Annotated in this window: 53 protein-coding genes and 11 tRNA genes (1 of these 64 running past the window's edge); 34 read left to right on the forward strand and 30 right to left on the reverse strand. The window is 43.3% G+C overall.

Annotation, left to right across the window (positions count from 1 at the left end; translation table 11 throughout):
• Positions 1-142: 142 nt before the first annotated feature.
• Positions 143-1,771 carry a response regulator gene (locus L1077_RS05370; RefSeq protein WP_237135922.1) on the forward strand — a complete coding sequence of 543 codons (1,629 nt, stop codon included), beginning with the start codon at positions 143-145 and terminating at the stop codon, positions 1,769-1,771.
• 41 nt (positions 1,772-1,812) lie between these two features.
• Here L1077_RS05370 and msrB read toward each other — a convergent pair whose 3' ends face one another.
• The 6 genes from msrB to L1077_RS05400 form a co-directional block, all read right to left on the reverse strand.
• Positions 1,813-2,265, reverse strand: coding sequence for a peptide-methionine (R)-S-oxide reductase MsrB (gene msrB / locus L1077_RS05375; RefSeq protein ID WP_237135923.1), 453 nt, complete (start codon positions 2,263-2,265; stop codon positions 1,813-1,815).
• 263 nt (positions 2,266-2,528) lie between these two features.
• Positions 2,529-3,002 (reverse strand): DUF2919 domain-containing protein, encoded by a 474-nt coding sequence (locus tag L1077_RS05380; protein ID WP_237136116.1) that lies wholly within the window; start codon positions 3,000-3,002, stop codon positions 2,529-2,531.
• Positions 3,003-3,075: 73 nt separating this feature from the next.
• Positions 3,076-5,097, reverse strand: coding sequence for an NAD-dependent DNA ligase LigA (gene ligA, locus L1077_RS05385; protein ID WP_237135924.1), 2,022 nt, complete (start codon positions 5,095-5,097; stop codon positions 3,076-3,078).
• Positions 5,098-5,192: 95 nt separating this feature from the next.
• On the reverse strand, positions 5,193-5,900 hold the full coding sequence (zipA, locus tag L1077_RS05390) for a cell division protein ZipA (protein ID WP_237135925.1): 708 nt from the start codon (positions 5,898-5,900) through the stop codon (positions 5,193-5,195).
• An 18-nt stretch (positions 5,901-5,918) separates the two neighbouring features.
• Positions 5,919-9,308 carry a chromosome segregation SMC family protein gene (locus L1077_RS05395; protein ID WP_237135926.1) on the reverse strand — a complete coding sequence of 1,130 codons (3,390 nt, stop codon included), beginning with the start codon at positions 9,306-9,308 and terminating at the stop codon, positions 5,919-5,921.
• 43 nt (positions 9,309-9,351) lie between these two features.
• Complete coding sequence (locus L1077_RS05400; RefSeq protein WP_237135927.1) at positions 9,352-10,083, reverse strand: TrmH family RNA methyltransferase; 732 nt, start codon at positions 10,081-10,083, stop codon at positions 9,352-9,354.
• A gap of 214 nt (positions 10,084-10,297) precedes the next feature.
• On the opposite strand from L1077_RS05400, the gene L1077_RS05405 reads away from it, so the two are divergent.
• Positions 10,298-10,591 (forward strand): hypothetical protein, encoded by a 294-nt coding sequence (locus L1077_RS05405; protein WP_237135928.1) that lies wholly within the window; start codon positions 10,298-10,300, stop codon positions 10,589-10,591.
• A gap of 74 nt (positions 10,592-10,665) precedes the next feature.
• Here L1077_RS05405 and L1077_RS05410 read toward each other — a convergent pair whose 3' ends face one another.
• Together L1077_RS05410 and L1077_RS05415 are read right to left on the reverse strand one after the other, a co-directional pair.
• Entirely contained in the window at positions 10,666-11,253 is a 588-nt protein-coding gene (locus tag L1077_RS05410; protein WP_237135929.1) for a hypothetical protein, read from the reverse strand.
• Between the two features lie 52 nt (positions 11,254-11,305).
• Entirely contained in the window at positions 11,306-11,578 is a 273-nt protein-coding gene (locus L1077_RS05415; protein ID WP_237135930.1) for a hypothetical protein, read from the reverse strand.
• 231 nt (positions 11,579-11,809) lie between these two features.
• On the opposite strand from L1077_RS05415, the gene cysZ reads away from it, so the two are divergent.
• Together cysZ and L1077_RS05425 are read left to right on the forward strand one after the other, a co-directional pair.
• Positions 11,810-12,535 carry a sulfate transporter CysZ gene (gene cysZ, locus L1077_RS05420; RefSeq protein WP_237135931.1) on the forward strand — a complete coding sequence of 242 codons (726 nt, stop codon included), beginning with the start codon at positions 11,810-11,812 and terminating at the stop codon, positions 12,533-12,535.
• Positions 12,536-12,599: 64 nt separating this feature from the next.
• A complete protein-coding gene (locus L1077_RS05425; RefSeq protein WP_237135932.1) occupies positions 12,600-13,814 on the forward strand; it encodes a glycerophosphodiester phosphodiesterase family protein in 1,215 nt (404 codons plus the stop codon).
• Between the two features lie 52 nt (positions 13,815-13,866).
• Here the strand turns inward: L1077_RS05425 and L1077_RS05430 are convergent, their stop codons facing one another.
• The 13 genes from L1077_RS05430 to hemA all read right to left on the reverse strand — a co-directional run bounded on the left by L1077_RS05430 (position 13,867) and on the right by hemA (position 26,688).
• Positions 13,867-14,124 carry a hypothetical protein gene (locus L1077_RS05430; protein WP_237135933.1) on the reverse strand — a complete coding sequence of 86 codons (258 nt, stop codon included), beginning with the start codon at positions 14,122-14,124 and terminating at the stop codon, positions 13,867-13,869.
• Positions 14,125-14,339: 215 nt separating this feature from the next.
• Positions 14,340-15,968 carry an FAD-binding protein gene (locus tag L1077_RS05435; RefSeq protein ID WP_237135934.1) on the reverse strand — a complete coding sequence of 543 codons (1,629 nt, stop codon included), beginning with the start codon at positions 15,966-15,968 and terminating at the stop codon, positions 14,340-14,342.
• Between the two features lie 293 nt (positions 15,969-16,261).
• Positions 16,262-17,347: a 23S rRNA (cytidine(2498)-2'-O)-methyltransferase RlmM gene (gene rlmM / locus L1077_RS05440; protein WP_063360583.1), complete on the reverse strand. Its 1,086-nt coding sequence runs from the start codon at positions 17,345-17,347 to the stop codon at positions 16,262-16,264.
• An 18-nt stretch (positions 17,348-17,365) separates the two neighbouring features.
• Positions 17,366-17,734 carry a DUF423 domain-containing protein gene (locus L1077_RS05445; protein WP_237135935.1) on the reverse strand — a complete coding sequence of 123 codons (369 nt, stop codon included), beginning with the start codon at positions 17,732-17,734 and terminating at the stop codon, positions 17,366-17,368.
• Positions 17,727-18,368, reverse strand: a complete 642-nt coding sequence (locus L1077_RS05450; RefSeq protein WP_237135936.1) for an alpha/beta fold hydrolase — start codon at positions 18,366-18,368, stop codon at positions 17,727-17,729. Before L1077_RS05450 ends, L1077_RS05445 begins: the two co-directional genes overlap by 8 nt.
• 15 nt (positions 18,369-18,383) lie before the next feature.
• Positions 18,384-19,277: a transcriptional regulator GcvA gene (locus L1077_RS05455; RefSeq protein WP_063360586.1), complete on the reverse strand. Its 894-nt coding sequence runs from the start codon at positions 19,275-19,277 to the stop codon at positions 18,384-18,386.
• A 96-nt stretch (positions 19,278-19,373) separates the two neighbouring features.
• Positions 19,374-20,225, reverse strand: a complete 852-nt coding sequence (gene kdsA, locus L1077_RS05460) for a 3-deoxy-8-phosphooctulonate synthase (protein WP_237135937.1) — start codon at positions 20,223-20,225, stop codon at positions 19,374-19,376.
• A gap of 330 nt (positions 20,226-20,555) precedes the next feature.
• On the reverse strand, positions 20,556-21,359 hold the full coding sequence (locus L1077_RS05465) for a tetratricopeptide repeat protein (protein ID WP_063360596.1): 804 nt from the start codon (positions 21,357-21,359) through the stop codon (positions 20,556-20,558).
• A gap of 139 nt (positions 21,360-21,498) precedes the next feature.
• Positions 21,499-21,873 carry a SirB2 family protein gene (locus tag L1077_RS05470; RefSeq protein WP_237135938.1) on the reverse strand — a complete coding sequence of 125 codons (375 nt, stop codon included), beginning with the start codon at positions 21,871-21,873 and terminating at the stop codon, positions 21,499-21,501.
• A gap of 7 nt (positions 21,874-21,880) precedes the next feature.
• A complete protein-coding gene (locus tag L1077_RS05475) occupies positions 21,881-23,428 on the reverse strand; it encodes a DUF3369 domain-containing protein (protein WP_237135939.1) in 1,548 nt (515 codons plus the stop codon).
• A gap of 63 nt (positions 23,429-23,491) precedes the next feature.
• Positions 23,492-24,346, reverse strand: coding sequence for a peptide chain release factor N(5)-glutamine methyltransferase (gene prmC, locus L1077_RS05480; RefSeq protein ID WP_239032899.1), 855 nt, complete (start codon positions 24,344-24,346; stop codon positions 23,492-23,494).
• Complete coding sequence (gene prfA, locus L1077_RS05485) at positions 24,339-25,424, reverse strand: peptide chain release factor 1 (protein WP_063360590.1); 1,086 nt, start codon at positions 25,422-25,424, stop codon at positions 24,339-24,341. The genes prmC and prfA overlap by 8 nt, the downstream gene beginning before the upstream one ends.
• Before the next feature lie 7 nt (positions 25,425-25,431).
• Entirely contained in the window at positions 25,432-26,688 is a 1,257-nt protein-coding gene (hemA, locus tag L1077_RS05490; protein WP_237135940.1) for a glutamyl-tRNA reductase, read from the reverse strand.
• A gap of 83 nt (positions 26,689-26,771) precedes the next feature.
• Between hemA and lolB the strand changes: the two genes are divergently transcribed.
• The 19 genes from lolB (at position 26,772) to L1077_RS05585 (ending at position 34,278) form a co-directional block, all read left to right on the forward strand.
• On the forward strand, positions 26,772-27,359 hold the full coding sequence (gene lolB / locus L1077_RS05495) for a lipoprotein insertase outer membrane protein LolB (RefSeq protein ID WP_237135941.1): 588 nt from the start codon (positions 26,772-26,774) through the stop codon (positions 27,357-27,359).
• Positions 27,359-28,213, forward strand: coding sequence for a 4-(cytidine 5'-diphospho)-2-C-methyl-D-erythritol kinase (gene ispE / locus L1077_RS05500; RefSeq protein ID WP_237135942.1), 855 nt, complete (start codon positions 27,359-27,361; stop codon positions 28,211-28,213). The genes lolB and ispE overlap by 1 nt, the downstream gene beginning before the upstream one ends.
• Before the next feature lie 84 nt (positions 28,214-28,297).
• Positions 28,298-29,245 carry a ribose-phosphate pyrophosphokinase gene (locus L1077_RS05505; protein ID WP_023397324.1) on the forward strand — a complete coding sequence of 316 codons (948 nt, stop codon included), beginning with the start codon at positions 28,298-28,300 and terminating at the stop codon, positions 29,243-29,245.
• 202 nt (positions 29,246-29,447) lie between these two features.
• Complete coding sequence (locus L1077_RS05510; protein ID WP_237135943.1) at positions 29,448-30,053, forward strand: 50S ribosomal protein L25/general stress protein Ctc; 606 nt, start codon at positions 29,448-29,450, stop codon at positions 30,051-30,053.
• Between the two features lie 19 nt (positions 30,054-30,072).
• Positions 30,073-30,657, forward strand: coding sequence for an aminoacyl-tRNA hydrolase (pth, locus tag L1077_RS05515; RefSeq protein WP_039608387.1), 585 nt, complete (start codon positions 30,073-30,075; stop codon positions 30,655-30,657).
• A 46-nt stretch (positions 30,658-30,703) separates the two neighbouring features.
• Positions 30,704-31,795 carry a redox-regulated ATPase YchF gene (ychF, locus tag L1077_RS05520; RefSeq protein ID WP_039608386.1) on the forward strand — a complete coding sequence of 364 codons (1,092 nt, stop codon included), beginning with the start codon at positions 30,704-30,706 and terminating at the stop codon, positions 31,793-31,795.
• 320 nt (positions 31,796-32,115) lie between these two features.
• Positions 32,116-32,192: transfer RNA gene (locus L1077_RS05525), tRNA-Met, on the forward strand.
• Between the two features lie 47 nt (positions 32,193-32,239).
• Positions 32,240-32,324, forward strand: a tRNA-Leu gene (locus tag L1077_RS05530).
• 42 nt (positions 32,325-32,366) lie between these two features.
• Positions 32,367-32,441, forward strand: a tRNA-Gln gene (locus L1077_RS05535).
• A 2-nt stretch (positions 32,442-32,443) separates the two neighbouring features.
• Positions 32,444-32,520: transfer RNA gene (locus tag L1077_RS05540), tRNA-Met, on the forward strand.
• Positions 32,521-32,542: 22 nt separating this feature from the next.
• Positions 32,543-32,627: transfer RNA gene (locus L1077_RS05545), tRNA-Leu, on the forward strand.
• Between the two features lie 42 nt (positions 32,628-32,669).
• Positions 32,670-32,744 (forward strand) — tRNA-Gln (locus L1077_RS05550).
• Between the two features lie 22 nt (positions 32,745-32,766).
• Positions 32,767-32,851: transfer RNA gene (locus L1077_RS05555), tRNA-Leu, on the forward strand.
• Positions 32,852-32,889: 38 nt separating this feature from the next.
• Positions 32,890-32,964 (forward strand) — tRNA-Gln (locus tag L1077_RS05560).
• A 22-nt stretch (positions 32,965-32,986) separates the two neighbouring features.
• Positions 32,987-33,071: transfer RNA gene (locus tag L1077_RS05565), tRNA-Leu, on the forward strand.
• A gap of 38 nt (positions 33,072-33,109) precedes the next feature.
• A tRNA-Gln gene (locus tag L1077_RS05570) sits at positions 33,110-33,184 on the forward strand.
• 29 nt (positions 33,185-33,213) lie between these two features.
• A tRNA-Leu gene (locus L1077_RS05575) sits at positions 33,214-33,298 on the forward strand.
• Between the two features lie 105 nt (positions 33,299-33,403).
• Positions 33,404-33,685: a hypothetical protein gene (locus L1077_RS05580; protein WP_237135944.1), complete on the forward strand. Its 282-nt coding sequence runs from the start codon at positions 33,404-33,406 to the stop codon at positions 33,683-33,685.
• Between the two features lie 38 nt (positions 33,686-33,723).
• The gene (locus tag L1077_RS05585; RefSeq protein ID WP_237135945.1) at positions 33,724-34,278 is read left to right on the forward strand and encodes a hypothetical protein; all 555 of its coding nucleotides are present in this window, start codon (positions 33,724-33,726) and stop codon (positions 34,276-34,278) included.
• 69 nt (positions 34,279-34,347) lie between these two features.
• Here the strand turns inward: L1077_RS05585 and L1077_RS05590 are convergent, their stop codons facing one another.
• On the reverse strand, positions 34,348-35,511 hold the full coding sequence (locus tag L1077_RS05590) for an FAD-dependent oxidoreductase (protein ID WP_237135946.1): 1,164 nt from the start codon (positions 35,509-35,511) through the stop codon (positions 34,348-34,350).
• 266 nt (positions 35,512-35,777) lie between these two features.
• Between L1077_RS05590 and miaB the strand changes: the two genes are divergently transcribed.
• The 7 genes from miaB to L1077_RS05625 all read left to right on the forward strand — a co-directional run bounded on the left by miaB (position 35,778) and on the right by L1077_RS05625 (position 42,715).
• On the forward strand, positions 35,778-37,211 hold the full coding sequence (miaB, locus tag L1077_RS05595; protein ID WP_039608384.1) for a tRNA (N6-isopentenyl adenosine(37)-C2)-methylthiotransferase MiaB: 1,434 nt from the start codon (positions 35,778-35,780) through the stop codon (positions 37,209-37,211).
• A gap of 54 nt (positions 37,212-37,265) precedes the next feature.
• Entirely contained in the window at positions 37,266-38,315 is a 1,050-nt protein-coding gene (locus L1077_RS05600) for a PhoH family protein (protein WP_039608383.1), read from the forward strand.
• The gene (gene ybeY, locus L1077_RS05605; RefSeq protein WP_237135947.1) at positions 38,312-38,773 is read left to right on the forward strand and encodes an rRNA maturation RNase YbeY; all 462 of its coding nucleotides are present in this window, start codon (positions 38,312-38,314) and stop codon (positions 38,771-38,773) included. Before L1077_RS05600 ends, ybeY begins: the two co-directional genes overlap by 4 nt.
• An 18-nt stretch (positions 38,774-38,791) precedes the next feature.
• Positions 38,792-39,670 carry a CNNM family magnesium/cobalt transport protein CorC gene (gene corC, locus L1077_RS05610; protein ID WP_063363196.1) on the forward strand — a complete coding sequence of 293 codons (879 nt, stop codon included), beginning with the start codon at positions 38,792-38,794 and terminating at the stop codon, positions 39,668-39,670.
• Positions 39,648-41,225 (forward strand): apolipoprotein N-acyltransferase, encoded by a 1,578-nt coding sequence (gene lnt, locus L1077_RS05615; RefSeq protein ID WP_237135948.1) that lies wholly within the window; start codon positions 39,648-39,650, stop codon positions 41,223-41,225. The genes corC and lnt overlap by 23 nt, the downstream gene beginning before the upstream one ends.
• A gap of 423 nt (positions 41,226-41,648) precedes the next feature.
• Positions 41,649-42,248 (forward strand): GNAT family N-acetyltransferase, encoded by a 600-nt coding sequence (locus tag L1077_RS05620; protein ID WP_237135949.1) that lies wholly within the window; start codon positions 41,649-41,651, stop codon positions 42,246-42,248.
• Positions 42,249-42,370: 122 nt separating this feature from the next.
• Positions 42,371-42,715 (forward strand): hypothetical protein, encoded by a 345-nt coding sequence (locus L1077_RS05625; protein ID WP_237135950.1) that lies wholly within the window; start codon positions 42,371-42,373, stop codon positions 42,713-42,715.
• A gap of 43 nt (positions 42,716-42,758) precedes the next feature.
• On the opposite strand, the gene L1077_RS05630 is transcribed toward L1077_RS05625, so the two are convergent.
• Together L1077_RS05630 and L1077_RS05635 are read right to left on the reverse strand one after the other, a co-directional pair.
• Positions 42,759-43,157 carry a hypothetical protein gene (locus L1077_RS05630; RefSeq protein WP_063363192.1) on the reverse strand — a complete coding sequence of 133 codons (399 nt, stop codon included), beginning with the start codon at positions 43,155-43,157 and terminating at the stop codon, positions 42,759-42,761.
• A gap of 72 nt (positions 43,158-43,229) precedes the next feature.
• Positions 43,230-43,628, reverse strand: coding sequence for a hypothetical protein (locus tag L1077_RS05635; protein ID WP_063363191.1), 399 nt, complete (start codon positions 43,626-43,628; stop codon positions 43,230-43,232).
• Positions 43,629-44,031: 403 nt separating this feature from the next.
• On the opposite strand from L1077_RS05635, the gene L1077_RS05640 reads away from it, so the two are divergent.
• Positions 44,032-44,397: a hypothetical protein gene (locus L1077_RS05640; RefSeq protein ID WP_237135951.1), complete on the forward strand. Its 366-nt coding sequence runs from the start codon at positions 44,032-44,034 to the stop codon at positions 44,395-44,397.
• A gap of 71 nt (positions 44,398-44,468) precedes the next feature.
• On the forward strand, positions 44,469-44,834 hold the full coding sequence (locus L1077_RS05645; RefSeq protein ID WP_063363189.1) for a hypothetical protein: 366 nt from the start codon (positions 44,469-44,471) through the stop codon (positions 44,832-44,834).
• Positions 44,835-44,856: 22 nt separating this feature from the next.
• On the opposite strand, the gene L1077_RS05650 is transcribed toward L1077_RS05645, so the two are convergent.
• From L1077_RS05650 to L1077_RS05675, 6 genes are all read right to left on the reverse strand, one after another.
• Complete coding sequence (locus L1077_RS05650; RefSeq protein WP_237135952.1) at positions 44,857-45,600, reverse strand: SDR family oxidoreductase; 744 nt, start codon at positions 45,598-45,600, stop codon at positions 44,857-44,859.
• A gap of 152 nt (positions 45,601-45,752) precedes the next feature.
• On the reverse strand, positions 45,753-48,986 hold the full coding sequence (locus L1077_RS05655) for a S41 family peptidase (RefSeq protein WP_237135953.1): 3,234 nt from the start codon (positions 48,984-48,986) through the stop codon (positions 45,753-45,755).
• A 178-nt stretch (positions 48,987-49,164) separates the two neighbouring features.
• Entirely contained in the window at positions 49,165-50,382 is a 1,218-nt protein-coding gene (locus L1077_RS05660) for an NAD(P)/FAD-dependent oxidoreductase (protein ID WP_237135954.1), read from the reverse strand.
• Positions 50,369-51,772, reverse strand: coding sequence for an FAD-dependent oxidoreductase (locus L1077_RS05665; RefSeq protein WP_237135955.1), 1,404 nt, complete (start codon positions 51,770-51,772; stop codon positions 50,369-50,371). The genes L1077_RS05660 and L1077_RS05665 overlap by 14 nt, the downstream gene beginning before the upstream one ends.
• The gene (locus L1077_RS05670; protein WP_046356148.1) at positions 51,759-52,085 is read right to left on the reverse strand and encodes a (2Fe-2S)-binding protein; all 327 of its coding nucleotides are present in this window, start codon (positions 52,083-52,085) and stop codon (positions 51,759-51,761) included. The genes L1077_RS05665 and L1077_RS05670 overlap by 14 nt, the downstream gene beginning before the upstream one ends.
• 261 nt (positions 52,086-52,346) lie before the next feature.
• Entirely contained in the window at positions 52,347-52,835 is a 489-nt protein-coding gene (locus tag L1077_RS05675; RefSeq protein WP_237135956.1) for a winged helix-turn-helix transcriptional regulator, read from the reverse strand.
• 273 nt (positions 52,836-53,108) lie between these two features.
• Here L1077_RS05675 and putA point away from each other — a divergent pair, with 273 nt between their 5' ends.
• A complete protein-coding gene (gene putA / locus L1077_RS05680) occupies positions 53,109-56,912 on the forward strand; it encodes a bifunctional proline dehydrogenase/L-glutamate gamma-semialdehyde dehydrogenase PutA (protein WP_237135957.1) in 3,804 nt (1,267 codons plus the stop codon).
• Between the two features lie 248 nt (positions 56,913-57,160).
• Positions 57,161-57,671, forward strand: partial view of an aromatic amino acid transport family protein gene (locus L1077_RS05685; protein ID WP_237135958.1) — the 5' portion only. Its footprint extends 689 nt past the window's final position; 511 of the gene's 1,200 nt are visible here — the first part of the coding sequence; its start codon is at positions 57,161-57,163; its stop codon lies beyond the right edge, outside the window.

The raw sequence follows: 57,671 nt of genomic DNA on the forward strand, positions 1-57,671 counted from the left end.
CAGTACAACCCACCATTCTTTTATCTTTCATTGAACCACAGTTATCTTCTTATATTGCATTTTAAGTTCTATCTCATACTATTTTAAAAGTTTGAAGAAACGACTAGACTAAACTTATTGCTGGTAACATCCTTATACTGATATGGCCGTTCAACCATTTGTTAATTCGAAAATTTTAATTGTGGAAGAACAACCGCTCGCGCTCAGCTATTTGAAACAATCGCTAGAACGTTTAGCCTATCGCAACATCTTTGTCGCAGAATCAGCAATAGTCGCAAAAGAAACCTGCGAAACCAACAAGTTTGATCTAATCATCTGCTCTTTTGATTTAAGCAAGCGACAAAATGGCTATCAACTTTACGAAGAACTTCTCAAAAAGCGTTTAATTAAACGCAGTACTAGCTTTGTCTTTACCTCAGCCGAGACCAGCCCTGAACTAGTGCATAGTGTTGTTGAGCTACAGCCTGATGACTTTTTAGTGAAACCATTTACCATTAAAGATCTGCAATCTAGAATTGAACGCGTCCTAAAAAGAAAGCAAAGCCTTAAAAAGCTGTACACACTCATTGATGATGAAAATTACTCTAAAGCATTGAAATTTATCAATACAGAGTTAGATAGCAAGCAAACGAGTTACTCGGTTATGCTACTCAAATTAAAAGGCGAAATGCTCCTAAAACTTAAACGCTTTGATGAAGCAAAACAGTTTTATAAGTCAGCACTGGAACTACAAAAATTTACATGGGCCAAACTCGGTTTAGTCGAGGCACTCATTGCCAACAATGAGGATCTCACTGCGCAAAAACTGCTAAAAAGTTTAATAGAAAAAAGCGAAACACGCCTCGCAGCACTCGATCTACTCGGGCGTTTGGAAATCAAATTAAACCAATTTGAGCATGCACAAAAAGCATTGCACGAAGCGTCGCAAATGGCCCCTCGCAATCTTTCTAGGCAAAAATCATTGAGCACAGTTGCTATGATCAACCATGATTATGAATGCAGCTACAATGCGCAAAAAGAAATAGCAAGCTTTGCTCGATACTCGATTCACGACAGCCCTGAAGTCTACTTAAATGCAGCCAGAGCAGGCATAGATTTCGCTTTGGCCACTGATCAGCACGAGCAAATCAACAAAATTACTCGACAAACACAGCAATATTTAAATGATTTGAAAAAGCAGTTTCCTCATGCGATCAACCAAACTCAAATGGATGTGCTTCATGCTCGGCTACACTACCTAAAAGATGAACATAAAAAAGCACGCCAATTAATGGAGCAACTGGATGATGAGCCTCAGATACGCTCAGTAGACGCTGCATTGGATAAAGCAAAAGCATTTCATGAATTAGGGTTTCAACACAAAGCTCAGGCGCTATTTGGTCAGATAATTGATCACTGTGAACGACACAGAAGCAATGAAGACCCCGTCATGATGCATTATTTACAACAGCAACATGATGAACGCAAAGATATTACGATGGGCCCCAAAGAGCTCAACAACCACGCAGTCAAACAATTCAATAAAGGCCAACTAGATGTTGCTCTGGAAGCATTTTCTCAAGCCTTTAGAGTGATGCCAAAAAACGCCAGTATCGCGCTTAACTTATTACAATGCTTGGCAGATGCAACCGGTAAAAAAGGGATCACTTTCAATACAAACCTTGCTAAAAAATGCCTGAAAGTATTAAAAGACGCAGAGCTCGACCCGGATCAAGAATCCCGCTTTGATAAGCTTATGGCGCAAATGAGGGAAATGGGACTAGCGCAATGATAACTGTTAAGCACGAAATCACACTGCGCTAAAAACACTTATTACGTCACAGTTTCTTGTTTCACCATTGCCAGTGCATTTACACAATACCTTAACCCACTTGGTTTTGGTCCATCTGGAAAAACATGACCTAAGTGCGCATCGCAGACATTACACACAATCTCTACCCTGGTCATGCCATGTGTTGTATCCCCATGATACGCAATCGCATTATTGCTTGCAGGTTGAGTAAACGATGGCCAACCAGAACCGCTTTCAAACTTCTCTTGTGCGTCAAATAACAATTCGCCACAACACGCGCACTCGTATTGACCTGGTTCAAACAGGCTACAAGATTCCGAGCTAAATGGACGTTCAGTTCCTTTGTTGCGCGTAATATGAAAGACAGATGGCTCAAGCAAAGCCTGCCATTGCATTAAGCTTTTTTCAACCTTTTTGGGTGGCGCTGGGTTACCTTCGCTAGCCCTCGTGAGTATATCTTTCCAAAGTAACATGTTGATATTCCTAAAATCATTTAATTTTTATTATTAGAAGGTAATAATAATCATCTCATCTACCACAGCGTAATACAGTCAAAATTTATACCTTGTTCATGACACAACTAGGTCAACTGATGCTTTAACGCTAATAAATTAAATTCGTAAAAACCTGAAAGTATAGACTTATTGCCTTCTACGAATTAATCGTTTGATTAGGTCACAACAGATAGATAAAACGCCCCAATATCATTTAGGCGTCTACGTGCTTTTTCGTCAAGCTATTTTGCATCTGGTTCCGGCCAGTCACCAAAAAAACACGTTAAATAACGGCTGTTAATTAGGTATAAAATTACCCAAGAAACCAGGACGATTTGACCTGCTAGGTAGAATGAAAACTGATAGTGATTTGTCGCGGCCTGCATCAATAACCAGCCAAGATCTAACACAGCGGCTAATAGCATAGGCCAGCGCATATGGCGCCATATGCGTCCCCAACGTTGTGAACTACTGGGCCTACGCATGGAATAAACAACAGCAGGTAATAAAGCGATTGCAGCAATCGCAATAGCAACTAAAAAATTGCCTTTTGAAGGAAAGAACAAGCTCATAATATCTAAGTCTGGCCGCCAAGTTAGCGCTGACATCAACCAGACTAAAAAGGGTCGCAATAAGACAAGCAAAGTTAAATTAAAACCTAGGGGTGTGCGATATACACCGTATTTATCCCAATATTCTGGTCCAAATCGCCCAATCAACTTACTCACTTCACCACCTCTGCGTACAGCTTATTTGGCTACCCTAGGTGGGTAGCCTTATTATTATCAATTACCCCTGATGCTGTTCAAGTAAAGTGATGAGTGCCGCCTCATCCATTACATCTACACCAAGGTCTTGCGCTTTTGTTAGCTTAGAACCTGCTTTTTCACCTGCAACCAATGCATGCGTGTTTTTTGACACACTGCCCGCCACTTTTGCTCCTAAAGCTTGAAGCCTTGCTTTAGCGTCATTACGGTTAAGTTGGCTTAAAGTCCCTGTTAAAACATACGTGAGGCCTTCTAACGGCTGTGCTTGCTCTGAAGGTGCCTCAATATCAGACCAGTGCACGCCCACTTCTTGCAACTCAGCCACCACTTGTTGATTGTGCTGCTCACCAAAAAATGCGTGAATATTATGCGCGACGATCACACCTACATCACTCACTTCCTGTAGACTTTCAATGGAGGCATTCATGACATTTTCAAGCGTTAAATAGTGATTCGCTAAATTTTGAGCCGTTGCTTCTCCGACTTCTCTAATGCCCAGCGCATATAAAAACTTCGCCAAGGTGGTTTGTTTGCCAGCCTCTAATGCATTAACCAAATTTTTAGCCGACTTAGGTCCCATACGCTCAAGTGACTCAAAGTGACCTTGGCGCAGCTTAAACAGCTCAGCAGGGGTTTTTATTAGCTCTCGGTCCACCAGCTGTTCAACAATTTTATCGCCTAAGCCATCTATATCTAGTGCCTTTCGTGAGGAGAAATGCTTGATGGCTTCTTTTCGCTGTGCCTGACATACCAAGCCACCAGTACAGCGTGCCACAGCCTCCCCTTCAACGCGCTCAACATGCGAGTCACAGACTGGACACGTGTTTGGAAACTCTATATCAAAAGCATCATCAGGGCGTTTATCTAACACAACTTGTGTGATCTGCGGGATCACATCCCCTGCACGGCGAATGATCACATGATCTTTTACTTTTATCCCCAAGCGATCAATTTCATCTTGGTTATGTAACGTTGCATTTGATACCGTCACTCCCCCCACGAAAATTGGCTCTAGTCGCGCCACAGGCGTGATAGCGCCGGTGCGACCTACTTGGAATTCAACATCCAATAACTGGGTGATTTCTTCTTGTGCAGGGAATTTAAATGCAATCGCCCAACGCGGCGCACGCGCAACAAAGCCTAACTGAGTTTGTTGCTGCTTATCATCCACTTTGATAACCGCACCATCAATTTCATAACTCAACGCATCACGACGCGTTAAGATATCTTGATAATATGCCAGTGCCTGAGATACACCTTCTACGCGCTTTGTTTCAGGGCACATAGGTAGTCCCCACAACTTCAATTGCTCTAGCTGCCCGTAGTGTGTCTCGGCTAACTCAGCTCCTTCCACTGTCCCCATTGAGTAAGCATAAAACATCAGAGGTCGCTTTGCCGTGATCTTAGAATCTAACTGACGTAAGCTGCCCGCGGCTGCGTTTCTTGGGTTCGCGAAGGTTTTTTCATCTTTTGCTAATGCCGTTTCGTTAAGCCTTTCAAAGCCAGCCTTATCCATAAACACTTCACCGCGTACTTCAACCTCAGCAGGTATATTGTCACCTCTTAAGCGCAGCGGTATATTTCGAATCGTTTTTACGTTTTCAGTGATGTTTTCGCCTACTTGGCCATCGCCACGGGTCGCAGCCTGAACCAACACACCATCGCGATATAAAATTGATACAGCCAAGCCATCCAACTTGGGTTCACAGCAAAATGCCAGTTCTCGAGACTCGAGTAAACGTTCTTTAATACGACGATTAAAGGCGTTGAACTCATCTTCATCAAACGCATTATCGAGAGATAACATAGGCACTTTATGCGTTACTTGATCAAATTTACTTAATGCAACACCACCCACTTTCTGTGATGGTGAGTCGGCTGTTAGCAGCTCTGGATGCGCCGTTTCTAACTCGGTGAGTTCACGCATTAACCTATCATATTCGGCATCTGGCACAGTGGGCATATCCAGGACATAATATTTGTAATTATGTTCTTCCAACTGCGCTCTTAATTCATTGATTCTATTACTGATAGATTCCGACATTTCAACCTCTTAATAAAACAAAAGCCACCGGTTTGTGCCAGTGGCTTACTCTATCTTTTTCCGCCCAACTACTTGGGCAATGGTACACCTAAAATTTAGGCTGCAAATTCACGTACTTTTTCTACATACGTTCTGATCGTATCCACCGTTAGTGGCTCACGATTGCTATCTAATACTTGTGCACCAAATTCATCTGAAAGTTTCTTAGCCGCACCGTGTAACATATTAAATGCCGCCATACTGTCACCTTCACAGGGAAGCGTCATAAACAAGCTCACACCGGCTGTACTAAACTGCTCCATATTATCAATATCGAACGTCCCCGGGTTATACATATTAACCAGTCTAAAAAGAACAGGTCCGTTGCCCGATGACTCCAAGTGGCGATTAAAAAAGCCTTCTTCTGAGTATTTAAATCCAAGGCTTAACACGCTTGGTAAGAGCTTAGAGCCTGCCATTGTTAAACCTTCAGGCATTTGAATATGGAGAATGATGAAGTCTTGTGGCTCTGGCGCTGACTGTTCACTGTGCGCATTATCCTGCTGTTCAGCTGGCTGCGCATCGTCATGTGCAGACTGCACGTGTGCAGTATTAGTCTGCTGCGGCTCTTCATCAACAGCAGCAAAGCTCATATCACTTAGTTCAGGCTCTTTTGGCTTTGCGTCCTCTTTCGCAGCTGGCAAATCTTGAGTGCGATCGTTTTTGTCTTCTTTTTTTCTAACAGACCAAAGCCCATGTATCAGTAGTCCACCTATGATCAACGCACTGATCACAATTAATGCCCATCTCAATTCTGTGGCCATTGTTCACCTTTACTTTTTTTATGTATGTGCCATCTGCACTGCTTGTTCTATGTCTACAGCAACTACGCGAGAAACACCTGGTTCTGACATAGTTACCCCCGTCAGCCTTGCGGCCATTTCCATCGCCACTTTATTGTGACTTATATAAATAAACTGTACCGCTTGAGACATCTCTTCCACGAGGCGACAAAAACGCCCAACATTGGCATCGTCCAGCGGCGCATCTACTTCATCCAACATACAAAATGGCGCTGGATTTAATCTGAAGATAGAAAATACCAATGATAATGCGGTCAACGCTTTTTCTCCACCACTTAACAGATGAATTGTCGAGTTTTTCTTTCCTGGTGGCCTTGCCATAATAGTAACACCACTTTCTAACAAATCATCACTGGTAAGCTCTAAGTATGCATTTCCGCCGCCAAACACTTTAGGAAACAGCTCTCCTAAGTCCCTATTGACCTGATCAAAGGTGGCACGAAATCGTGTTTTAGTTTCCCTATCTATCTTTCTAATTGCATTTTCAAGGGTTTCAAGTGCCGCTGTTAAATCATTTAACTGTTCATCTAAATACGTTTTTCTTGCCAGAGCTTCATCAAACTCTTCTATGGCGGCTAAATTGACCGCACCTAATATCGATATTTTTTGTGCGGTCGCACTTAACTGACTTTGGTACACCCCTGCACTTAACTTGTCATCTAATGTCGCTAACACACCTTTTAACGTTTGTTTGAGCTCTAATAACGGTTCAAGCGCCGCTTGGGCTTTAACAACTAAACTTTGTTCTTGTAATTGTAGCTGCTGTTTTTGCTCTTTGAGCTTCAAACTATTTGCTTGGGCATCCTGAACACTACTTTGTTTTTCAGATAGCTGTGTTTTTGCCTTTGCAACCTCCTGCTCCATATCCGTCAGCTTTTGTTGCTGTATCTGATGCGAGGTCAATAATGTCGTTATCTGTGTTTGCGTTTCTAATAACGGTGCCTCAAGTTGCACCAACTGCTCAGAATTGGCTTCTAACGCAGCCACACACTGCTGCATACTCTCTTTCAAATGCTGAGTCTTTGTCGCACTTATCTGTTGATCACTTTGCGCTTGCTGTAACGCTAACTTTGCCAAATGCACTTGCTCTTGTGCTTGGGTTTTACCGATAAGTGTCGCTTGGATTTTCTGTTTATTCGCCTCAGCGAGCAGTTTTTTTTCAGCTAATTCTTTTTGTAACCCTTCTAGCTGTTCAGTCACTTGTTGGTGACTTGTCGCACACTGCTGGGCAAGCGTTTGCGCTGATGTCATTTCTTGTCGGATGTTAGTCAACGCTTCAGTGAGCTTATTCGATTGCGTTTGCCAGCCTTGCTGCTGTAGTTCTAAAACCTCTAAACGGCTTTTATTAGCTGCCACTTGCTGAGCCACACTGTGCACGGCTTGCTTATTGTGTTCAATCGCCGCTTCAAGTTCAGTGTGCTTGGCAAGACAAAATACTTTGTCTTTTTCTGCGTTATCAAAAGCCGCTTGCAGGTTAGGTAAGTCAGCATTTAAGTTATCCAGCTTTTGATAATTTGCCAGCTGGCTCGCGCTTCCCTCAGCGCGCGGCATTTTAAAATTATCGCCATACACGCATCCCATATCATCAATGGCTAAGATAAAGTGAGCCTCTGAAGTAAACGCTCTAGATGAAGCCAACCATTTGATATGATTTAAAACACTTGGGTAAATACCTGACTCTATGAATTGAGCAACACTATGAGGTTCAGGCGCCTGTGTATGCGCCCAAATTCCAGCACTATTGGGAGCCTCACTCAAAGGCAGCCCATTTAGACCCAGTAGCGCGCCTTCAACGATGTCAGCAAACCCTGCTTTCACTTTTAATTGAGCCAAAAAAGAAGGCTGTTGAGCGGCCTCAACTTCACCTAACAATGAAATCAATGTGTCGCGCTCTGCGGTACTTTGCAGTAACTGCTGCTGCGCAGATTGGACGATATTTTGACTTTGGCGCACTTGCTTATCGCTATTTTGGCGTTGTTCAGTCAGTTTTTGTGCTTGGCTTTGCAAACTCGCCATCTCTTTAAGCAATGACTGTTGCTTCGCACTTTCTTGCGATAATAACTCGCTACTATTCTGCGCTGATAGTGTCTTACTATCGATTACCAAATTAGCATGGCGCTCTTCAACATGACGTTGCTTTTGCTGTGCCTGTTGCAAAGCGACGTTACTGTCCGCATGTTGCTCTTTTACCTTTGTCTCTTGCTCGATGAGTACTTTGAGCGTATCTTCAACGTCATTATTCAACTGCTGATTTTGCTCATACAACGCCATTCGCTCTTCAAGCTCAGCCTCTGCAAGTGCTAAGCGCTCGGCTGCATCTTCGCACTTTTGCTGCTGCGCTGTACAGCTGGTTTGTTGCTCACTCAACAGAGCCTGTGCCTTTGCCTGCTCCGATTGTAGCTTTACTTTTGCCTCGCCCAATTCAACCCGTTTTTCTGCCAGATGAATTTTTTGCTGTTCAGCTCGGGTCAGCTCAGTGTGGGTTTTATGCAGCTCTTGCTGTAATACATTGTAGGCATCACTAAGATGAGTCACTTGCTGCTCAAAGCTGGCAACAACATCATTTTGTCCGCCATGGGCTTGTTCTAAAAATTGCAGTTTTTCATCTAGTTTTGCGATCTGCTGCACTTTTTGCTGCAACTTATCATTGAAATCCTGCCATTTTAAAACCGCTAGCTGGCCTTTTAAGGTCCGCTCTTTGGCCTTTAGCTCTTTGTACTTTCTGGCGGCTTCCGCTTGCTGAGCTAATCTGTCAAGCTGTGATTGCAGCTCTTTGCGCATATCCAGCAAACGCTCTAGGTTTTCTCGGGTACTCTTAATACGCGTTTGTGTTTCTCGTCTGCGCTCTTTATATTTAGAAACCCCTGCGGCCTCTTCCAAAAAGACTCTGAGTTCATGCGGTTTACTCTCAATTAAACGAGAGATCATGCCCTGCTCAATGATAGAATAACTGCGTGGGCCGAGGCCTGTACCGAGGAAGATATCTGTAATATCACGACGACGACATTTGCTGCCATTTAAAAAATACAGTGATTGACCATCTCGGGTTACTAATCGCTTTATCGATATTTGGTTTCTATCTGCCAGCGACCCTGGTAATGTGCCGCGCGTGTTGTCAAACATCAACTCAACAGACGCCTGTGAAATCGCTTTACGATTTGTCGAGCCATTAAAAATAACGTCTGTCATCGCATCACCACGTAAGTTCTTGGCAGAACTTTCACCCAAAACCCAGCGCACTGCATCGATAACATTTGATTTGCCACACCCATTGGGGCCAACCACACAGGTCATCTGATCAGAAAATGGAATTTTAGTAGGCTCGACGAAGGACTTAAAGCCTGCGAGCTTAATGTGACTTAAGCGCATAGATAAAATGATGTATTTTTAGGATTTGAACAACACGTGTACATTAAATTGCACGGCGGAAGTTATCAAGTATGATACCCGTCGCCATGGCAACATTGAGCGATTCAGCTTGGCCATAGGCTGGAATGGTAATCGGCTGATTAATGTACTGCCCAGCTTGCTCACGGATCCCATGGGATTCACTGCCCATCACCAAAACACCTTGTGGCGCAAATGCCGTTTGATGCACGCTCTGTCCATCTAAATACGCCCCGTATATTGGTCCGTTATACGCATTTAAAAACTGTGCAAGATCTGTCCTAATCACATTCACACGGACAAACGACCCCATGGTTGCGCTGATCACTTTTGGATTTAGATGATCTGCACAGTCTTCGCTAACCACAACTTGCTTAAGCCCATACCAATCTGCTAAACGAATAATTGTGCCCAAATTGCCTGGATCGGATACCCCATCCAGTGCCAACACCAAGCCACTTTTGTCGATTTGTTTTTCTTCAGGCACAGGCACGATGGCAATCGCTGCATTATTGCTGACTAAGGTGCTCACTTTGCTCAGCGCCTGCTCATCACACTCTGTGACTGGACACTGCTTTAAGTCAGTTTGATGTGCACTGATAAATTGAGGTGTCGCAAAAATTTGCTGTACTTCAACATTGGCTTGTAGCAATTCCAAGACATTTTTTTCACCTTGAACAAGGTACAGACCATGTTGTTTACGGTATTTTTTTTGTGCCAGAGCGCGAACAAGTTTTTGTTGATTTTTAGACAGCATACACACCTCATTTGGTTAAGAAGCGAAGTATATACACAATATAGAATAAAAGGCAGTGGAATTGCCTAAGACGCAGTGGGATGCGCTACAAATAAACAAAATTCTTCTCTTTGAGCTTATTTTGCACTCACATAAAAGTATGATTACAATAATGCCACATTATAAAGTGATACTTTTGATATCACATGCCCAAAACTTGAGTTGAGACGTAGTTATGTCTGCAGAGCTTCATATTATCCTGTTGAATATTGCCATTCTATTTATCGCGTATTTTGCGATATACCCCAGATATGCAGGTAACGACTTTAAAAAGATTTCAGCGCAAGACTTTATTGCATCCATTATCTCTTTGGGCATTGCAGGTTCCGTTTATTTTGCTTCGGGCGTTGAATTTACCTTATTCTTTTTTGAGGTAAGCTGGGCATGGTTTACTTTAGTAAGCTTTACCATTATCGAGCTGCCGCTATTTTATTGGTATGCCAAACGTCACAATGTCAAACTCCCTTGAGTCATCAAATAGGCATTAAAAAAGGCATCATATAGATGCCTTGGCTTTAATTTACATTAACTTTGGGGGAACTGTTACATTTCTTTGTTGTGCAGTAGCTGCGCCACCACATCTTTAAAATCATGGCATGGTTTGAGTGTTGTGATCATGCCATTACTATTTTTAACTAGGTCAATGATGTCAAAATAACCCACTGCTTTTTTCTGGCTATTTTGCACAAATAAATAGGCTATCCCATCGGCTTCAATCGTTTCTTTGATATCGCCAACTTGTGCATTCACCACTTGTGCAGTAGAGATCTGACGCAGTGAATTGATTGACACCATCATGTCAGATACCGTCAGTTCGCTGCGACTGAGGCCCATCTTTTGCGCCATTTCAAGCACGTTACGACTGCCAAGTTGCGCCAATGAGATAAGCCCCACAGGCTCAGAATCAGCATTAACAACAAGGGCTGCGGCTTGATGTGTTTTATTAAGTACCAGCGTGGCATCGTCCAAACTGGCGTTAATATCGATATGTATCGCTGGCAAAGGACGAAGAAATTGCTCAGCAGGTAATTGTGCAAACGTTTTAGTATGGGCTGTTGCCACATTGAACGCGTTATTCGTTACAGCGCCACTATCTATAGCAGCAGTTTTTAGTGCATGATAAAAACTCATGATCCACCTCACGACGATTAATAGAAACTAATAATGTTGTTTTAAAAGGGGATTAAAAAGCCGGTGGTGCTCGAATGCGGGTACTATGAGGTTGCGAATTAAACTCTGAAGAGAAAGCAGACGTCGCTTTGTCGGCGTCAAACTGTGTACTCTTTGACACACTAAACGGCAATGCTGCATCAATATCAACGTCTAAATACTGGACGTCAAAGTCAGCGATTAGCTCGATGATTTGCTGCCTTTCTTCTGCTGCATGCGTGCCTGTCGCCGTTACACAAAGTAACGTCGCTAAGCTGACTGCAAACAATAAGTGAAAGACGCGCATGCTGTTTTCTTCTCCACAATAATCTACTAATTAGTGTATGGACTCATCTATGGGTTTACAAGGGGTAAACTACGAAATTGTACCTAAGATAATTGTAAGAGAGTGTGACATAAGTACGCGACTCGTTGAATTTCAAGCCTTTCACCGGTTCAGTCAGTAAGAAAAATCACGCACTAAAATGATAATAACGATTATAATAGATTCTAACTGTTCCCAATTTAGAGTTTACCTATGCAAATTACCAAAGGGATGGAATACTTTATCGCTGGCTTTTCAATGCTGGGGCAAAAAGGGTTAAAGCGATTCGTCTTTATTCCGCTATTGATCAACATTGTGTTATTCGGCGGCTCGTTGTTTTTCTTATTTGATTGGCTAACACAAGGTTTTGAATATTTAAGTGGCGCCCTGCCAAGCTGGCTTAGTTGGCTCGAATGGTTGCTTTGGCCCTTAGCGATTTTGATTATACTGTTCAGCTACAGCATGGTGTTTACAGTTATCACCAACTTTATCGCGGCGCCATTCAATGGCTTATTGTCTGAAAAAGTAGAACTACACCTAACAGGACAACCGATCAATGATGAGGGTTTTGCGGATATCGTAAAAGATGTGCCTCGTATGATTGGCCGAGAGTGGACCAAGCTTTGTTACTACCTTCCTCGTGCGATTATTTTCTTTTTAATGCTGTGGATGTTACCCGTGATAGGGCAAATTTTATGGATCCTCTTTACCTGCTGGATGTATAACGTGCAATATAATGACTATCCGTTTGATAACCACAAAATCAGCTTTAAACAAATGAAACAAGATCTTAAGGGCCAACAGGGGCTCTCTTATGGCTTTGGCTTTGCGGTGTTTGTGCTCACGGCTATCCCGTTTGTTAATCTGATTGTGATGCCTGCGGCAGTCTGTGGTGCAACCAAGCTTTGGGTAGAAAATTATCGCGGTAACTACCGCTGACAGCTCATACAATCGTCATAATTCATCCCGATAATAGTTAAAAAAACAACCTTACTGGGACGTTATGCAATTTTTAACTAATATCGTACTTACTACGGCACTGCTTAGCAGTGCCTATTCATATGCCAGTGCACAACTTGGCCCCCGCCCGTTTTATTTAGTCGACCAAATGGCACCGAGTGCTTTAAAAACCAAGCTGTCTCGATGTGCCAACAGGCCAGCCTTTAAAAGTAACTTTTCGATTGGCCACCGTGGCGCACCAACACAATTTCCTGAGCACACCAAAGAGTCTTATCTCGCGGCCGCGCGTATGGGCGCTGGTGTATTGGAATGCGATGTCACCTTTACCAAGGATAAAGAGCTGGTTTGTCGCCATGCACAGTGTGACTTACATACCAGTACTGATATTTTGCTGCGCCCGGAGCTAGCCGCGAAATGCAGTCAGCCTTTCACTCCTGCGAACCCAGAGACTGGCGCATCTGCTAGTGCAAAATGCTGTACATCTGATTTAACACTCGACGAGTTTATGCAGCTCAAAGGCAAAATGGATGGCGCCAACCCACAAGCGCAATCTCCAGAGCAATACGTCAAAGGCACAGCAGGCTGGCGTACAGATTTATATTCAGCTACCGGTACGCTAATGACTCATGCACAGAGTATTGAGCTGTTTAAATCGTTGCGCGTAAAGATGACACCCGAGCTCAAGGCACCAGCGGTAGATATGCCATTTGAGGGCATGACTCAACAAGATTATGCGCAAAAGATGATTGATGAATATCGCGCGGCGGGTGTGTCGTCGCGCAAGGTGCTGCCGCAATCATTCAATATTGAGGATGTGCAATATTGGCGTCACAACACCCGCTTTGGTAAGCAAGGCATCTACTTAGATGGTCGATATAGTGATGCGCGTTTTGACCCAAATAACTCAAGCACATGGTTACCAAGTATGAGTGACATTAAAGCCAGTGGGATCAACATTATTGCCCCGCCACTTTGGGTGCTATTAACTTTAGATGCACAAGGCAACATTGTGCCTTCTCAATATGCAAAAGCGGCTAAGGCGGCAAATTTAGAAATCATCACTTGGACACTTGAGCGTTCAGGCTTAATTTCTCAAGATGGCGGTTGGTATTACCAAGGACTTAAGGATGCCATTAGCAATGAAGGCGATGTCTATAGAGTACTGGATGTGTTAGCTAAGCAAGTTGGCGTTAAAGGTGTGTTTAGCGACTGGCCTGCAACCACCACATTTTATGCAAACTGCATGAACATCTATTAATCTCAGATAAGCGATGTGCATCAGTGCCAGCACATCGCGTTTTTAAGCAAGTTTAGAAGTATTTGCTTGTACCAATCGTGCCAGGGCCCGTGATAGTACTCGGGTTCGTAATGGTGCCAGTGTAAGGACCATCCGGATCCGTTGGCCCCGTTTGAATAATTGTTCCATGTGGCGTGACAGTAGCGAATTGATCACTACCCACATTCACATACGCGCCATCAGCACCGCCAACGTGCTTTGTCATTTTTGATGGGATCACAGCAGCATCTTGTGAAAGGGCTTTTAGTTTACGCTTTTTAAGATTTAACATTTTTTACTCCTAATTAAAGTCGCCACAAATAGTACAAATCAGCAAAACACGGGCAACTTAAAATAGTCTGTCAAAATAAAAAATCACAAGCGATAAGATAATTGCGCAATTATTAACTGACAAATATCCTATTAAAAACCAATCGATTAGAATTCAATAATAAAAAATAAGGCAAATAATCAGCTATTTGCCTTACAGGTACGTTAGCCGTTAACTTACACTTCTATCGATTGGCCATGATTCAAGCGGTTAGTCGGATCGAGTAAACGTTTGACTTGCTGTAGCCTGGGATAGTTGTCCTTGTAATATAGGTATTGCCAATTCACAATATCCATATCTGCATAGTTGACATAACAGCCATCCATCACACCATCAGGCACCGGACCTTTTTCACCATACATCTTATGATAAAAGCTGCTCATCCATCCTAAGTGATACGGATCTTGGCTTGGGTCAAACCAATAAGTTTGATATTGCAGCTTCATCACTGAGCGACGATGTGACACCGCTGTATCGTCGGATGATAGTGCATTAATTTGTCCGCCATACGATGATAACTGCAACGTACCGCTTGGATTTAAATAGTCACCATGTCTGAGCTCATCCCACAACGTACGAATTTGCGTTTCGGGAAAGGGCTTATTCATATACGCAGACTTGTTTTTACCTCGCGCGCCTATTAGTGGCCCCGCCGCATACTGTGTGCCATACCACCAAGGCAAACTGAAGTAACTGCCAGGTGGCGTTGGCCTTGGTGGCGCATCCTCTTGGCTCTGGATCCCCATGTGATCGGATGTACGCAAACCGACTTTGGCTTGTGCCAGTTGCGCCGCAGAGAAAATAGCATCTAAAAACTCATCAATTAAGCCGGGGTTTCCTGCGCAGAATAACTGCAAGCGAATACTGCCCCCACCACCAATCGATTTTGGCATAGACATGGATGTATGCAGTGCATTAAAACGACTTTCTGGACCATTATTTTTGGTCCAAAACTCGCCGTAATTTTTAATCAAGGCTGCAAATTGCGGATAGTCTAAACTTGCCCACGGCAGTGACACCTCTTGTGTATGAATAAAGGCAGGTACGTCTGGTAAGTCTTTGAAAAAGTATTTGGTTACGATGCCAAAGTTACCGCCGCCACCGCCTTGATGTGCCCAGACAATTTCATCTGCCTGAGCAGATTGACCTTTAAAGTATTTACGCGGATACGTTGCCTGCCCGCCCCATTCATTAAATGCCACCAGCTCGACGCCTGCCAAATAATCACTCGACAAACCGTATTGACGAGAGTGTACACCAAACCCACCGCCACAGACATGGCCACCAATCCCGACACCAAAACAAGAGCCCGCAGGTATTATTTTGCCAAACTCTTTGAATAAGGTTTTATAGGTATGACCTAAATTTGCCCCCGCTTCCACCACATAATAATCACCGTCTTTATAAATGCGGTCCATATTACTGATATCGATAACCACCCCATTATCATTATCAACAAACCCTTCATAGCAATGCCCGCCTGCGCGCACAGTGATGCGTTTGCCCTGTGTGATCGCATCACGGGCAGCCATATACACTTCATGGGCAGAGCTACAAGCCCCTATGTAAGTTGGCTGACTTAAAAAGCGCATATTAGAGCCCAGCAACATTGAGATATAACGTGGATCATTACCAAACACCTTATGATATTGACCATATTCCCCACGGGCTTCCGCTGAGGTTGATTGCATCGCCAAAGGCGCAGCGCCAACCACACCTCCTACTGCCAATGACTTTTTCAAAAAGCTACGGCGAGATGTTTGCTCTGTTGTCTGTAACACTAACTCTTGTTCTTTATTATCCATCGTACTGTCCTTACATGTTATTGTTATTGGTCACACAGCGTCCTGCCACTATCCAAACCCGACACGCTCCAGCATGCGACATGTCCAATGTAGCAATAAACAAAACAAAAGTTGTATATAAATTAGACTAAAGACGTAGGATGAAAAGACACTAAGGGAAAGAGAAAAACAGTATTAAAAGACAATATATTGATAGTAAGCAGTTACACTCACAATGTATCAAAATATTTCTTCTGCGTATGTGGCGTTTGGGAGGTGGTTTAAGCCACATCCTTGTGGCTAGAAAATAACGATTAGCTATACAAATTTTGCGGGACTTTTAAGACCTGAATATGCACGGTGACTTCTTCGCGGTCATGATATAAGTGTTTGGCTTGGAGCTTATAACCGACGTTGTAATGCGCCAGCTCATCATCAATCAGCTGCAAACATTCGTAGACACTATCAAAGCGCTTTTTCATTGGTAGTTTGAGGTTAAAGATTAACTCTTTAACAAAGCCATTCACTATCCAATCGATCATCAATTGCGTTACTTTGCTTGGCTTTTCAACCATGTCACACACTAACCAATCGATGTTGCGTTTTTCTGGGCGATATTTAAAGCCATCTTCTCGAAAGTGCTTAACTTGACCACTTTCCATTAACTTGTCATTCATTGGGCCGTTATCGATAGCCGCGACAAACATACCGCGTCTCACTAGTTGATAGGTCCACCCTCCTGGACAAGCGCCTAAATCAACTCCACGCATGCCTGGGCGTACACGGTCTTCAGCTTGCTCTTTGGTTAAAAAAACATTGAATGCTTCATCTAATTTTAACGTTGAGCGGCTTGGACCATCTGCCGGCATTTTAAGCCTCGGGATCCCCATAAAAAATGGCGAGTTATTGTCGCTAAAGGAGTAACCCACATAAGCTGTATCATTTGCTAAAAACAAAATATGCAGAACAGGCTTTTGCGGCTTCACGTTGCGCGTTAGCTTATTTTGCTTCTCAAGGGATTTGGCCAATGGCGTCGAGATCTTCTTACAAAACTTCGACAACTCTTTGCCTTCGTTTGTATCAGGTGTTTCTACACGTAAATCCCCACACAACGGGAAATCCGCGACACACTGCTTTATTTCTCCAACACGATCTTCAAGTGGCATGTTTGTCAGCAAAGTGCCGGCAAACCACTGTCTTGCAAATACCAAGCTTTTAAAATCAATTTGCTTAACCAGCCGCTCTGCCTCTTCTTTGGCATAACACTCAAAGGTCACAAACCCAGTATTTGGTTTGGCTTTGACATACCCAGCAACGCCTTGTTGCATTGCATGATGATTAATTTCAGCAGCCGCATCACTTTCAAAACCGCTACGACAGTAAATAACTACACTCGACATTGTTTCAATATTTCCAAATTAAAGAGGTTGCTTAGCGGCTTTAACAATCAGTATGAGCCAACCAATAATAAAACACACTCCACCGATAGGAGTGATAGGCCCTAGCCACTTTGCACCAGTCAGGGCCAATAGATATAAACTGCCACTAAATAGCAAAATACCCACTATAAAAGCAAAGCCTGCCCATTTAAGCTGCATGCCCCATTTTATCAACAGCGCCACAGCAATAAGGGCTAAACCATGTGTCATTTGATATTGTGCCGCCGTCTTAAAGATCCCCACAGCATAGTCACTCACATGGTGCTTCAGACCATGGGCAGCAAACGCCCCTAATGCCACTGACAACATGCAAAAGACACTGCCTGCTAATAAAAATAGTTTAGACATGGCAAATATCTCGAATAAATTGCACAGTTTTTTGTGCCGCTGCGTCGCGATTTTGCGCCTCAGTTAAGCCACTCGCTTTACGTGGCTTCAATGAATGATCGCCATCAGGCAGCCAAAAATACTCAGGTGTTGCTTCTAGTTGCAGTGCGCTCACTTCGGTTTTATTCCCAAATGTGTCTCGCTCGCCCTGCAGCACTAAAAACGGGCATGGAATATCACCAAAGTGTTCAACTCTTAACTTTTCAGGTTTGCCCGGTGGGTGAAATGGATAACCAAAAGCAATCACGCCTTTGACCTTAGCGGCTGTCTCACATGCCAGCATAGACGCCATGCGCCCACCCATTGATTTACCGCCGATAAATATCGGTAACGCATCATCAAGCTGTGATAAGACCTGTTCGTAGCACGCTAATAATTTAGGCGCTCTGTCCGGCGGGCGCTTTTTGTTTTGTGCTTTAGCCGTAGCCATGTATTCAAAGTCAAATAGCGCAACATCAATGCCTTGCTCAACGAGCTTAGCCGCCATATCTTGCATAAAGTCTGAATCACACCCAGCGCCTGCGCCATGGGCAAATACAAACTGTGCCACAGGACTCTGGGCTTTGTGCCATTCAATGACGACCTTATCACTCATAGTTAAAGTACCTTGTTATATTTGTTCTTGCTCAACCATACTGAGCATCCAATCTTTAAACGACACGATTTTACCCAGTTCTGCCTGAGATTCTCGGCAAACAAGATAATATGCATTTTTACTCTCTAAGCTGTGGCTGAACGGAATAACCAAGCGCCCGGCATCCAGATCTGGTTTTGCCAGCACACTATTACCCAATGCAATGCCTTGGCCGTGCACAGCCGCTTGTAGCACCATCGATGAGTGGCTAAAAATAGGCCCCGTATTAGCAGGTACATTTCGCACACCAGCAGTTTTGAGCCAAGACTTCCAAGAGCGACGAGAGGTATCATGCAACAGGTTATGGTTTGCCAAATCGCTGGGTTGATCAAGCGGCTTTGGCCCGTTAAGTAACAAAGGGCTGCACAGAGGCACTAAGTACTCTGTATGTAATTTGTGTGTTTGCACGCCGCTCCAGTTGCCACGACCATAATAAATTGCCACATCAACATCATCCGTCAGCGAGTTTTCATCCTGATCTTGGGCTTTGATCCGTACATCGATATCTGGGAATAACTCATTAAATTTACTTAACCTTGGCACCAGCCATTGTATCGCAAAGCTCGGGGTTAAGCTCACAGTGAGTGATCCTTTCGCGCCACGCGCTAGTAACTTTTCAGTTGCATCAATAAGTTGTGAAAAGATATCTTTTATATCTAAAAAATACCCTTGCCCTTCTTCTGTCAGAAGCAAGGAACGATTTTTTCTGAGGAACAGCTTTAACCCCAAGTGTTCTTCAAGCGTTTTTATTTGGTGGCTAATAGCCGCTTGTGTCACGAATAGTTCTTCAGCGGCTTTGGTAAAACTCAAGTGCCTGGCTGCTGCTTCAAACGCTTTTAAAGCATTGAGTGGTGGTAACCTTCTTGCCATAGCAGGACGCCTTTACATGTTGTTATATTGTATGTTGTTGTATCGTTGGGCAACCACCATCCTATGGTCACTGCCCGGCCTAACTAAATAGGCAAATTAAACGCTCGCGCTGGTATCTAGCGCATCAAAGCTTTTGATTAACTCATCAACCGCTTTCATTTGCTTCAGGTAGCCTTCCAATTTATTTAAAGGCAGCGCGCACGGACCATCACATTTAGCGACATTTGGATCTGGGTGAGCTTCGATAAATAACCCTGCTAAGCCCAGTGCCATGCCACTGCGTGCCAGCTCTGCCGCCTGTGCTCTGCGTCCATCTGCTGAATCAGCACGACCACCTGGGCGCTGCAGCGCATGCGTTGCATCAAAAATGACTGGCGCCATGTGCTTCATATCATCCATACCTAGCATATCAACGACTAGGTTGTTGTAACCAAAGCTGCTGCCGCGCTCGCATAGAATGATTTGGTCATTGCCCGCCTCATTCAGCTTTTTAATGATATGACGCATTTCATGCGGAGCTAAAAACTGTGGTTTTTTGACGTTAATGACAGAGCCAGTTTTTGCCATTGCAACCACTAAATCTGTTTGACGAGCAAGAAATGCCGGTAATTGGATCACATCTGCAACTTCGGCCACAGGTGCAGCTTGAAACGGTTCATGTACATCCGTGATCACAGGCACATTAAACGTCTTTTTTATTTCTTCAAAAATTTTTAACCCTTCTTCCATACCTGGACCACGGTACGAATTGATGGATGAGCGGTTAGCTTTATCAAAAGATGCCTTGAAAACATAAGGGATATTGAGCTTTGAGGTGACTTCAACATAATGCTCTGCAATTTGCATCGCCAAATCGCGTGACTCAAGTACATTCATACCGCCAAATAAAACAAACGGTTTATCGTTTGCCACTTCAATGTTTCCAACTTTTATAATCTGTGTATTCATATTTCAATCCAATTTAAATCGGTAACAAGCAACCACGTAACTTAATTACCAAGTACACATATTGATATACGCTTTAAGGCCAACTTATTATGATAGTTCAGCATAGTACCTAATTGATCAACACGCTATTTATCGCCATACTCGATTGCGAATTTATAATGATACGTTGATATAGGCACTTAGTTCAGCCACAAGCAGTGATAAAGTCTTTAGAGCATATAGTCTTATGTGTAATTTGACTACTCGCGGTTAGTCGATAGTGAGATAAAACTTGCTGTTATGTAAGCCCTAATCCACTCAACTTAGGGGGCCCTCATTCACACTTTATTGTTAATGCAATATGTTGTTGTGATCAGCAAGCTCTTCTATTTGATTCTGTATGATCTCAATGGTGGGGTCATCTGGGCATTCATCTACAAAATACTGTAGATCATCTTTGGCCATTTTAGGGCAATTAAGTTGATTCAATAAATACCCTCTATCTCGCCTTTCGTAAGGGTCATCACCCAGCAGCTCCATCAGAAGCTCAACACAACTCAATGCATGGCTGAATTTCTCAGCAGCAATAAACGACCACTTTTGCTGGGCTAGATAAAGCTTGAACGCTTCATCCCCTATCACTAACTCTAATGGTTCTTGCTCTTTTTCGCCGTCATTTTCAGGGGTGATATACCAAGATTGCTGGCCAGAACTTGGATCTATGATGTAGCCTTCTTCACTACTTAACGCGACATGCACTACCACTTCATTTTGCATGAGGGCAACCGTGGCATTAAAGTCAGCGCGCTCTAGTAGATGTGCCAGTAAAATCGCCAATGCAGTGCTTGTACCGCTGCGCATTTTAAGCACATAGCCCACGTTATTTAATAAATACTCAGGAACCTTTTGGCCTGTGCCACTAAATAGCCATTTGGTGTAAAAAGTATCAAGTATTAAATCAATACGCTTGTGCGCATCTTTTTCCTTCACACGCATCTCATCAACCGCCAGTTCTAACTCAGCCAAGAGACATAGCGTTTGCTCGGTGTCGGCTTGCGCATCCCATCGCTGCTCTGCATAAATACTACGAAGCAATGGTGGCACGGTATAATCCATACCTAATTCTTGTTGTTCATCAAACCAAGTATCCGTCATAGACTGTACTGCAAACCCATGTGAAAATAATAAGCCGCTAGTGTAACACTTTTTAGTCCATACCCAAGGGGAAATTTTACTCACAGCCACGTAACTAGCAGGTTAGCTAGCCACATGACTTAGGCTTTATTAACCTAGATTAAAGAATGAAGGCGTTTTTTGTGCTCGCGAGGTAGCCGATGGCAAGTAGTGCAGCAGTGGCACCGATCAGCGCAGGAATTTGTTTTGACTTATGTTTTGATTTAGCTACCACAAAACCTAAGCCAATATACCCAACGACCAGTATTATTTTTTCCATCAGCCAAGGTTGAGATGATGGTTTCATGCCCAAGGTCACCGCCAAATAAACAGCAGAAACAAGTAATAATGTGTCTACGCCATGGCTGGTAATAAACAAAACTTTATTATTGGCCAATTTGCCCGTAGTTAAACGCGACACTGAACGCGTATAAAAAAGTACAATGCTTAGGACTGCAAACATCATATGAGTATGCTTTAAAAAAAGGTAATCCACATTCGCCTCACTGTTTGTCTGGGTAGCGCGCTAAAATGACTTCCAGATCGTCAATAATTTCGTTAAACACGGTGACTAATTTAGGGTCAAAATGTTTACCACTTTGATTATTAATCTCTTTGACCACTTCAGGTAAGTCCCATGCCTCTTTGTAACAACGGCGATGACGCAGCGCATCATATACATCGGCCAGCGCTACAATGCGTCCGAACACGTGTATATCTTCCCCTTTAGTGCCTTTGGGGTAGCCTGTGCCATCCCACTTTTCATGATGGTCTCTGGCAATAAGTGCACCTGCGTTGACAATTTCGCGTTTGGAATCTCGCAACAACTGATAGCCCTTTTTAGCGTGACTTTGCATTACCGTCCATTCTTGCTCATCCAATTTGGCAGGCTTATTTAATATCGCATCTGGAATGCCCACTTTGCCGACATCATGAAGTGGCGAGGCAATACGTACTAAATCTGCTTCTCGATTACCCAATCCATATCCAACAGCAAGTGCATGACAAATATGAGCTACACGTTTGACATGATTGCCAGACTCCGTTGAGCGCATCTCTAAGGCTTCACTTAGACGGTATACCAGCTCCTGCTGGGTATCTTCAATTTCCGCTTGTAACTGCACATTTTCGTAAGCCAGTTGTACATTTTGCGAGAATATTTCGATTAAATGCTTTTGCGTATCAGTTAAAAACTCAGGGATCCCAGAGACGAACAGCATAGATGCGTGATTATACTCACTTGAGCAGTACGAGAATAAGTAATTGTCTTTGTAAACAATGCTTTTTTCATTCAGCGCCTTTTTACACGCTTGAATTTGCTCTTCATTTAAAACATCTTGAATGGGTTTGCCTTCACTCTTTGCAAACTCACCTCGGCCTGTAAACACCACTAAGTCTTCACTGCAAGTGTCTGGTTCATTACTGGCCACCAAAGACGTTGCATACATGGCTTCATCAACAGTACCCAATAATGAGGTAAGCTGTTGCATTACGCCTTCGATAAACTGCTCAATCGAGTGCGTCGCAAAAATATCGCGAGACGCTGTGATAATTTTTTCTAGACCTTGACGAGATTGATCAATTGATAAGATATCGCGATAAGAGCGCAAGCTAGACATCACCACAGTAAAGAGTTTCTGCGCTGTCAGTTCAGTTTTCGATTTATAGTCATTGATATCATAATTCACAATGACCTGTCTCTCTGGTGCTTGCCCTGGTTGTCCGGTTCTTAGGATGATGCGAATGTTGTTATTCTTGGCCGTTTCGCGAATAAACTGAGCAACCTTTAAACCGGCATCATCTGTTTCCATCACCACATCAAGCAATACAATCGCTGCGTCAGGGTGATCAGTCACCACCTGCTTTGCTTCTTCTCCAGAATATGCACTGAGAAATTCAAGTTTCTTCTTTTGAAATTCGAAGTCACTTAACGCAAGCTTAGTGACAGCATGTACTTCAGGTTCATCATCCACAATGATGACTTTCCAAGTGCCACTTTGTTCCGTTTCTATGACATCCGTTGGCTCATCTGAAAACAAAAAATCATCCATAGAGAGTCCTTAACGCTTATTTGACGCGGGCTGTAAATTAAAAATATTAATGCATTCAACGCATCACTCAGGCATCTGTGCCAAAGTTACTCTATCACAGCCTGCCATATCTTTTATTGTAAGTATATTGCGATAGTTCATTTGTGCAAAAATCTCTCTTACGCCCTGACCCTGCTCAAAGCCATGTTCTACCAAAATAAAGCCGCCTGAGCTCAGGTATTCTCTCGCTTGTGATGCAATATGACGTATATCTGCATAGCCATTTTCCTCAGCGACTAAAGCAGACAAAGGTTCAAAACGCACATCCCCTTGGGTTAAATGTACATCGTTGTTTTCGATATAAGGCGGATTACTAACAATCAAATCAAATTGCTGTTCAGGCACATTTGAAAACCAATCGCTTTGCGCAATAGTGACATTATTCAATGCATGTCTTTGTTGATTACGCGTTGCCAACGTCACAGCATCTGGTGAATAGTCCACCGCCCAAACTTGCCAAGACGGCATTTCACTGGCCAATGACAGCGCAATGGCGCCAGTACCAGTGCCTAGATCTAACACCTTTGCGGTATGAGGCAATGCCAAGCCGAGGGCATACTCCACCAAGGTTTCCGTATCAGGTCTTGGGATTAAGGTGCTGTTGTTGACATAAAAGGGCAGACTCCAAAACTCACGCTCACCGGTAATATGCGCAACAGGTTCTCCTTCTAATCGCCTTGCGATGTGCGCTATAAAAGCTTGATGATGTTCGTCAGATAACTCGGCTTCAGGCCAGGTAAATAAGTAACTACGGGGCTTATCGAGAATGTGTAGTAAAAGGACTTCGGCGTCGAGTTTTGGGGAATCAGAGTGTTCAATTAGTTGCTGAGTTGCCCAAGCGATTGCTTGGGCATTGGAGATTGGGCTCACCTTAATCATCACCCATCGCAGCCAGTAGGTCTGCTTGGTGCTCAAGAAGAAGCGGGTCAATAATCGCGCCTAGCTCACCACCAACCACTTCATTTAAACGATATAAAGTTAAATTGATACGGTGATCAGTAATACGACCTTGAGGATAGTTATATGTACGGATACGCTCAGAGCGGTCACCACTACCCACTAAGTTACGACGCTCGCTCGCCTCAGCTGCTTGGCGTTTTTCGTCTTCAGCCTGCTGCAGTCGCGCACCAAGTACAGATAACGCTTTAGCACGGTTTTTATGCTGAGAACGTTCATCCTGACATTCAACAACAACACCTGTTGGAATGTGCGTTATACGAATTGCCGAGTCTGTTTTGTTAACGTGCTGACCACCGGCACCTGACGCTCTAAAAGTATCAACCTTTAGATCTGAAGGGTTAATCTCAATGGCTTCTGCCTCAGGGATTTCAGCCATCACAGCAACAGTACACGCAGATGTATGAACACGACCTTGTGATTCCGTCTCTGGAACACGTTGTACACGGTGCGCGCCTGACTCAAACTTCAACTTGCCGTACACCCCATCGCCTTTAATATTGGCAATGACTTCTTTATAACCGCCGTGTTCACCCTCGTTAGCGCTTACGACCTCTACTTGCCACTTTTGCGTTTCCGCGTAGCGGCTGTACATACGGAATAAGTCACCTGCAAAAATTGCGGCCTCATCACCACCGGTACCCGCACGTACTTCTAGGTAGACATTGTTATCGTCTTTTGGATCTTTTGGCAGCATTAATACTTGTAGCTGATCTTCTAACTCAACAATCGCCGCTTTGGCTTCTTTGTATTCTTCTTGCGCCATTTCACGCATATCAGGATCTGAATCCTTTAGCATCTCTTCTGCTGTAGCGACATCTTCTTGTGCTTGCTGATAAGCAGTAAATGTTTTTACAACATCTTCAAGCTCTGAGTACTCTTTAGAAAGTGCGCGAAAGCGGTTCTGATCGCCAATCACTTCTGGATCGCCTAGCATCGCCTCTACTTCTTCATGACGCTCGACTAGGGTTTCTAACTTACGATAGACAGACTCTTTCATCTAAATTTTATTCCTGTTCAATACCTAATGCCTGCTTAAGCACCATTAATCGCTCCGTATCCCCTTCTTTTGCAGCCTTTTGAATGGCATGCGTTGGGGCGTGTGTGAGTCGATTGGTTAGCTTATTTGCTAATTCAAGCAAGACTTTTTCTGAATCTTTACCCGATTGTAGCTGATTTACAGCCTTTTCCACGAGCTCTAATTTTATTTCTTGTGCTGATGTTCTGTACTGACGAATAACATCAACCGATTTTAAAGAGCGCTGCCAATCTGCAAACTCTCTGGTTTTATCATCAATGATCGCCTGTGCTTGTGTAGCCGCCTGCTCGCGACTTGCGATATTTTCATTAACGATGGCTTGTAAGTCATCAACCGTATATAAATAGGCAGCATCCAGTTCATTAACTTGGCTTTCAATGTCCCTTGGCACTGCAATATCAACAAACAACATAGGACGATACTTTCTTTGCTTTAACGCTTGTTCTACTACCCCTTTACCAATTATCGGTAAAGTACTTGCTGTAGAGCTTATCACGATATCCGCATGCTGTAATTCATCTGGTAGCTGAGCAAGAGAGATGACATCCCCGCCAATTTCCTCGGCAAGATTTTTAGCACGCTCAATCGTTCTGTTTGCTACAGTAATGTGCTGTGGGTGATGCTGAGACAAATGCTTAGCAACTAACTCTATGGTTTCACCTGCTCCGATCAACAAGACCTTTGTTTTATCCAGCTTGCCATAGATGTGTTTAGCTAAATTCACCGCAGCATAAGCAACAGATACCGCACTGGCACCAATCTCTGTTTCCGTTCGCACTTGCTTTGCAACCGAAAAGGTTTTTTGAAATAAGCGCTCAAACATGGGCTGGATCACATGATGATGCTTAGAGCTATTATAAGCTTGCTTTATCTGGCCAAGAATTTGCGGTTCACCTAACACCAATGAATCCAAACCGCATGCAACGCGCATTAAGTGGTTTACAGCATCTTGATTTTGATGAATATACACATTGTCCGCTAGCTCTTGTTGGGAGATATCATGGAAATTTGCCAGCCAACCGAGAAGCGCTTGGGAATTAGCATTGTCGAGGCTACAATAGATTTCGGTACGGTTACAGGTAGACACAATCACAGATTCATGAAACTCTGTTAACTGATTGAGCTGCTCCAAAGCACGAGACAATTGCTCGGGTGAAAAAGCGACTTTTTCACGTAATTCGACGGAAGCGGTTTTGTGATTAATACCAAGTGCGATGATGGTCATAAATGCCAGTGTTGCCCGAGCCCTGCTTTAAAGCGGCCAATTTTACCAAAAATCAATCGAATATGGAAAGTAAGGAACCTCATTTGAAACAATTTCATTTGATTTTGCTCATGTTTTTTTTATTTCTAGGTGGCTGTGCGCAATCACCACGGCACCCAGTTCAGGGACAAGCAACACTAAACACCCTTGCCGAGTTCAATAAATGGCAGGCCCGTGGCAAAATTGCCTTCATAGCCCCCGACGACAGACAGTCAGTGAACTTTAATTGGCAATATACTGATAATAAGCAAACACTCACCTTAACCAGCTTTATCGGTACTCAAGTTTTAAAAATGATGGAACTTGATCAATATAGTGAACTGGTTGTAGATGGCAAGTCTTATACCGGACCAGAAAGCGCTGCACTTATTCATCGCGTCAGTGGTTGGCAACTACCTATCACGCAAGCGCCCAACTGGTTTACCGCAACACGCTTTGAAGCGGGTTTTGAGCTAGATGCCGCAGGTAATATTCAACAAGCCAGCTGGCAAGACGAACAAGGAAAGGTTTGGACAATCCAATATCAACGATATCGCAATTTCAATGGGCTAACACTGCCTGCAAGGCTGACACTGGCACATCAAGATATTACAATCAAAATTCAAATTAATGCATGGCAGTTCGACTCATAATGACCAAACTCACTTTAACAGCCCCCGCTAAGCTCAATCTTTTTTTACATATCAATAACCGCAGAGCAGATGGTTACCATGAATTGGAAAGTCTATTCACAATGCTCGACTTTGGTGACGAACTGAGTTTTGAGCTGATTGAAGAAGATGACATCCAAATAGAGGGGGATGTAGCGGGGATCAATCATGAAGATAACCTTATTTATAAAGCTGCCAAAGCACTTTTACCCCATCGAACAGTAAAAAAAGGGGTAAACGTACATTTAACGAAACACTTACCTATGGGCGGAGGAGTGGGCGGTGGTTCTTCTGATGCAGCGACTACCCTACTTGCTTTAAACACGCTATGGGAATGCAACCTTACACTGCAAGCACTGGCAAAAATAGGATTGCAACTCGGTGCAGATGTCCCTGTATTTATTCATGGTAAAACCGCGCTAGCCCAAGGTGTTGGGGAAGTTTTAACCCCGTTTGATTATCCTGAAAAATGGTATTTGGTGGTCGCGCCAGGTGTCCATGTTAGTACCGTAAAAGTGTTCACCGATCCGGACTTACCACGCAGTACAGCCAAACTAAAAACGCCTTGGCAAATGACAGATACACGCAATGACTGCGAAGAGTTAGTTAAAAAGCTTTACCCTGAGGTTGAAAAGACCCTGACGTGGTTGCTAAAATATGCGCCGTCAAGAATGACAGGAACTGGAAGTTGTTGTTTTGCAGTTTTTGATGACGAGCAAACAGCACTGCGTGTACTCCAGCAAATGCCGTCATCTTGGCAAGGCTTTGTAGCTAAAAGTGCAAGTGAGTCAATCACTCACAAACAATTAGCTACGTGGCTAAACAAAGAGAAGTAAATTAGTTTAAGTTAGCCTGTATCGACTGTGCTATTTTAGTCTTTGCATGTTAGTCCAAAAATTCAGTGCCTGAGGAACCCTACCGTGCCCGACATGAAGCTCTTCGCTGGTAACGCAACACCCGAGCTAGCTCAAAAAGTTGCAAAACGTTTATTTATTGAGTTAGGTGATGCCGTTGTAGGCCGTTTTAGTGACGGTGAGATCAGCGTTCAAATCAATGAAAATGTACGTGGTTCAGACGTCTTTATTATTCAATCAACTTGTGCACCAACAAACGATAACCTGATGGAACTTATCGTTATGGTTGACGCACTACGTCGTGCTTCTGCTGGTCGTATCACAGCAGTAATCCCATATTTTGGTTATGCACGTCAAGACCGCCGCGTTCGTTCAGCACGTGTGCCTATTACTGCAAAAGTAGTAGCCGACTTCCTATCAAGTGTAGGTGTTGACCGCGTATTAACTGTGGATCTACATGCAGAACAAATCCAAGGCTTCTTCGATGTGCCAGTAGATAATGTATTTGGTAGCCCTGTACTTATCGAAGACATGAAAGAGCGTGATTTCGACGATGTCGTTGTTGTCTCACCAGACATTGGCGGCGTAGTACGTGCGCGTGCTATTGCAAAGCTACTTGACGACAAAGACCTTGCGATTATCGACAAGCGTCGCCCTCAAGCGAACGTATCACAAGTAATGCACATTATCGGTGACGTAGAAGGCCGTGACTGTATTATCGTTGACGATATGATTGATACAGGTGGCACTTTATGTAAAGCTGCTGCTGCACTGAAAGAGCATGGTGCTAAGCGTGTATTCGCTTATGCAACGCACCCAGTTTTATCTGGTAATGCTGCTGAGAACTTACGTAACTCAGTTATCGACGAAGTGATCGTAACAGACTCTATTCCATTGTCTGACGAGCTTCGCGCAATTGATAAGGTTAAAGTGTTAACCTTAGCTGACATGATGGCAGAAACTATTCGCCGTATCAGCAACGAAGAATCAATCTCGGCAATGTTTGAACACTAATTCATTGCAAGATTAAATAAAAAAGCACCGTTTGGTGCTTTTTTATTGCTCTAATGGTTTTAATCTAGCCATGATAGTGCTATATTAGCGCGCCTTTTTTACCTACTGGGCAGACAAAATTTGTCAGCTTGATAGGTATACGCCAGAAAATTTGGTCGCGAGTTTTCTGACATTATTAACTTTATATATTTTGGAGACAGTTATGTCACAATACGTTTTAGACGCTGAAGTACGCGTAGAATTAGGTACTGGTGCGAGCCGCCGCCTACGTCGCGCTGAGAAAGTTCCTGCAATCCTTTACGGTGCGGGCAAAGAAGTTGTTTCTCTTACTCTAGATCACAACAAAGTGATCCACATGCAAGAAGACGAAGGTTTCTACACTCACATCCTTACGCTAAACATTGGCGGTGAGTCTGTTGAAGCTATCGTTAAAGACATCCAGCGTCACCCGTACAAGCCTAAGATCACTCACTTAGACTTCCAACGTGTTGATGCTTCTCAGAAGATCCACACTAAAGTACCAGTACACTTCATCAACGAAGAAGCTGCTACTAAAGGCGGTAACACTGTTGCTCACCACGTAACAGAAATCGAAATCACATGTCTACCAGCTCAACTTCCTGAGTTCGTAGAAGTTGATGTTGCTGCGCTAGAAGTAGGTGCAACTGTACACCTTTCTGACGTTGTACTTCCTGCAGGTGTTGTTTCAGTAGAACTAGCTAAAGGTGCGGACCACGACCAAGCTGTTGTTACTTTAAACGCTCCTAAAGGCGCTGCTTCTGAAGAAGCTGAAGAAGCAGCTGAGTAATTTTTAAGGTGTTAACACCTTGAATAATATTCAAATGCTTGTGGGCCTGGCTAATCCAGGCCCCGAATATGCAAACACTCGTCACAATGCCGGTGCGTGGTTCATAGAAGAACTGGCAAAGCGCTACAATTGCATTCTCAAACCCGACTCTAAGTATCATGGCCTTACAGGCAAAGTACTTATCAATAATCAAGAATTCAAATTGCTTATTCCCACCACTTATATGAATTTAAGTGGCAAAGCGGTATCAAGCCTTGCAAACTTTTTTAAAATTCCAGCTGAAAACATTCTCGTTGCACATGACGAAATGGATATGGACCCTGGCATCGCCAAAATTAAAAAAGGCGGTGGTCATGGTGGACATAATGGCTTGAAAGACATTATTTCTAAGCTTGGCAATAATAAAGAATTTATGCGCTTGCGAATAGGCATTGGTCACCCGGGCCACCGAGACAAAGTCACGGGCTGGGTATTGGGTAAAGCACCAAAAGCTGACCAAGAAAAAATTGATGCGGTCGTTGATGAAGCGGTTCGTTGCATGGAAATTTTAGCGAAAGACGGTGTGTTAAAAGCACAAAACAGACTACATTCATTTAAGCCGTAAAGTATTTTTATACGGCAACAATTTGATTAACTGAAGGTTCAAAATTATGGGTTTTAAATGTGGCATTGTGGGTTTACCAAACGTTGGTAAATCAACCCTATTTAATGCATTAACTAAAGCGGGGATCGAAGCCGCAAACTTTCCGTTTTGTACAATCGAACCAAACACAGGCGTTGTTGCCGTTCCGGATCCGCGTCTAGACCAACTGGCTGCGATTGTTAATCCACAGAAGACCATCGCAACAACGATGGAATTTGTTGATATTGCCGGTCTGGTAAAAGGCGCTTCAAAAGGCGAAGGTCTTGGTAACCAGTTCTTAGCAAACATTCGCGAAACAGATGCCATTGGCCATGTTGTTCGCTGTTTTGAAGATGAAAATATCGTACACGTTTCGGGTCAAGTTAACCCTGCTGATGATATTGACGTTATCAATACTGAGCTTGTTTTATCAGATATGGAAGCAGCAGATCGCGCAGCTCAACGTAATGCTAAAAAAGCAAAAGGCGGCGATAAAGAAGCGAAATTCCAAAACGACGTATTAGAAAAAGTTAAAGCACACCTTGATGAAGGCCTAACACTGCGTTCTTTAGAGCTAACTAAAGAAGAACTTGCTGCTATCAAGCCGCTTAACTTCTTAACGATCAAACCGACAATGTATATCGCCAACGTCACAGAAGATGGTTTCGAAAACAACCCATTCTTAGACAAAGTACGTGAAATTGCAGCTGCTGAAGACGCGGTTGTGATCCCAGTATGTGCTGCGATTGAATCAGAGCTGTCAGAACTTGAAGAAGAAGACAAGCTTGAGTTCATGGCTGATCTTGGCCTTGAAGAGCCAGGTCTTAACTTAGTGATCCGCGGCGGTTACGAACTTCTTAAATTACAAACCTACTTTACTGCGGGTGTAAAAGAAGTACGCGCTTGGACCATTCCTGTTGGCGCAACGGCACCACAAGCTGCTGGTAAAATTCACACTGACTTTGAGCGTGGCTTTATTCGTGCACAGACAATTGGTTTTGATGACTACATTGAATACCAAGGTGAAAGCGGTGCAAAAGATGCAGGTAAAATGCGTCAAGAAGGTAAAGATTACATCGTAAAAGATGGCGACGTAATGAACTTCTTGTTCAACGTTTAATGACCCCTCTTATACAATGACTAAAAAAGCCCTCATTCAGGGCTTTTTTTGTGTCCGCTCGACGCTTTTATCTATTCAAAAACGCCCCTATTGCGCTTTTTACCTTAAAAGGTACAAAGCATGCCTATATTTTTTTAACCTTGGTTGTTGTCGATAATTGTACTTTCCTGTTTGTTTTGGTATAAAAACAGGCCGTTTCGCTTAATTTATCTGCAAACAATCTGTGATACGAAATTTTTTCGAAAAAAGGTGTTGACGGCATGGGGGCATATACGCATAATACGCCCCGCACCAGCGATGGTGATGAACGAAAAAGAGATGGCTATGTAGCTCAGCTGGTTAGAGCACATCACTCATAATGATGGGGTCCCCTGTTCAAATCAGGGCATAGCCACCATGCTTTTTCAAGTTGATTAGCAACTTTAAAACTAACTACCCTAATGTGCGGGAGTGGCGGAATTGGTAGACGCGCTGGATTTAGGTTCCAGTATCTTCGGATGTGAGAGTTCAAGTCTCTCCTTCCGCACCATGTTCTTGAAGTTTGAACTAAAACAACTTTGACTACCTTTGTTGGAGTATCGCCAAGCGGTAAGGCAGCGGGTTTTGATCCCGCCATTCCCAGGTTCAAATCCTGGTACTCCAGCCAATGGCTATGTAGCTCAGCTGGTTAGAGCACATCACTCATAATGATGGGGTCCCCTGTTCAAATCAGGGCATAGCCACCATTTTCTTTATAAGAAAATACATGCGGAAGTGGCGGAATTGGTAGACGCGCTGGATTTAGGTTCCAGTATCTTCGGATGTGAGAGTTCAAGTCTCTCCTTCCGCACCATGTTCTTAAAGTTTGAACTAAAACAACTTTGACTACCTTTGTTGGAGTATCGCCAAGCGGTAAGGCAGCGGGTTTTGATCCCGCCATTCCCAGGTTCAAATCCTGGTACTCCAGCCATCTCTTTATGAGATAACACTATGCGGAAGTGGCGGAATTGGTAGACGCGCTGGATTTAGGTTCCAGTATCTTCGGATGTGAGAGTTCAAGTCTCTCCTTCCGCACCATGTTCTCGATAAGAACTAAAATAATCGACTACCTTTGTTGGAGTATCGCCAAGCGGTAAGGCAGCGGGTTTTGATCCCGCCATTCCCAGGTTCAAATCCTGGTACTCCAGCCATCTCTTTACGAGATAACACTATGCGGAAGTGGCGGAATTGGTAGACGCGCTGGATTTAGGTTCCAGTATCTTCGGATGTGAGAGTTCAAGTCTCTCCTTCCGCACCATGTTCTCGATAAGAACTAAAATAATCAACTACCACTGTTGGAGTATCGCCAAGCGGTAAGGCAGCGGGTTTTGATCCCGCCATTCCCAGGTTCAAATCCTGGTACTCCAGCCAATTATCTTCAAAGATAATTATTAAACATTGCGGAAGTGGCGGAATTGGTAGACGCGCTGGATTTAGGTTCCAGTATCTTCGGATGTGAGAGTTCAAGTCTCTCCTTCCGCACCATGTTTAACTCATCTAAATATCACATCTTTATTAAATCTCAATTTATAACCAAAAATAGACATGTTATGTTCTTTCATTCTTAATTAAGAATAAAGGATTATTTTCATGGCCGAACAAGATAAAGTCAAAGCAGCAATTAACTCATTTTACAAAGGCGCAGGATTGGATTTGACCTTTAAAGGCGAAGCAAATCCAAAAGTAGCAGAGTTCTTCGGTGAAATGGTACAAAAAACAAAAGGGTGCACAGAAGCTCTCAATTGGGTACCGGAACCAACAGGTGGAAAAGCTTCTATTTCATGGATAGCGAAAAACTTTACACAAAGCGTATTAGCACAATTAGAGCAAAAGCAATCCCTTTCTTGTGCGAAATCGGTGATCTGGGGCTAACGTAGACACTTACAAGTCGCTGATTTAGGAATATAACAGTGAAAAAATTCGCCTTGCTCATTTTGACATTGTTACCTGTATTAGTCAGTGCTAAAACAGTCACAATAAACTACTGTGCATCTCCAAATATTGAAGTCTCACTAAAGCACTTCACGTACTGTGCTTCCCCAGAGCAAACTAGTAAACTCTCATTTCATGCTTTTAGCGACGCTACTTATTCTCTCATAATAAATGATACACGCTCAGAGCTATTTTTTAATTGGTTGCCAGCTTCTATTGCACTTACTGATTTGCCAAAAAAATATGGCTTAACCCCACGCGCCTTTCTAGAGCAATTATTTGATGGCACTGTTCAACAACAGAATAAACGTGGTCAGGAGATCAGCGCTATTTTTGGTACAGTTGATGGGTCCGAACTATATGTTCAAAAACGTAAAGAGAGTTATATATTTTCAGCCCTGAGTTCATCCGGTCAAAACACCGCTTTCTTGTTATCTGAAAATAGTGATTGGCTGCTTCAAGTTGACGGTCAGTTTGATAAACAAGCACTAATTCAGGTGATAAATAGAACTCGATTAATTGGCCGTTTATAACACAGGAAAGTAGGAGAAGAGTGAAACAATCTTGGATAGCTTGTCAAATTTCTTCTCCTAATAGTTTAATTAAAAACTACCACCCATCGCATGCTTAAGCACTTCTCGTTTAATGGGGCCCGCTTTATTTGCCACTTTTAACGCAAGACTTCGCAGTGACTTAAGGGGCTTAATCTCATTTGAAAAGCCAAAATAGCAAGCGTCCATCATGCTCATCATTAATAAATTATCTTTTCGACGCATTTTTTCATACTGATGAAGACGAGCAAGCTCACCAACATCATCAAAGCCTTGCAAGCACCCGCCAAGTGCTGCCACATCTTTAAAGCCAAGATTAACGCCCTGCCCCGCAAGAGGGTTAATCGTATGGGCCGCGTCACCCACTAACACCAAACGTCCTTTGCTATATTGATTGGCATGTTGACGCGCAAGCGGAAATACGGCGCTTTGCTCAACGGTAAAATCTCCAGGTAAGTCAAAAAAGTGCGCTAGTATTTCTTGTTTTAACACTTCATTAGATAACCCTTTTAAGCGTTTGAGTTCAGAGCCATGGTGATACCAAATTAAGTTGGCATAAGGTGCTTGCATAGGCAAAAAGGCGATTGGACCGGTGGGTTTAAACTCTTGCCACGTTTTCACCTGTTGCGGTCCGTCAAGCTTTATGAGAATACCCATACAGTGCTGCTGATATTGCCACCCTGTTACGCCAATGCCAGCAAGACTGCGCAGCGCAGAGCGACCACCGTCGGCTGCAATAACGAGGTCCGCGCTAAAACGCTGCTGAGGGTAAACCAGATCTATACTGCTTAAGTGCTGCTCAATCGCGATGGGGGCCTCAGTGACAGTTTCCACCTGAATATCATTGTCTTCAAACTGTGACCAAAGCGACGCTTGAATAATGCTATTCTCGACTAAGTGGCCTAGATGAGAAGTGGATACATCGGCTCTATCAAACACCAAATGCTCACTACCACCTTCATACGCCTCTAACTGGTGATAAGGCGCATTGCGACTTGCTCTTATTAATGGCATTGCACCGAGTTTATCTAATAACGCTTCTGAAAAACGGTTGATGGCAGAGACTCGAATGTCAACCTGCTCACCTTCAAGTATGGCTTTCGGATCTATGGGATTATTTTCTATCACAGTGACCTGACATCCTTGACGAGCAAGCTCCACCGCAGCCGCTGCGCCAACCATGCCGCCACCGACGATCAACACGTTATTTTTCATAAATTTGCCTAAATTAGCTGGTGTAATTACATTGTATCTTAATTAGTGAAAAAAAGATCTCTTTGCATGATTGTAGTCGAATAATTACAACCGCTCTTGATCCCCATTTTGAAAGATGAAATCTATACTTGGCTAGTGACTATAGGTCAGATAAAATACGCCTCTTTTTAAGCTATTTTAGTAAGTGTTTGCCAGTTCTTGGGGTATTTTTAATAACTGGCAAGGCGTTGTGCTGATCATCGAATTGAAAACGAGGCTTTATTTCAATGGGTAAAAAATTGCATATCAAAACCTGGGGCTGTCAAATGAACGAGTATGACTCCCAGAAAATGGCGGATCTGCTTGATGCCACTAATGGCTATCAGCTGACAGAAGAAGCTGATCAGGCGGATGTAATCCTACTCAATACGTGTTCAATTCGAGAGAAGGCACAAGAGAAAGTATTCCACCAGTTGGGTCGCTGGAAATTATTAAAAGAAGATAACCCTGATTTGGTTATCGGCGTAGGTGGCTGTGTAGCCTCACAAGAAGGTGACACAATCCGTCAACGTGCTCCATTTGTTGATATCGTATTCGGTCCGCAAACACTGCACCGTTTGCCAGAGATGATCAAACAAGTGCAAAGCAAAGAAGGCTCTGTCGTCGATATTTCTTTCCCTGAGATTGAAAAGTTTGACCGTCTACCAGAACCAAAAGCAGAAGGCCCTACGGCGTTCGTCTCAATTATGGAAGGCTGCTCTAAATATTGTACTTTCTGCGTTGTGCCTTATACGCGTGGTGAGGAAGTAAGCCGTCCGTTAGACGATGTTATTTTAGAAGTGGCGCAGCTTGCAGAGCAAGGCGTGCGTGAAGTGAACTTACTGGGTCAAAACGTAAACGCTTATCGCGGTGAAATGCACGATGGTGAAGTGTGCTACTTCTCTGATCTACTGCGTTATGTGGCTGCGATTGATGGTATTGACCGTATTCGATATACCACGTCACACCCTGTTGAGTTTACGCCTGACATCATCGAAGCCTACGCAGACGTACCTGAGCTTGTTGATCACCTGCACTTGCCAGTACAAAGTGGTTCAGACCGTGTACTTAACTTGATGAAGCGCGGCCATACTGCACTTGAATACAAGTCTACTATCCGTAAGCTACGCAAGATCCGTCCAAACCTAAGCATGAGCTCAGACTTCATCATTGGTTTCCCTGGCGAAAGCAAAGCAGACTTTGAAGAAACGATGAACCTGATCAACGCGATTGGCTTTGATATGAGCTTCAGCTTCATCTACTCAGCGCGCCCAGGTACTCCAGCGGCAGACTTACCAGATGATGTACCAGAACAAGAAAAGAAAGAGCGTCTGTATCTTTTACAAAACCGCATCAACCAAATGGCACAAGATATCAGCCGTAAAATGTTTGATACTGAACAACGTATCCTTGTTGAAGGTCCTTCGAAAAAGAACCCAATGGAACTACGTGGACGTACCGAGAATAACCGTGTAGTGAACTTTGAAGGTCCACACTCAGTGATCGGTCAGTTCGTTGACGTGCGTATTACTGAGGCGCTACCAAACTCATTGCGTGGTGAATTGATCCGAACTGAGGCTGAAATGGACTTGCGACGTGATGTTGCACCATCAGATATCCTTAGTCGTGCACCGTCAGAACCAGAAGCCAATGAGATTGGTGTTGCAACCTTTACACCATAAAACACTTGTTTTGCGCCAGCACTTTGCTGGCGCAATCAATCTTAGGAAGTCATTTTGAGCAATCAAGTAAAAAATATTGAGTTTTATCTAGAACCTGCCGACAACAACCGCCTCTCTTCTCTTTGTGGTCCTTTTGACGATAATCTAAAACAAATTGAACGCCGTCTAGGTGTCGAAGTCGCACACAGAGATAACTGGTTTAAAGTCACAGGTAATCAAGTTACAGCAAAAGCGGCTGTTGATATTATAAAGTCTCTGTATGTTGATACTCAGCCAGTGAAAGGCAAAGCCAAAGACATAGAGCCAGACAATGTTCACCTCGCCATCACCGAAGCAAATTGCCTAGAACAAGACGCACCGAATGTATGGGAAAAAGAAGTTTTCATTAAAACTCGCCGTGGTGTTGTCAAACCACGTAACCCAAATCAAAGCCAATATGTGGCAAATATCTTAACGCATGACATCAGTTTTGGTATTGGTCCTGCGGGTACAGGTAAAACTTACCTTGCCGTTGCTGCTGCAGTTGATGCGCTAGAAAGGCAAGAGATCAGACGTATTCTACTTACACGTCCAGCGGTTGAAGCCGGCGAAAAACTGGGATTTTTACCAGGTGATTTAACGCAAAAAATCGATCCATACTTACGTCCTTTGTATGACGCGCTATTTGAGATGCTTGGCTTTGAAAAAGTTGAACGCTTAATTGAAAAAAATGTCATAGAAGTAGCACCGCTGGCATACATGCGTGGTAGAACTTTGAACGATGCCTTTATCATTTTAGATGAAAGCCAAAACACCACCACAGAACAGATGAAAATGTTCCTAACGCGTATTGGTTTTAATTCAAAAGCCGTGATCACGGGTGATATTACACAGGTCGACTTACCTAGGGGCGCGCGTTCTGGCCTTCGTCATGCCATTGAAGTACTCAGCAATGTCGATGAGATTTCATTTAACTTCTTTAAATCCCACGATGTCGTTCGTCACCCAGTTGTGGCACGAATTGTGGAAGCTTATGAAGCTAAAGAAGAGCAAGAGCGTCAAGAAAAAGTCGCTAAGCAAAAAGCGAAACAGCAAGCTGCTGAACAACAAGGTCCAGAGTCATGAGCGTCGATGTAGATTTACAGCTCGCCTGTGAGTTTGACAATTTACCCAATGAACAGCAATTTCAAAGTTGGGCCGAAAAAGCACTTTTGCCGTATAGAGAATACGCCGAAGTGACAATTCGCATTACCGATGAGGCGGAGAGCCAAGAGCTTAACAGTCAATACCGTGGAAAAGACAAACCAACTAATGTGTTGTCTTTTCCCTTTGAAGCACCGCCAGGCATTGAATTGCCTTTAGTCGGTGACTTAATTATCTGTCCTCAGGTGGTTTTTCGTGAGGCTCAGGAACAAGAAAAAACTTTCCACGATCATTTTGCACATATGGTCATACATGGGTGCTTGCATTTGTTGGGCTTTGACCATATAAATGAACAAGACGCCATGGAAATGGAAAGTCTAGAAAAAGAATTTTTAGCCGATCTGGGCATTGCAGACCCATATCGTGATGATATTAACTAAGTGGAGTAAAGAACTACAATGAGCGACGATAACTCGCAAAGTAGCCAGGGTTCTTCTAGCAGAAACTGGCTTGGACGCATCACTCAGATGCTGCAAGGGGAACCCCAAAATAAAGAAGAGTTGGTAGAAGTCATTGCTGACGCTCAAGAACGAGCACTTATCGACCCTGAGACAAAAGACATGATGGAAGGCGTACTGAGCGTCTCTGAACTTAAAGTTCGCGATATCATGATCCCTCGCTCTCAGATGATAACGCTAGATGTTGAGCAAGACTTGGAATCTCAACTCCCTGCTATGGTAGAGTCTAGTCACTCTCGCTTTCCTGTCGTTTGCGAAGACAAAGACCACGTAGAAGGTATTTTGCTTGCAAAAGATCTTTTGCCCCTAATAGTGCAACAAAATGGCGCACTACCTGCGATTAAAGAGTATTTGCGTCCGGCTATTGTAGTACCAGAAAGTAAACGTGTAGACACTTTACTCAACGAGTTTAGACAAAAACGCTACCATATGGCGATTGTTATTGATGAATATGGCGGCGTATCGGGTCTTGTTACTATTGAAGATATCCTTGAAACCATTGTAGGTGAAATTGAGGATGAACATGATGATGAAGACGAGCAACAAGATATTCGCCAGCTCTCAAAGCATGTGTTTAATGTACAAGCATTAACACCGCTTGAAGAATTTAATGAGTTCTTTAAGACAGACTTTGATACACAAGAAGCTGACACCATTGGCGGCATCATCCTACATGCGTTTGGTCATATGCCAAGCAAAGGGGAAACCATTGATGTTGGACCACTGCAATTTAAAATAACTAACTCAGATAATCGCCGTATACTACAGCTTCAGGTCACTGTTCCAAAAACAGAGCATGTTGAAGATACCACTGAATAACCTCATTTCTTTTGCAAAAGATAAAAACGCATGGCTTGCACTGATTGCAGGCTGTGCACTGACTTTTGCATACGCCCCCTTTGGCTTTTGGCCACTGACATTTGTCTGCCTTGCCATTGCCTTTTATGTGACAGATCAACCCACCCCCAAGGAAGCTGCTAAATACGGCTTTTTATTTGGCTTTGGTTGGTTTTCCCTGGGTATTAGCTGGGTGCATGTCTCTATTGCACAGTTCGGTGGACTACCCATTGTGCTGTCGCTCATGGCAATGGCCATGTTATGTGCATACTTAGCGCTTTATCCAGCTTTGGCATTTGCGTTTGCTACGCGCTACAGTAAACATCCTTGGCAACGCTTTGCTCTCTTAATAAGTGGGTTTGCTATTACGGAGTATTTAAGAGGCACACTCTTAACCGGCTTTCCATGGCTCAGTTTTGGTTATACCCTCACTGACTCACCGCTTAATACACTAGCCCCTTGGATAGGTGAATTTGGCTTAACCGTATTGTGCATCATCATCGCTTTTGCACTCTATTGGCTGATCAATTACAAGCAATATAAAGCTGCCATCATCACTATCGTGCCTGTTTGTATCGCTTATTTGTTGTCTATGCAGAACACAGATACCAATTACAGTGGTAAGCAATTGAAGACCTTGCTTGTACAAGGGAACATAGAACAAAGCCTACGTTGGGAGCCCGAACAGTTTTGGCCTACCATGTCTAAATATCAAGATATGACCAGACCAAACTGGGCTGATGTCGATTTGGTTGTTTGGCCAGAGGCCGCAATCCCAGAAATTGAAGATTATGCGTTTGATTACCTCGTCAATTTAGACAAAGCCGCCGCCTTTAACAATACTGCCTTGATCACGGGGATCCCTGATTACCAATTCGACACGCGCAATGTATACAATACCCTGATAGTGCTTGGTAAAAAGCATCAAGATGACACCGAAGGGCAATATCAGTACTTGCACAGAAACCGCTATCAGAAGCACCAGTTGTTACCAATCGGTGAGTTTGTGCCCTTTGAAGAGCTGCTCAGACCCCTAGCGCCGCTATTTGATTTACCCATGTCGTCATTTTCTCGCGGGGATGCGGTGCAAAATAACCTGCTTGCTAATGGCATTCATGTATTGCCAGCAATTTGCTACGAAATCGCTTTCAGCGAACTGGTCAGAGGAAACTATACGGCCTCATCTGACATTTTATTTACCGTGAGTAATGATGCGTGGTTTGGCGACTCACATGGCCCACATCAGCATATTCAAATCGCCAGAATGCGTGCATTGGAGCTGCAAAGACCGATGGTGAGAGTCACCAATAACGGCATTAGTGGTGTATATGACCCTATTTCAAACCAACAGGTAACCATTGCGCAATTCACCAGTGGCACTCTCAGTACAGATTTAAAACTGATATCCGGCCATAGTTTTTTTAGTCAGCATGGTCATACTCCCGTTTGGATCTTAGTCGGTATCTTATTGCTATTGGTGTTGGTTACCAATAGTAAAAGCTACTTATCATCTAAAATGGAAAAGGCATTTTTTTAATGCCTTTTACTTTACCCCATTATTCATATGTGCCTTAAAATGGTGCAATTTCATAAATACAGCCCTATCTTAGCGCATTTGATACGTGTAATTTAAGTCTAAAGCCATGAAATTAAACAACTTAATTAATTGGCACCCTTCTTTCTTATTCTAAAGTTTAATATAACATTAGAGTCAATGATGGAACCCAACTTGTTAAATAACACACCAAGGCTGGTGCAAGCCGTTTATATGGTGAGTCAGCATGGATTAAGTATTAGCGACATAGCCGAGACTTATCAAATATCAAAACTAGCATTGTATCGTGCAGTACGTGCACACAATACCTCCCGCTTAATAAGCTCCACAAACAAAGAGAAAAGTTGTTACAGCAACTAGCAAGCCTTGAGGCGGATATCGAACAGCTCAAAAAGGGATGCTAAAATGCTAAAAATAAAACAACTCGATACCATAGGGTTAAATACCCATTGTCAGCTATGCGAGCTACTCTCTACCTGTATTGAAGATGGCGCCTCTCTAGGCTTTTATAAGCCTACCAATCCCGACCTGCTGCAACAATATTGGCACTCAGTAGCAAAAGCCATCGCCACGAAAGAGCGTAAGCTTTATATACTCTGGCGAGGGGATGCCTTAGTTGCGACGGTACAGCTTTCGTTATGTATGAAAGAAAATGGCCAACATCGAGCTGAAGTCGAAAAGCTATTGGTTCACCCAGATGCACAGCGAAGTGGCTACGCCACAATATTAATGCGCCACGTAGAGCAAAGCGCATTGGAAAATAGACGCACATTATTGGTTTTAGATACCCAAAGTGGAGATGAGGCAGAGTTATTTTATCAAGCCCTTGGTTACACTAAGGTTGGCCAGATCCCCTTTTATGTATCTGATAACCAAAACCAGTTACATAGTACCAGTTACTATTACAAGTTCCTTGGGCACCAACAACAACAACAACAACAACAACAACAACAACAACAACAACAACAACAACAACAACAACAACAACAACAACAACAACAATAACAATAACAACAAATGTAAACAAAATGAAAGCAAAAGGAAAGCAAACGTACATAAGTCATTCATACTTACAGGCTAACCTTTTTATCAACCATCTTGCTTTCCATTAAGTTTAAGGAAAAAACATGAAAACTAGCGCTGTAAATATTCTGGTGGATTTATGCACTATGAGTGGTACATTTACAACACACGCTACCGTGTTTACATGCTGTGGTATTGTCACAGGTATAGCCTCCAAGTATGGAAAGTTTGAAATACAATACAAAAGCACACGTACAGATAATCACATGGAGTCCATTTGGGTTTACGATTCACATACTTATTTGCTCGGGCCTATTTTGAAAGCCATTGAGGCAGGTAAAAAGTATGGTACAGAGTATATGCTTATAATAGAAAAAAGAGGCGCTAGTGATACAGTTTCTCAGGCGTTAAGTAAAAGTAATGCTCTCATTGCAATGACTCAAAAGTAAAGCAAACGAGCCCTCATATCATCTTACAAGGGCTCTTAAGCAATTAATGTGGTATGCCACCATCAGTGTAATAATAAAAAGCGTTTGCACACCAGTTTACTTTTTTCCATGTGTAGTCTTTATAGTAAATTCTATTTACGCAAGCTGTAACCTCACCTTCACCTTGGTAGACATCAACTAAACATGTTGTAGAGCTACATGTACCACCTCTTACATTGCTATATCGACCTGAGAACACCCAATCAACTTTCGAAACAGGCTTATCTGCATTAACTTTAAATGCAACATTGGGACTAAAACCTGGGTAGTGCTCCCCTCCCCAACAACTGCCTTCGCGGTACTCATCGAATGCCATTGTATCAACATAACAAGAAACTGAACTAGCGAAGCTATTAAATGATAGAGCACTGGCTGCAATTGCCAATAAGTATCGTTTTTTCATATTTAAAATTTCCTTTTTGTTTATTTTATATATAGATAGACCCTAGCAGCTATGCGCTAGGACCTGGGAAGGTTAATAATGAACACCACCATCACTGTAGTAGTACGTTGCCGTAGCACACCAATTTACATTGGCCCATGTGTAGTCTTTATAATAGATTCTATTTACACAGCCAGTTACTTCACCTTCGCCACCGTGTACGTTGACGATACAACTAGTAGAAGTACATGTGCCACCTCTTACATTGCTATATTGGCCACTGAATACCCAGTCAACTCTTGATACTGGCTTGGACGCGTTTACTTTAAACACAACTGCTGGCGCAAAACCTGGATAGTGCTCGCCACCCCAACAATTGCCTTGACGAGGTTGGTCATAAGCCATTGTATCAACATAACAAGAGACTGAGCTTGCAAAGCTGTTAAACGATAGAACACTGGCAGCAATTGCCATTAAATATCTTTTTTTCATTTTTAAATATCCTTTTTTAATGCACCATTCACACCCGAGAAACACTTTTCTCACATCAAAATGTATATAAAACATACTTATTTGCCAATGGTTAACACACAGTTTATAAATATTTTTATTCTTACTACGACTTAAAAAATCACCGTTAATTAAACAATAATCATTAAAAAAATATAAAACACAAAAACTTAAAAAATCACAATCCTGAAAACCAAAATAAAATCAAAAAACCAACAGCTTAATTTAATAAAAAAAATCATATATAACACAACTTAAAAGCAACAGTCACAAAACAAAAAACCACCTCTTAAAAAATCAACCTTGAACAACCAAAAAATAAAACTGGCAAATTTATTGCTGCAATTTATATCAATTATTTTTATATCTTAAAAAGGACTACTTAATGCAGCTAATTACTGGCGGTTTAATGGATATCTATTTTGGCTACAACGGCAGGGTTGGTGACGTACAAGGTGCGAAAAGAGATATACAGGAGTTCCAACAGCTTGCAAAAACAGCTGATACGCCTGAACAAAGAGAGCGATATGCACAAGCTGTCGTTCAGGTACAGACTGAAATTTTACCTAAAATGCAAAAGGAAATGGAGCAATTAGGCAAACAACTTGGACTAAAACCCGGACAGATGGGTAATACGATTAATAAAGAAGACTTAATAAAAGAAAACTTAGCATTTAAAAAAGACAACAAAGATATAATTTCTTTTATTACCGACTATCAACCCGGCAACTATTACTCTAACAAAACGTAAAAAACCTTTTATATAAAAAGAAACATCTAAATTTTAAAAAAATAAGCTGTAAGGCTAACATGGAAAACGTGATGCAAACGATTAGTATGGGTTTGATGGATATTTATTTTGGCTACAATGGTCGAGTCGGTGACGTACAAGGCACAAAAAGAAGCATACAGGAGTTCCAACAGCTGGCTAAAACATCTGACACGCCAGAACAAAGAGCAAGATACGCCCAAGCAGCTTCACAGTTAAAAAATGACATTCTGCCAAAAATGCAAAAAGAGATGGAACAACTAGGCAAGCAACTTGGACTAAAACCCGGACAGATGGGCAGCACCATTAATAAAGAAGACTTAATAAAAGAAAACTTAGCATTTAAAAAAGACGATAAAGATATCATTTCTTTTATTACCGACTACCAGCCGGGGAGTTATTACTCACAAAAAACATAAATCGACGGCAAGCGGGCGGCGGCTATTTGCCACCAGCCAAATCAATAAATGTCCCTGTCGCATAAGATGCTTCGCTGCTCAACAGCCAGGCGATTGCGTTAGCGACTTCTTCTGATGTACCGCCGCGCTTTAGCGGTAATAAATCAGCGACTCTATCTACGCGATTAGGCTCGCCGCCATCCTTATGAATATCGGTATAAATACATCCAGGTCGAACGCCATTCACGCGTATTCCCTCTGCTGCCAGTTCCAAAGATAAGCCTCTCGTAAAGCTATCGATGGCCCCTTTTGATGCAGCATAGTCCACGTACTCATTCGCACCGCCTATATAAGATGCTGCCGATGACACATTCACAATCGCACACTGCTTGAGCGTATTACTCTGACGCATATGCTTAATCGCCTCACGCGCACAGATAAAATATGGCGTGACATTTTGCGTCAGCATCCAATTAATGCGCTCAGCGGTCATTTCTTCGACCCGCATTTGCTGGGTCAAGACACCGGCATTATTGACTAAATGAGTGACTGGACCAAAGTGCGCTTGCACAGCTTGAAACAGCTCAACCACTTGTTGCTCATCACTCACATCCGCCTGAAAAAGCGCGGCTTTACCACCAGTAGATAAAATATTATTTTGTACCTGCTCGGCAGCTTGGTGATTTGATTTATAGTTAATGGCAACAGCATACCCTTGCTGCGCAAGCTTTTTGGCCGTTGCAGCGCCAATACCTCGGCTGCCACCCGTGATCAATACAACCTTCATAAATGTTCCTTATCGGATTTTCCTAGAGCTTTATTAAGTATCAATCTTGAAATTACCACACAATGGAACAGAATACCTGTGAGTAGGCTTTTCGTCATGTTACAAAAAATAAAAAAAGGAGCCTTTCAGCTCCTTTTTAACAGTGCATTTATTTAGTCAATAAACTTAGTCGGTGCTGGTGGCACAACAAGTTTCTTTTTAGGGTTTTCATCAAGCTCTTTTAATAGCTCTTTCACCGCACGCTCTACTGACGGATCTTGACCTGCTTGAATAAGCTCTGGGCGGTCAATCACTTCGATATCTGGAACAACCCCTTCATTTTCGATGATCCAGTTGCCGTCATTATCAAGAATACGGAATGTCGCCGCAATCACCTGACCACCGTCAACTAAGTATGGGTTACCAGAGATACCAATTAAGCCACCCCAAGTACGAGTCCCGATCAACTTACCTAGACCCGCTTGACGGAAGTAGTAAGGAATAGCATCACCACCTGAGCTTGAATAGCCATTGATCAGCATGGCTTTTGGTCCATCATGAGCAAACTGAGGCGTTTTTGTTGGTGTAACACCACGACGCTTCCAATAGTTTAGCGGCTTGCGTGCTAACCACGTGATCACGTGCTCAGGGATAAAGCCACCACCGTTATAGCGGTCATCAATGATCAGCGCATCTTTGGTTGTTTGCGGCATAAAGTTCTTGAACATCGAACGGTTACCTTCATATGCCGTGTTTGGCAAATGAACATAGCCAATACGTCCGCCAGATAACTTATCGACATAGGCTTTACGCGTTTCAACCCACTGTAAGTAACGTAGACCGATTTCACTCTTCACAGGCTTAACGGTTACTTTCCAGCTATCGTCAAAGCTTGTTGATTTACTGAGGATAAGCTCAACTTGCTCGCCTTGTGTATTTTCAAGTAACTCATAGAAGTTACTGACTTCATTCACATTGCGACCATTAACCGCCAAGATGAAATCACCTTCACTTGCACGTACACCTGTCCCACCCAGTGGAGAGCGGAAGTCTTCATGCCAGTTTTCGCCTTTAAAGATATGCTTAAGCGTGACAAAACCTGACGGGTGGCTTGCCACTTCAGCACCTAGCAAGCCATGCTTTTTACGCTCGCCTTTTGGCTCATCACCTGATTGCACATAAATGTGGCCTGCATTGATTTCACCAGCAATTTCACTCAACACATAATCAATATCTGTGCGGTGCGCAGCTGCGTCGGCCATAGGTTGATAGCGCTTCAAGATTGCATCCCAGTCTTGACCGTGGTGATTTGCGTCATAGAACCAATCACGCAATGTACGCCAACCTTCGGTGTACATTTGTGACCACTCAACACGTGGATCAATCTTCAGGTTCATGTTGCTAAGATCAAGTTGATTCGCTTTCAGATCTTGCTTCGCTTTTGGTTTGATCACACTGTACTTGCTGCCTGCACGTGCAATCACATGCTCGCCGTTTGCAGAGACTTTATACTCGCTGACACCTTTTGCGACAGTCTTAACTTTACCATCAACCTTATTTTCAACCAGCTTCAGAGCGCCGCCGCTCAGCGTCAACACACCGCCTTCAACGCCGGTCAGTGATGAGTAATTGCCCGCAGGTGCAGGTAATGACACTACGCGATCCATAAAGCCATCAACTTGAATGCTGGTATCCAGTTCTGTCTTCTCTTCTGACGCTTTATCGTCACCGACAATGTGTGTTTCATCACTTTGTAGCGTGTTGATAGGTTGAATGCTGTCATTCACCGCTACCGAGTAAATTCGTGTCGCTTTATTAAATAGATAATCAAACTCATACGAACTAAATGCTAAATTAAAGTCTCGTTCAGAAGTGAAGTAAATGTACTGGCCATCTTCTGAGAAGGTTGGATTTGACTCAGACGTCATATCATCCGTTAAGCGGCTTAACTTTTTAGACTCAACGTTATAGTGCCATAGTGATGAATAACGGTTTTCGTTATTCTTAACAAAGACTAAATCTTTGCTGTTTGGTGACCAAGTATATTGTGTAATGCTGCGCTCATCGTGCAGACCACGGTCAATCTTGTGTAGCTCACCGCTTTCAACATCCAACCACCAAATAATATGGTCTTTATCTGCAAATAATAGCTTGGTATTGTCTGGTGACCAGATAGGGTCAAAACGCCAAATTGTGCCATTGTTAGTTAACTGTTTCACTGCATTGTTATTGGCACGATCTTTTATATAGATCTCATACTCGCCCGTTGCATCACTTAAGTAAGCAACATAACGCGCATTTGGCGACCAAGTTGCTGCGATTTCGCGGCCTGCTGGTGTATGTGACAAATTACGTGTTGGACCATTTTTCACCGGTACTGAGAAAATCTCACCACGAGCTGTAAATACCGCACGCTTGCCATCGTGTGAGATATCCATTGAATCAATGAACTTGCTCACATTTTTAGTGTAAGGCAGTGCCGACTTACGTACACCATCGACATTGATAGTCAGTTTTTCGGTCATTTTATTTGCTTCATTGAAGCGATATAAGTAACCACCGTTTTCATAAACGATTGAGTCCGGACCTGCTGATGGCCACAATACATCAAACTCTTTATGGTCCGTCATCTTAACTGGCTTTTTGCCTTCACGATATTTGTAAAGGTTCAGTGTGTAATCTCTATCAGAGACGAAGTAAATGCTGTCATTCACCCAAGTTGGCTGCTGATCAGTTGCACGGTGTGTCGTTAATTGCTTAGACGTATTCTTGTCTAAATCATAGACCCATACATCTTGCGCACGACCACCTCTTGAACGCTTCCAAGTACGGAACTCACGATCAATTGGCGTGTATACAAACTTACTACCATCACCCGACAGCATACCGCCGCCACCTTCAGGAATTGCAAGAGGCTGCTCAAGGCCACCTTCTACCGGTACCATATAAGGGCGGCCCATGCGTTTGCCCCAAGGTGTACGGTTAGCACGGAAAACAATATGCTTGCCATCTGGTGTCCAGTCTAATACACGGTAATCAAAACCACCACGAGGCGGCATAGGACCGACATCATTATAGTAAGTTAGTTGCTTTAGACCTGAACCATCACGATTAATCACATAGATTTGACGGCTACCGTTATATTCAGCGGCAAAGGCAATTTTTTCACCGTCAGGTGAAAACTTAGGGAAAGTTTCGAAACCAACATGATCCGTTAAACGCGTACTTTTGCCTGTATTTGTATTCGCAACATAGATATCGCCAGAGTACACAAAAGTAACGTGCTCTTTATGGATATCAGGGAATCGTAATAAACGGGTATCTTCAGTGCTGTAGGCGCTCGCTAAAGGGCTTGCTAGCGGCCCAAGCACAGCAGCCATCGCTGCAAACAAGTGCTTAATTTTCATTATTATCTCGTATATAAATTTGACTGTTACATGATAACAATTTCACTCATAAAGTCAGGTTGATGCGATAAAAAGCACAAAAATACCCACCAAATTAAACTGAAAAATCGTCACAAAATGTAAATAGATGAATAAATGACTCACACAGCGGTGTGAGTCATCAAGAAGGTAAGTTTAGTTATGCGGGATCGTTATCAAAGCGACTGACATTAAACGGGGTCAAATCAATCGAAGTTGGTTGATTGGTGACGAGTTCGGTTATCAATTTACCTGTAATGGCCGACGTCAAAATCCCCGTCCTAAAATGACCACATGCATTAAGATAACCTTCCACACCAGACACTTTACCCAAGATAGGCAACTCATCTGGTGTGCCCGGTCTAAGACCTGCCCAACAACGCTTGATATTAGACTCATTGAGAATCGGTAAGCATTTCATCGCTCCACGGGACAATTCTTGGATCTTATCTAGGCTATTGGTAGTGTCGAAGCCTTTTTCTTCCGTGGACGAGCCTATCAAGATCTCTCCGTTGTCTTTTTGCGCGATATAACAATCACTGGTACTGATACAGCCATTCATAATTTTTGGCATGCGCTCTGATAAGACAATTTGCCCTTTAACTGGATAAACAGGCATATCTTTACCTGTCGCCTGCTTATACAGCTCATTAGCCCATGCCCCCGTTGCATTAACGAGCGTGTCACAATGTAAATCTCCCGTGGCGGTTTTCAGCCCCACCACTCGATTTCCCTCTTTCAATACTGACTGTATTTCAGTATTTAAGAACAGCTCAACGCCATTTTGCCTTGCAGCTTCAGTATATGCTTCAACCAAACGATATGGATTCACTTGGTGGTCACAAATAAAGTCAATTGCACCAATAGCATCTGGCGTAACATAAGGCTCCTCAGCTTTTAATTGCTCAGCACTTAACCAACGGATCTGGTCACTTAAATGAGGAATGCCACTGACAATTTGGTCGGCGTACAGCTCATCTTCACGGTTATACATAATAAACTTGAGCCCAGTGCGTTCAAATTTAAAATCAACATCATGCTTGTTGCGCAGTTCTTCATATAAATCTGGATACATATCATTGGATTTGAGTGCAAATTCAAAAAAACAGTCTGGTAATTGGTGTGGACGCATGGTTGGCACTTCTTCACCTTTGGCCTCACTGTGCAGTTTAGACAAGGTTTTAAAGAATATAACACCGCAGCCAAGTCCTACCGATTCACCGATAGCCCACAATCCACCTGCAGATGCTCTGGATGCATTACCGGGCTTTTTTAAATCAACCAACGCAATCTTTAAGTCTGTATCACGACTTAAAAAATAAGCACACGCAGCGCCTACAGCACCGCCACCAGCAATTACAACATCATACTTGTTCATTTAGCGTTTCTTCCATAAAAGTAAAAGGGATAGGATCAAGCGGGAATCGAGGTTTTATTACCCCAGTATTTTTGTCATGTCCGGCCTGATGGAGCAAATCAAGGGCATAGCTACTGCACGTTTTCCCCTGACAGTCACCCATACCAATCCGAGTACGCATTTTCAGTGTTGTTAGATCTTTCACACCCTCAGCGATGGCATCAGTAAGCTGTTTTTTAGTTGCTTGCTCACAACGACACACAACCGTATCGTCTTGAGGTAAATCCAATAACCCAGTTTGACGCGCACTAAAGCGATCAAAGCCAAACCGAAAACGCTTGATACGCGCATGCTTGCGCTCTATTTTGCGCTTTTCTTTTTCCATAGACGCACTATCTAGCAGGCCACGTTGATGCACAATGTTGAGCGCCGCTATCTGCCCTTCACAAATCGCAGCATCTGCACCCAGCAAGCCACTGCTATCACCAACCACATACGTATTTTTTTGACTACTTTGATAATTATCATCAAGTGTAGGTATGTAACCGCTTACTTTAGAATAGTCATGCTCAATACCAAGTAACATAGCCAACTGAGTACGTGCAACAAAACCATAACCGACGCCAATCGCATCCACGTCTAATGGCTTAGCCTGACTCATATTCGGACGCCACTGATCATCATATGGCGCGACAGACACTTGCTCTAGGTATTTACCCCCCTGTGCACTGACAATGCCGTGACCATAGTGAAAAGGAATTTGATGCTTTTTCAAGTAGCTCATCATGCTTAAGCCATTGAGCGTCAGTTTTGGTTTATGTAATAAAGCCACCGCTTCTTTGGCCAGCTTGTTGAAGGCACTCGCTTCGTAAACCCCCACGACATCAACGCCCGCTTTATGCAGCTGACACGCTACTAAGGGTAATAATGGACCCGTGCCCAATAAAGCCATTTTGCTGCCAGGCTTTACCAAACCACTTTTGATTTGTAATTGTACACCGCCCAGTAACATAACCCCAGGCAACTGCCAGCCAGGAAAAGGGACACTGCGCTCATGACAGCCCGTAGCTAAGATCAGTTCATTGTGCTCTAACGTGGTCAGTCCCCCGCCTTCACTCAATAATAAATGCTGATCACCTTCAGGCCCCAGTACACGAGTTTGTAACTTGAGTTCAATGAACGACTTGTGCTTTTCATAACGAGTGCGCAAAGCACTCATAGCGCGCTGTAAATTATCGTCCAAATGCGGCAGTGTGGCTGTATTTCTAAGTGGTCCACGGTAGATAACCCCGCCTATTTTAGAGGTCTCATCAATGATAATAGACGGGATTTGGTACTTTCCAAGCATGGCCGCTGCGGCTGTACCAGAAGGCCCTCCCCCCACAATCACAACAGGATTAGACTTTTTCATGATCAATCCCCACATCTTTAAAACGATTACTTAAAGTTTCGACCTGCATGTTGGGTTCAACTAGGGTCTGACATGCTCTTTGCTTGTATCGTTTGTTCACTTTTACATGACAGCAATGGCATACACCCATTGCACAGTAACCGCCCGTGACGACTTTTCTGTCGTTTTCACATACTTGCTTAATGTCTGCGGCCTGCAATACTGAAAGGACTGTTTCGCCTTCACAAGCGGTAATAGGTTGGTCATCTATGAGAATTTGAAATGTGATTGAGTCTAAAGGCGTAATATCCTTTGTACGCGTCGCTGTTGTCATTGTTTTACCTTTCGCTACTAAATTTCATGTCAGCCTAGGGTAAAAAACTGCCAATAAAAACCATAATCTCACACAATTTAACCTTTTATTGATCTATATTAAGGAATTATGAAAAACACGCTATTTGTAATGCCTTGTAATGTATTTCTTCGCAAAAACATGATTCAAAAAAAACAAAAAACTAATGTTATTTCATTATATTAGAGTTAAAAAAAGCATAAAACAGTATGTTTTCCACACATGGTCAACACTAAAAAGGTGTTAGCTTTTAGGTAAAATTGTCACACCCACATCTTGCTTAACATGCTCAATCACCATATATGTATGGTTTGTGCCAACACCCGGTATTTCCACAATTTGACCAAGCACCTCACGATACTGATGCATATCAGAAACCCGAATTTTTAATAAATAGTCGAACCCACCAGCGACCATGTCACATGCAACCACGTGGGGGATCTCTAAAACATGCTGTTTAAAGGTTTCAAATACAGACTCTGTTGAACTTTTGAGTGTTATCTCAACGTGCGCGACCAACCGCTGTCCAAGCTTCTCAGCATTTAATCTTGCGGTGTAGCCTTCTATATAGCCCTCTGACTCTAGCTTCTTAACCCTATCTAAGCAGGGACTGGGACTTAAATTGACAGCTTTTGCTAAGTTAACATTTGAAATTCGGCCATTTTTTTGCAATTCATCTAAAATTGCATGGTCGATCCTATCTAAGATACGCGTTTTTATTGAAGTGGTCATACAGTATAAAATTCTGCAAGAAGGTCTAATCTCCCTCAAATTTACCGTAATTAACGAAAATAAGACAGCACATTCTGCTGCTCTATCTATACAATGCTCGGAAATTATTATGGATGTCCCTTCTTTATGAAATTTGTTTCTACGAGCAAAGGGGCTAAAATTTAACCACCGCAAAATTACGCAGCGTTCATTTTAATAATGAGGCAAGAAAGCAATCACAGCCTTAGGCTATGCTTTCTGTAGTATTTAGGTTTTCAATAGAGGGTTTAACCTATGCTATTTCAAGGCGACTTAACAACCCAGTGTCCGATCCGTCAAAAGATCCGTGACTTCTACCGCATTGATGAAGAAACTGTTATCGATCACATTTTACCATTGGCTGAGGTCGGTGTTGCTGCCCGTACTCGTGCATGGGAACGTGCTCGTCAGATGGTATTAAACATCCGTAATGACCAACAAGGTCAAGATGGTGTAGACGCATTACTAGAGGAGTACTCACTGTCTTCTGAAGAAGGTGTTGTACTCATGTGTTTGGCTGAAGCACTATTACGTGTGCCTGATGCTCAAACGCAAGACATGTTAATTCGCGATAAACTTAGCAAAGGTGACTGGAGCTCGCACTTAGGCAATAGTGACTCACTATTCGTAAATGCGTCGAGCTGGGGCCTACTACTAACCGGTAAAATGGTTAACTATGCAGATAAGAATAAAGAAACGCAATTTGGTTTGCTAAAGCGTACTATGGGCCGCATTGGTGAACCTGCAATTCGTAAGTCAGTGCAATATGCAATGAAGATCATGGGCCAGCAATTTGTAATGGGCACCACGATTGAAGCGGCACTTGAGCGCGCCAAAAAGAAAGAAGCTACGGGCTACGCATACTCATACGATATGCTAGGTGAAGGCGCACGTACTATGGCTGACGCCGAGCGTTACTTCAACAGCTACATGACAGCTATTCACGTGATTGGTAAAGCAGCTAACGGTCGTGGCCCAATTAAAAGCCCAGGTATTTCTGTCAAACTATCCGCTATTCACCCTCGTTATGAGTTTTCGCACCGTGACCGTGTCATGGCTGAAATTGTGCCTAAGCTTAAAGAACTGGCACTTGCTGCAAAGCAATATGACATTAACTTCACAGTAGACGCTGAAGAAGCAGACCGTTTAGATATCTCACTCGATATCATTGAAGCTGTATTCTCTGATGATGCGCTGGGCAACTGGAATGGCTTTGGTCTTGCGGTACAAGCATACCAAAAACGTGCTATTTGGGTGATTGACTGGCTTGAAGCCCTATGTCGTCGCGTTGGTCGCAAGATGATGGTTCGTCTTGTAAAAGGGGCTTACTGGGATACTGAAGTTAAGCTGACGCAAACTGATGGTCTTGAAGACTTCCCTGTATTTACACGTAAAGCAACGACTGATGTTTCATATAAAGCATGTGCTATCAAACTGATGAACGCACGTGATGTGATCTTCCCTCAGTTTGCAACACACAACGCCTATTCTGCAGCGACTATCCTTGAACTTGCCAATGGCGAATTCAATAACTTTGAGTTCCAGTGTCTACACGGTATGGGTGACTCACTGTACAACCAAGTAGTAACAGAGGATAAAGTCCAATGTCGTGTCTATGCACCTGTTGGTCACCACGAAGACTTGCTTGCTTACCTTGTTCGTCGCCTACTTGAAAATGGCGCAAACTCGTCATTCGTAAACGCGATTGTTGATGAGTCGATGCCTGTTGAGTCACTACTTGAAGATCCGGTTGAAAAGATCCAACGTGTTAAGCATAAGCGTAATATGCAGATCACCATGCCTATCGATCTATACGGTGAAGAGCGCAACAACTCTAAAGGGTTAGATTTAACCAACATCAACCACATTACGCCAATGCGTGACAACTTACAAAAGTGGGTTGATGAAAACCTAATCACTGCTGAGGATGTACCTGAAGGACACGAAGCTGTATTGAACCCAGCAAATCACAGCGAAGTTGTTGGTTCTATCCGCCACCAAGACGCACAAGAGATGCAACAACTTGTCGCTAGTGCAGAAGCTGCTTTTGCCACTTGGTCACAAACGTCAGTGAGCGAACGTGCCGAAATTCTGCGTCGTACTGGTGATATATTAGAACTTCATCGTGACGAGCTGATTGCGATGTGTATCAAAGAAGCGGGTAAAATCACCCAAGATGGCATCGATGAAGTCCGTGAAGCGGTTGATTTCTGTCGTTACTACGCAGCAAAAGCAGAAGAACTTGCGCTGGATGAGCGCTTTAGCCCACGCGGTGTGATCTTATGTATCAGCCCTTGGAACTTCCCACTGGCTATCTTCCTAGGTCAGGTTGCTGCGGCTATCGTAACTGGTAATACGGTTATCGCAAAACCTGCTGAGCAAACATCATTAGTTGCCCTTCGCACCATTGAGCTAATGGAAGAAGTCGGTTTACCAAAAGGTATCGTGCAGCCTGTTATCGCGCGTGGTAGTGAAGTTGGTAAGCACATCGTTCCAGATACTCGCATCCAAACAGTGATGTTTACTGGCTCTACTGAGACAGGCACACGTATTTCACAAACCTTGGCTGAGCGCGGTGGCGATCAAGTACCACTGATCGCAGAAACGGGTGGTCAAAACTGTATGATCGTTGACTCAACAGCACTGCCTGAGCAGGTTGTTGATGACGTTATCTCTTCAGGTTTCCAAAGTGCTGGTCAGCGCTGTTCTGCACTACGAGTATTATTTATACAAGAAGAAATTGCAGACAAAGTGATCAACATGATCAAAGGCGCAATGCAAGAGCTACACATTGGCGACCCTGCACACCTTTCTACTGATGTGGGCCCAGTGATTGACCAGAGAGCTTTGAATGCACTCAATGAGCACGTTGAGTACCTAAAAGGTAATGCAACTCTGCATCATGAGTGTTCATTACCAGATATGGGTGATAACGGTCACTTCTTCTTTGCACCGCGCTTATACGAGATCAGCGACCTGTCAGTGCTGAAAAAAGAAGTATTTGGTCCATGCGTACACGTGATCCGCTTTAAAGGCAGTGATATCGATAATGTGATCGACCAAGTCAACAGCACAGGCTTTGGTCTGACAATGGGTATCCACACACGTATCGAAGGGCGGGCAGAATATCTCGCTAAGCTATCTCGTGCCGGTAACATCTATGTCAACCGTAACATGATCGGTGCCGTAGTAGGTGTGCAGCCGTTCGGTGGTCGTGGTCTATCTGGTACCGGTCCAAAAGCTGGTGGTCCAAACTACATTGCACGTTTGGTAAAAGAAAACCAAGCAGAGCAGAACACCCAAGCGACTAACGTTAAAGTAGATAACGAAGAGATCACAGCTTACCAAGGGGCGCAAGAGCAGGCATCACGCATGATGTCACTATCAAAGCGTGATGAGAAAGCTTGGCGTGCAATGCCACTGAACAACCGTGTTTCTGCGGTACGTCAGCTATTGGCTAAACTGGCTAAAGTAGAGCTCCTAGATACATTTGCTGATGATTTGAATAAAACATTAGCCGATGCTCGTGAGCAACTTATCCGTGTTGAAAAGCGTTTAGATACAGTAATTGAGTTGCCGGGACCAACAGGTGAGTCAAATACACTGCGCTATGAATCACGCGGCTGTGTAGTGTGTTATGCAGACAAAGAAACGTCTTTCAACTTCTGGGTACTCTCTGTGATCACTGCTCTGGCAGCAGGTAACACGGTTATCACGGTTGTCTCTGACTTGTTCCATGAAGAAGCGATTGCGTTTAGAGATAAGTTATTGAGCTGCGGCATTTCTGAAGGCGTACTGCAAGTTGCTAAGCTAAACCAGCTACCTGCAATCTTAGCCCATGAGCACCTAGCAGGTGCCGTAGTGGGCAACGGTTGTGAGCGTAAAGGCTATGTCAGCACACAGCTTGCTGCACGCAGTGGTGCTATCTTGCCAGTGATCAGCGCTGAGTACTACGATACCTTACTAGGTCGCCTAGTCACTGAGAAAACAATCAGTATCGATACGACCGCATCTGGTGGTAATACATCTCTGATGACTCTCGTTGAAGATGATGCCTAATTAACGCATTTAAAACGATATATTGAAAAGCCAGCATATGCTGGCTTTTTTATACTTTGTTATTTCTCTACATCAACTTGATGATAATTGACACTTTTTGAAACAAGATAATTGCATTATCCGTAAACAAAATTAACCTTTGTAAGACATAAATTACAAACTTTCACTTTGATTTGCAGCAAAACTATTTCAATTTTTAGCAGAGCGGTATATTGTGCCTGTTTCTCTCACAAATATAGGGGCAATTTGTGCTTAATAATAAAACGCTAGGCAGCATGCTCATCGTTGCTGGTACAACGATTGGCGCAGGCATGCTGGCATTGCCTATCGCATCAGCAGGACTTGGATTTTCAACGTCACTTATTTTAATCATCGCAACTTGGTTGCTGATGACTTACACCGCCCTTCTTATGCTCGAAGTACACCAATTCGCAAATAAAGAAGCCACACTCAATACACTAGCAAAACAGATCCTAGGTAAAAAAGGCCAATACATCGCAAACTTTTCGATGGTATTTCTATTTTATGCATTATGCGCGGCTTACATTGCTGGTGGCGGTGCCCAGCTGCAAGAGAAGCTCTCTGCTGCAACAGGTATGGATATAGCCCCACAAATAGGTTCTGTGGTTTTAGCGCTCATTGTTGCCACCATTGTCGCGCTCGGCACGAGCGCAGTCGACAAACTTAACCGTGTCCTATTTACCATCAAAATTATTGTACTGGCCAGCCTATTCTTCGTATTGACGCCATATGTACGTG

The organism is Pseudoalteromonas luteoviolacea (assembly GCF_021654285.1).
In the GTDB taxonomy this organism is placed as follows: domain Bacteria; phylum Pseudomonadota; class Gammaproteobacteria; order Enterobacterales; family Alteromonadaceae; genus Pseudoalteromonas; species Pseudoalteromonas luteoviolacea_J.

Bases quoted from the DNA above. Each gene is read 5' to 3' on its own strand.
- L1077_RS05370 (WP_237135922.1), top strand. From the start codon at position 143: ATGGCCGTTCAACCATTTGTTAATTCGAAAATTTTAATTGTGGAAGAA.
- msrB (WP_237135923.1), bottom strand. From the start codon at position 2,265: ATGTTACTTTGGAAAGATATACTCACGAGGGCTAGCGAAGGTAACCCA.
- ligA (WP_237135924.1), bottom strand. From the start codon at position 5,097: ATGTCGGAATCTATCAGTAATAGAATCAATGAATTAAGAGCGCAGTTG.
- zipA (WP_237135925.1), bottom strand. From the start codon at position 5,900: ATGGCCACAGAATTGAGATGGGCATTAATTGTGATCAGTGCGTTGATC.
- L1077_RS05395 (WP_237135926.1), bottom strand. From the start codon at position 9,308: ATGCGCTTAAGTCACATTAAGCTCGCAGGCTTTAAGTCCTTCGTCGAG.
- L1077_RS05400 (WP_237135927.1), bottom strand. From the start codon at position 10,083: ATGCTGTCTAAAAATCAACAAAAACTTGTTCGCGCTCTGGCACAAAAA.
- L1077_RS05405 (WP_237135928.1), top strand. From the start codon at position 10,298: ATGTCTGCAGAGCTTCATATTATCCTGTTGAATATTGCCATTCTATTT.
- L1077_RS05410 (WP_237135929.1), bottom strand. From the start codon at position 11,253: ATGAGTTTTTATCATGCACTAAAAACTGCTGCTATAGATAGTGGCGCT.
- L1077_RS05415 (WP_237135930.1), bottom strand. From the start codon at position 11,578: ATGCGCGTCTTTCACTTATTGTTTGCAGTCAGCTTAGCGACGTTACTT.
- cysZ (WP_237135931.1), top strand. From the start codon at position 11,810: ATGCAAATTACCAAAGGGATGGAATACTTTATCGCTGGCTTTTCAATG.
- L1077_RS05425 (WP_237135932.1), top strand. From the start codon at position 12,600: ATGCAATTTTTAACTAATATCGTACTTACTACGGCACTGCTTAGCAGT.
- L1077_RS05430 (WP_237135933.1), bottom strand. From the start codon at position 14,124: ATGTTAAATCTTAAAAAGCGTAAACTAAAAGCCCTTTCACAAGATGCT.
- L1077_RS05435 (WP_237135934.1), bottom strand. From the start codon at position 15,968: ATGGATAATAAAGAACAAGAGTTAGTGTTACAGACAACAGAGCAAACA.
- rlmM (WP_063360583.1), bottom strand. From the start codon at position 17,347: ATGTCGAGTGTAGTTATTTACTGTCGTAGCGGTTTTGAAAGTGATGCG.
- L1077_RS05445 (WP_237135935.1), bottom strand. From the start codon at position 17,734: ATGTCTAAACTATTTTTATTAGCAGGCAGTGTCTTTTGCATGTTGTCA.
- L1077_RS05450 (WP_237135936.1), bottom strand. From the start codon at position 18,368: ATGAGTGATAAGGTCGTCATTGAATGGCACAAAGCCCAGAGTCCTGTG.
- L1077_RS05455 (WP_063360586.1), bottom strand. From the start codon at position 19,277: ATGGCAAGAAGGTTACCACCACTCAATGCTTTAAAAGCGTTTGAAGCA.
- kdsA (WP_237135937.1), bottom strand. From the start codon at position 20,225: ATGAATACACAGATTATAAAAGTTGGAAACATTGAAGTGGCAAACGAT.
- L1077_RS05465 (WP_063360596.1), bottom strand. From the start codon at position 21,359: ATGACGGATACTTGGTTTGATGAACAACAAGAATTAGGTATGGATTAT.
- L1077_RS05475 (WP_237135939.1), bottom strand. From the start codon at position 23,428: ATGGATGATTTTTTGTTTTCAGATGAGCCAACGGATGTCATAGAAACG.
- prmC (WP_239032899.1), bottom strand. From the start codon at position 24,346: ATGATTAAGGTGAGCCCAATCTCCAATGCCCAAGCAATCGCTTGGGCA.
- prfA (WP_063360590.1), bottom strand. From the start codon at position 25,424: ATGAAAGAGTCTGTCTATCGTAAGTTAGAAACCCTAGTCGAGCGTCAT.
- hemA (WP_237135940.1), bottom strand. From the start codon at position 26,688: ATGACCATCATCGCACTTGGTATTAATCACAAAACCGCTTCCGTCGAA.
- ispE (WP_237135942.1), top strand. From the start codon at position 27,359: ATGACCAAACTCACTTTAACAGCCCCCGCTAAGCTCAATCTTTTTTTA.
- L1077_RS05510 (WP_237135943.1), top strand. From the start codon at position 29,448: ATGTCACAATACGTTTTAGACGCTGAAGTACGCGTAGAATTAGGTACT.
- ychF (WP_039608386.1), top strand. From the start codon at position 30,704: ATGGGTTTTAAATGTGGCATTGTGGGTTTACCAAACGTTGGTAAATCA.
- L1077_RS05580 (WP_237135944.1), top strand. From the start codon at position 33,404: ATGGCCGAACAAGATAAAGTCAAAGCAGCAATTAACTCATTTTACAAA.
- L1077_RS05590 (WP_237135946.1), bottom strand. From the start codon at position 35,511: ATGAAAAATAACGTGTTGATCGTCGGTGGCGGCATGGTTGGCGCAGCG.
- miaB (WP_039608384.1), top strand. From the start codon at position 35,778: ATGGGTAAAAAATTGCATATCAAAACCTGGGGCTGTCAAATGAACGAG.
- ybeY (WP_237135947.1), top strand. From the start codon at position 38,312: ATGAGCGTCGATGTAGATTTACAGCTCGCCTGTGAGTTTGACAATTTA.
- corC (WP_063363196.1), top strand. From the start codon at position 38,792: ATGAGCGACGATAACTCGCAAAGTAGCCAGGGTTCTTCTAGCAGAAAC.
- lnt (WP_237135948.1), top strand. From the start codon at position 39,648: ATGTTGAAGATACCACTGAATAACCTCATTTCTTTTGCAAAAGATAAA.
- L1077_RS05620 (WP_237135949.1), top strand. From the start codon at position 41,649: ATGCTAAAAATAAAACAACTCGATACCATAGGGTTAAATACCCATTGT.
- L1077_RS05625 (WP_237135950.1), top strand. From the start codon at position 42,371: ATGAAAACTAGCGCTGTAAATATTCTGGTGGATTTATGCACTATGAGT.
- L1077_RS05630 (WP_063363192.1), bottom strand. From the start codon at position 43,157: ATGAAAAAACGATACTTATTGGCAATTGCAGCCAGTGCTCTATCATTT.
- L1077_RS05635 (WP_063363191.1), bottom strand. From the start codon at position 43,628: ATGAAAAAAAGATATTTAATGGCAATTGCTGCCAGTGTTCTATCGTTT.
- L1077_RS05640 (WP_237135951.1), top strand. From the start codon at position 44,032: ATGCAGCTAATTACTGGCGGTTTAATGGATATCTATTTTGGCTACAAC.
- L1077_RS05645 (WP_063363189.1), top strand. From the start codon at position 44,469: ATGCAAACGATTAGTATGGGTTTGATGGATATTTATTTTGGCTACAAT.
- L1077_RS05650 (WP_237135952.1), bottom strand. From the start codon at position 45,600: ATGAAGGTTGTATTGATCACGGGTGGCAGCCGAGGTATTGGCGCTGCA.
- L1077_RS05655 (WP_237135953.1), bottom strand. From the start codon at position 48,986: ATGAAAATTAAGCACTTGTTTGCAGCGATGGCTGCTGTGCTTGGGCCG.
- L1077_RS05660 (WP_237135954.1), bottom strand. From the start codon at position 50,382: ATGAACAAGTATGATGTTGTAATTGCTGGTGGCGGTGCTGTAGGCGCT.
- L1077_RS05665 (WP_237135955.1), bottom strand. From the start codon at position 51,772: ATGAAAAAGTCTAATCCTGTTGTGATTGTGGGGGGAGGGCCTTCTGGT.
- L1077_RS05670 (WP_046356148.1), bottom strand. From the start codon at position 52,085: ATGACAACAGCGACGCGTACAAAGGATATTACGCCTTTAGACTCAATC.
- L1077_RS05675 (WP_237135956.1), bottom strand. From the start codon at position 52,835: ATGACCACTTCAATAAAAACGCGTATCTTAGATAGGATCGACCATGCA.
- putA (WP_237135957.1), top strand. From the start codon at position 53,109: ATGCTATTTCAAGGCGACTTAACAACCCAGTGTCCGATCCGTCAAAAG.